Here is a 52988-nt window from a genome sequence, read left to right on the forward strand (position 1 = left end):
GTCGCCTTGAAGACTGCGCCATGCGCGCACCTCTTTCCATCATCGAACAACGCCAAGCGATTGATCTGGCTACATCATTCGTGGGGAAACCTCAGGATCAGAGCCGTCCTACCTATAAGCCCTGCGATAACTACAATCCGACGAAGAATTTGGGGTGCCCTTGCGACAAGGCGGGAAATTCACCCGACGTCGGCAACCCCATCAATATCGCCACGGGAAGCAAATACCAGGAAGAGCAGGATTTTTCGCAGGATGGCCTTTCGCTGCTGCGCTACTACAACAGTGCGGGTGAGGTACGTGCGTCGCACAACGGATTGCAATGGCTCAATAACTATGACCGGACGATAAGCTTTTCATCCAGTTCGTCGTCAAATAGCACTAACAATCCATCTCCGCCCACTCAGGTGACCGTGCGGCGTCCCGATGGGCGCGAACTCGTGTTAAAAAAGGTCAGCGGAACCTGGCACGGTGATGCCGATGTCGACGACCAATTGACTGAAATAGATGACGGTAAAGGTTATGTAGGCGCGTGGACGCTGTTGGTTGCAGACACGGGTTATACCGAAAATTACTCGGCTAATGGCATCCTTCTTTCGATGGTGGATCACGGTCGGCCTCTGGTTACCTTGAGCTATACCGATGGCACTCAAATGTCTCCCAGCAGTGGCATAGCCCTTGCTGCTGGCCTGCTTTGGAAGGTCACGGATGCTCGCGGCCGCAGCCTTGGCTTCGACTACGACAGCATGCAGAACCTCGTCGCGGTGACCCTTCCCGACGGAGGAGTGATCGGATATGGGTATAACCCGGCGGGCTATCTCACCAGCGTGTCCTATCCAGGCGGGAAAACGCGCCAGTATCTATATGACGAGGCGTCCTATAGTGCAGCGGGATCCAATCAAGGCAAGCTAACCGGCATCGTCGACGAAAACGGTGCGCGTTACGCCACCTTTAACTATCAGGCGGATGGTCGCGCCATTTCCACACAACACGGTAATGGTGCTGACTTGAACTCGGTAAGTTATGCGAGCAGTGGCACGGCTGCTACGGTGACGTATCCGCTCGGCCAGCAAGCCACCGCCACCTTTGTTGCCCCGCAGGGTACTGCTGTCATCAGCAATATGAGTGGTAACTGTGGCACAGCCTGTGGCCAGCAGTACCAGTCGCAAACCCTCGATGCAAACGGTTATCCGGCGGCGGCTACCGACTTCAATGGTAACGTCACGAAGACCGCCTACGATGTCAATGGTTTGCTAGGCCAGCAAATCGAAGCATCGGGTACGACCAGTCAGCGCACCACCAACACCACCTGGAACACCACCTTGCGTGTGCCGCTCACGCGCACGGTCCTGGATGCCAATGGCAACACGGTGAGCAACAGCCAGTGGGTCTACAACAGCAGTGGTCAAACACTGGCCCGATGCGAGATCGATCCCACCAACAGCGCCGCTTCCGGTTATACCTGCAGTAACACCGGCACCGTCCCCGCCGGCGTGCGCCGCTGGACTTATACCTACTGCACCGCGGTCGATACGACGCAATGCCCGATCGTGGGCTTGATGCTCACCGCCACCGGTCCGCGCACCGACACGACCCAGACCACCACCTACAGCTATTACCTGACCAGCAGCGCGACCAGTTGCGGCACCCCCGGTGCCGCCTGCTACCAGGCCGGCGACCTGCACACCATCACCGACCCCGCTGGCCACGTCACCACCATTGCCTCCTACGACGCCGATGGCCGCGTCACCCGGCTGACCGATGCCAACGGCCTCAACACGGATACGACCTACACCCCGCGCGGTTGGGTTGCCTCGCGCAACGTCGGCGGTGCCACCAGCAAGTTCACCTACACACCGTATGGCGCGGTGCAAACCGTCACCGACCCGGATAGCGTCACCACCACCTACGGCTACGACGCCGCGCACCGCCTGGTGAAGATCACCGATGCCCAAGGCAATTACCTCCAGTACACCCTGGACGCCGCCAGCAATAAAACCGCCGAGCAGGTCTATGACTCGACGGGTACGTTGCACAAGAGCCTGAGCCGGACCTTCAACCCCCTGGGTCAGCTCACCAAGGTCATGGACGGTCTCAGCCACACCGTGTTCGACGCCAGCGCCAGCAACAGCTACGACTCGAACGGAAACCTGGTGCAAAGCGCCGATGGCCTGGGCATCCAGCGCCAGCAGGGCTATGACGCCTTGAATCGCCTAGTGCAGACCCTCGACAACTACAACGGCGCGAACTGACAGGGAGCCAGCCATGAAGCAAGGACAAGCAGTGAAAGGCTCAGCCGTTGTGAATGCAACCTCGACCAAGGCAACAGGGCACCGAATGGACATAGGGGCGCGCACGATGATGGTTAGGAAACCGCTGGCCGGCCTTACGCTTGGTATGGCGATGGCCATCGTTGCGGTACCGGTGGCCGCACAGACCGCCAACACCAAGACCACCTACACCTACGACGCCCTGGATCGCCTGACCCAGGTCACCGATCCCAGCGGCCTCAATACCACGTATCAGTACGATGGCCTGTCGGATGGGACCAAGCTCACGAGCCCCGATACCGGCGTCACCGCCAAGACCTATGACGTCGCCGGCAACGTATTGACCGCCCTCGACGCCAACGGCAACACCGTCACTTACACCTACGACGCCCAGGATCGTCGCCTGAGCGCCAGCTATGCCGACACCACCCAGAACATCACCTACACCTACGACGAACCCAGCACTGTCACCGGCTGCACCACTTCGTACTCCATCGGCCATCTGACTCGCGTCGTTGAAAACGCCGTTACCACGGTGTACTGCTACAACGCCCAGGGCTATGTGATCCAGAAGAGCCAGACGGTCAGCGGCCACACGGATGTGACGAGTTACTCTCGCAGCCAGGGCGGCAAGATCCTCGGCATCACGCATCCCAGCGGCAACCAAGTGGCCTACAGTTACGATGCGGACGGCCACATCAGCGGCGTCACCGCCACCACCTCGAGTGGCACCACTACTCTGGTTAGCAACGCGACCTATCTGCCGTTCGGGCCGGTGAGCGGCTACACGCTGGGGAATGGACAGGTGGTGGCTCGTACCTACGATGCCAATTACCGGCTGACCGATCTCACCAGCCCGGCGTTCACCTTGCACTTGGCGCGCGATGCAATGGGAGACATCACCGCCATCGGCAATAGTCCCGGGGCAAATCCAGCAACCGAGACGTACAGCTATGACCCGCTGTATCGCCTCACGGCTATCACGGAAGCCAACGGCACAACGTTGGAAAGCGTGACGTATAACCAAGCAGGCGATCGTCTCAGCAAGACGGGCATTGGCCTGGCCACGGGCGCTTACGGCTATAACCCCAGCTCGCATCAATTAGTTGCGACGGGCAACGCGGCGCGAAGCGTGGATGCCAATGGTAATACGACCGCGATCAGTCAGGCGGGCAGCACATACGGGTTTGGCTACAACGCGCGTAACCGAATGGTGCTCGCGCAGCTGAATCAGAGCACGGTTGCTGCGTATACTTATAACGCTGTTGGGCAGCGTGTCGCTAAAACCGCAAATAGCTCTGCGGAGCGTTACAACTACGGCGCGGACAGTCGACTGCTGAGTGAATACGGTGCAACCAATCGTGAATACGTCTATCTCGACGACATTCCGGTAGCCAATCTCGATGCACAGGGAACTGCCACGTCAGTTGCCTATGTGACGGGAGATGAGTTGGGTACACCGCGAGCCATCGCCGATGGTAGTGGCAATACCGTGTGGTCTTGGGTGTACCAGGGCGGCGCGTGGGGTGAGCAGTTGCCGATAAGTAACGGCTATACCTACAATTTACGGTTTCCCGGTCAGTATTTCGACGTAGAAACAGGCTCCAGCTATAACCTCAATCGCGACTACGATCCGAACTCGGGTCGGTATATTGAAAGTGACCCAATCGGGCTAAAAGGCGGAATTACTACCTATGCTTATGTAGGCAGCAATTCCTTGGAATTCATTGATCCCTTTGGCCTGTCTGGCCTTCTTGTGATTCACTCAAATGGGTTACATGACGGGTCCAGCGGCAGTGGTGGAACTTCTGGTCATAGTTGGATTACCTATACGCCTGACAATGGGAACGAAATGATTTCATATGGCACTTGGGGGAATAATCCAGATGGTCAGGGTAATGGTATTCATGAGGATATCGAGATCGATAGGGGTCTAGGTGATGGAGATGCATCAAGAAGCGCTCATTTGGATGATGACCAAGAGTCTGACTTAATGGATTTGATAAATGCATATAAGAAAAAAGGTAAAAAAGGCTGGCGTTATCTTTCACCTTGCTCGTCTTTTGCAGCCAAGGCATGGAAAGCCGCGACCGGCGAGTCTTTGAATCCTTTTGGTCCATATAGCAATCCGTCGACGCTCGAGAGGTCTATAATTGCAGCAAATGGTGGGCAAATGCATGGATCTTTAGGGCAATTGTGATGCTTGACAATGGGTTTAAGCGAAAAGGGTTGCTTGGTCATGATTAAGAAGGCTCTCGTTGCAACGGCGTCAGTATTGTTTGCTCTTGCTGCATGCGCTGGCATTGGCAAGAGAGTTTTAGAACGAAATGCCGTTCTTGGATTCAAAGTCCAGGAAGATCGCTCAGCAAATGTCGATACACTAAAGTTGTCGGGCTTATCAGCTCATAGTTCACTTGTCGTGAGTGGCTACAAAACTATCCGGGAGGGGGACACGCTTGCCGTTATAGTGCAGCTTGAGCTGACGCATGACGATTTGTCAGGTAACTTTGATTACAATATTGTGATCCCCAGTGGCGTAAACGTTGTAACCTTTGGGAATGACCGAACGGTCATTTGGCACCGCCATTAGAAGGTATGGCGTCATTCTGGGTGATAGGAAAATTCAGCGCGCCCAGTGGCGCCGAAGCGTATCTCCGGCGAAGCCAGTGCGGCGATCTCCGCGTTCCTCGGCGAGTCACTAGTCATTTGGGCTAGACGAAAGCGACTGGGACGTCGATGGGCGGTCGGCACGCAGCTCCTTACGACTTCCGGCACACCCGTTTCCACGGGCACGCATGCTAGCTTGCGTTTAAGCCACCGGCACGACGCGTGTCCGTCGCCATGCGAGGGGATCCAAGAACTTTGTTGGCCACACCCGATGGCTCGGTTCTCACCTACAAAGAGTGCCCAAACTATGAAACGTCTCGCCGTCGCCGGACTGCTCGCCCTTGCTCTAACTCAAGTTTCCTATGCCAAGTCGCCGCAGGAATCCAATCCTGCCCACGCATGTAGTCGTTCCTTGCTGAATATCGATGGCAATCGGATCTGGGCCGATGAAGAGGGAGCCGGAAAACTAACCGTCGTGTTTGAGTCGGGATTCGGAAACGACTCCAGCGTGTGGTCGGCCATCGCACCGAAAATTCGGGCTGCAGGCGTGAAGACCTTGGTCTATGACCGTGCTGGGCTAGGCCAAAGCAGCATCAATACGGATGTGCCCTACAGTCTCGACAACGACGTCCACATCATGAAAGCCATGGTGGCCGCCTGTGGCGTCGATGGTCCCGTCGTGATGGTTGCGCACTCCTACGGGGGAGCCATCAGCCTGGTGGCGGCGTCTCAGGACGAGCGCATCAAGGGACTGGTTCTGCTCGACGCCGTTGTCCCCAATGTCTGGCCAAAAAGCGAGGTAGACAAAAACCAGACTGCGATGCGAGCCCAATACGATGAGATTCGGGAAAAGGCACCCGCGCTGGCCAAGGTAGCTATTCCTTTTGCTGAAGCCATGCCGGCGACTGCCAAGGAAATCAACGCCATTCGCGTTCCGGCTACGCTTCCCATCATCGATATCGTGGCGGAAAAAGGGCAAAAGGACCCTGCCAGCGCCCGCATATGGCAGGACGCGCACAAACAGTTCACCGGCGACAATCCGCACCGCGAACACGTCCTTGCCATGGGCAGCTCACACAAGGTGATGCTCGACCAGCCTGATCTGGTCGTGAAGGCGATACTGAGCATGCTTCAGAAGACGAAGGCGTTGTAACGTCACGTTCTGACGGTAGCGTCGTTGCATCGCCAAGCTGGTACTGCAACGACGTTTATCAATCCGGCGTAGGCACGAATTCCACTTGCTTCGCATCAAACAGCGTGGCGATCAGGGTTCGGCCGTCCGGCAGAAAACTCAGCTCGCGAGGAAAGCCGTCAGCGGGGATGGACATCCGTTTCAGTTGGGCGCTGTTTTCCAGATCGCTCAAGCCGACCAGTTGCCCCTTTGCATCCTTGGCAAAGCGGTTCGACAAGGCTGTCCAAACCTGCTTTCCGTCTGGGCGTACTGCAACGCCTACCGGACTTGGACCGATGGACAAACTCGTCACGCCGGCCTGTCCGGCTCCGTCCGGCCAACTGGCAACCTGGAATCTCAGCAAGGCGTTATCGCCTCGCGCCGTCACCCACAGTTCCTTGCCATCGGGCGCAACGGCGACCCGCACTGGATTGCATCCTGCCGGTAGACCAGCCACAAGTGCGTGCCTCGGGTCCGCTGCTGCCTTGGCTGTGTCAATCTTGAACAGAAGGCCCGGCGGGTGCATTTGGCCATTCGGTAATTCCGGCTTGCAGGTGGACTGCATGCTTGCGGGCCCTCTTTGGCTGGTTGCGTATAGCCAACGGCCATCCGGTGAGAAAGCCAATCCCACCGGAAAGCCGGAAGTGGGAATGTGGTCGATCAATACGCTGCCGTCGTTTTGCAGCTTGGAGAGGTCGAATACGCTGATGCGCGCCGAATCCTCGTCGGAGACGAAGGCCAGCTTGCCGTCGTGGCTGATCGCGGCATAGACGGCTCCGGCGCCGGAGCCGCTGTGCAACATCCCAAGGAGGGGGCTGCCGTCGTCATGCTCCAGCCGCTGCACGTCCAGCACGGACGTGTCATTGCCTCCGGCGACGGCCAGCAAGTGTCCATCATGGGACAACGCTTCGCCATAGGCTTCGCTCTTCAAGGGGGCCACATGGTCCAGCTCGAACTTCCCGCTGTTGTTGCGCAATACGGCGACGGCTCCTCCTCCCTTGCCGACGTTTATGGAAACGAACAGCCAGCAATTGTCAGGGGACGCCACGGCGGCAAACGGATGTCCGGGTACCGAGACGGCGCTTATTTGGGTGGGGGATGGACAGAGCGACGCATTGGCTCTTGCGCTAATGAGCAGGACAAAAAGGCCTACGGTAAAGCACAGGGTTCTCATCGTTTCTCGCCCTTCCTTGCGGAAAGTTTGCACGTTTACAGGAAAGGGTATCCATGGCGCAATGCTCATGCGAACGTGCCATGAAATTTGGGCCGGAATTCAATCTTATCGCGAGGGGCTCTGCTCGCTGTCTCCCGATAGTCATTGAAGATTACAATTTCTGAAATAAACAAGGCAGCACTTTACGAGTGCAGTGTTTGGCCTTAGGTTGGAGTGCAAACCCTGATATATCTCCACGTTTTCCGGCCACATTCCCGCAAAAATCGGGCTTACGCCCATGCTGTTCCAGAGCGTGCCGTCATTCCGGCGAAGGCCGGAATCCAGTCCAAATTCGCGTCCGAAGGACACATTACGTTCTCTATGTTGAGTGCTTCGCACGGCGTATTTGAACTGGATTCCGGCCTTCGCCGGAATGACGAGCAAAGACGCTGCACGGCATCGTTCGATGCGGGTATCACTGCTTTCGGGCTTCATGGAGCCATACAAGGTATGAAAAAGACTTCAGCGTTCGCTTTTCTGGTTCTCGGCACCGCAACCCTGCTGCATGCCCAAACGGTGCCATTGCCGGCCTACGTGACCAACGCGCTCTCCGACAACACGCGTCCGGCTGCCGAAACGCAGCTCGACAATGACCGCAAGCCGGCGGCGCTGCTCGTATTCGCCGGCATCAAGCCAGGCGACAAGGTCGCCGATGTCATGCCGGGCGAGGGTTATTTCACCCGCATCTTCAGCAAGGTGGTTGGCGCCGAAGGCCATGTGTACGCCGTGGTTCCTGAAAGCTATGCCAGCAAGGCATCGCCGGAGAAGCTCAAATCCATCCGGGCTCTGGTTGCCGACCCTGCTTTCAACGGCAACACCAGTCTCGAAATCCGCCCCTATGATCGGCTTGATGTCGGCGCGCCTCTGGATGCGGTTTGGACATTGCAGAATTATCATGATGTCTACGGCGCAGTCAGCGTTTTCAGCGTCAGCGGAAGCACCGGCCCCGCCCAAGCGGCGGAACTCGACGCTGCCGTGTTCAAGGCGCTAAAGCCGGGTGGCGTCTATGTCGTCGTTGACCATGCCGCCGAGGCGGGTTCAGGCGGGCGTGATGCCAACACATTGCATCGTATCGATCCGGCAACGGTCATTGCCCAAGCGAAGGCGGCGGGCTTCGTGCTGGAGGCGCAGAGCGCATTGTTCAGCAATCCCCAGGATAAGCACGATAAGCCTGTGTTTGCGCCGGATATCAAAGGGCACACGGACAAATTCGTGCTGAAGTTCCGCAAGCCGCTGCGCTGATTCGAGTTGCATCGTGATAGAGCCGGAGGGCGTGCCGCATCGGCTGGATTTGTCATGGGTCCGGATGACGTGGCGCTGCCTGGCGAGCGCCACGAAGTTCATGCGGCGAAAACGGACCGCCTCATGATGTCGGATTGGCGCACCCAACAGCTCAGGACAACGTCAGGATGTTCGAGTCAGCTCTTCCATGGCAGCACGCACGTACCCAAACAGGCTTTCGTTCACGCCGCTGCCGCTGCGAAGATCCGGCTCATTGGCGTAGGCTTCGCGAATCCGGGCGTGCGTGGCCGGATCATTGCCGGCGTAGGCGGTGAACAGCTTCAGCCACTTCCTTGCGAGCTCTAGCACGTGTGGATCATCCGATGGCGTGCCGGCGTCCCTGGCCTTGATGAGTGCGGCAATCAACGGCGGCCACTCGTACATGTCGCGGCCGTAGTTCTCACGCATATGCGCCATCTCATCTGGAAGGAGGTAACGATCAAAAATCGCCAGGCGTGCCGCGAGGGTGGCCTGTTCCACGAAATGTCCAAGCTCTTTGGTGATGCCGCTGAGCTGGCGGGCTTGCGGGACATCCTGTTGCATGGTGTGCAGGCGCATCAGGAAATCCGGGTTGCCGCCGGTGTCACGGTCGAGCATCTGCATCCATCGAAAGGCGAGCAGGTCCACGTCCGCGTCGCCGGGTTTGGCACCCCGGTCGATGGCGGTCTGGACGGCGCCCACCAGGGCGCTCCATTCGGATTGCGCATCGGCATCGTGGTAAAGCGGCAGCCGTTTCAATTCCTCGGCCGAAAAGTGGTGCTCGTACATGGTCATCAGTTCCATGGCGTCTATCCATTGGGATGGATCAAGGGGCTGTCCAGCCGCCAGCGTTTCGCGCGCAGCGCATAGCTGGCGGTGCAGGCGGCGGTCGCGAGCCATGGTCAGTTCAAGCATGCGGATCTGCTTGTTGATCAGGGTCTGCAGCGACGCCTCAGCGGTGGACAGGGCGGTGCCGATATCGGCCAGGGACAGGCCCAGCCGGCGAAGCGTGATGATGCGATAGAGCCGCTCCACGTCCTCGTCGGTGTACAGCCGATAACCGGCATCCGAGCGGGCGGAAGGACGCAGCAGGCCGATTTGGTGGTAGTGGTGCAGCGAGCGCACCGTCAGCCCGGTACGGCGTGCCAGATCACCTACTTTCCATCTCATTGGTACTTCATCCCCAGGCTTCGCTCGGATAGCGCCATGCTGCGGCCTGACGTTGCGTCAGGGTCAAGGATCACGAAGGATAAGCTCTATAGCTTGAGATGCAGAAACTGGTTGAAGTCGCTCTTTTGATAGTCCGAGAAGGCTTCGCCGTTGGCGAAGCCCCGTCGCCGATAAAGCACAAGCGCAGGCTCGAAGGCGGGGCCGCTGCCGGTTTCCAGGCTCAAGAGGCGCAGGCCACGCGCTCGCGCCTCTTCGATGATGCGATCCAGCAAGGCTGTCGCCACTGCGCGCCGAAGATAAGCCGGATGGGTGCGCATGGATTTTATTTCGCCCGAGTTTGCGTCCAGCTGTCTGAGTGCTCCGATGCCGCAGATGTCGTCGCCGTGCCAGGCGCTCCACACCGTTACGTCAGCTCGAGCCAGGCCGGAAAGATCAAGTGCGAAGACCTGCCCCGGTGGTGAATTCGAATGCATGTCAGCCAGGTGCAAGCGCAACAGGGATTGCGTTGCGGTGCTGGAAAGATCATCGACGCGAATATCCATGCAGTTCCCTGATGGCTGTCGTCACGCCGACTTGCCAAACCATGCGTGATCGCGCGCCAGCGCCGCCACCTCGCCAATGATCAGCAGTGCCTGCGGATGAATGGCATGCTCTTTTGCCAGTGCAGGCAATTCGTGCAGCGCACCGTGCAGTACCCGTTGCTGCGGCAGTGTTCCATTCTCGATGATGGCAAAAGGCGTATCCGGCCGCCGGCCGTGTTGCAGCAGGCGCTGCGTGAATTCCTCCACCCTTGCCACACCCATGTAGATGGCCAAGGTCTGGTGATCCTGGGCCAGCGCGGGCCAGTCCATCGCCTGCAGCGATTCCTTGTCGTGCCCGGTCAGCAGTTGCACCGAGCGCGCGTGTTCGCGATGCGTAAGCGGAATGCCGGCGTAGGCGGCGCAGGCCACGGCAGCGGTGACGCCGGGAACGATTTCGCAAGGAATGCCGCGCTGGCGCAGGAACTCCATCTCCTCGCCGCCACGCTCGAACACAAACGGGTCACCGCCTTTTAGCCGCACCACGCAGCGCCCGGCTTGGGCATGGTCGAGCAGCAGCTGATGGATCCGTTCCTGCTGCGTATGCTGCCCGCCGCAGCATTTGCCGACGTCAATGCGTTCGGCATCGCGGCGGGCCAATGCAAGCACGCCTGCGCTGATCAGCGAATCGTGTACGATCACGTCGGCCTGATTGAGCGCACGCAGTGCGCGCAGCGTCAGCAGCCCAGGATCGCCGGGGCCGGCGCCGACCAGCAGCACCGAACCTTTTGGCGAAGCAGGTGCAGGCGCGCTCAACGCCTCCAGCAGCACCTGTTCGGCTTCGTCGGAGCGGGCGTTGCGCAGCAATGCCAACACCGGTCCGTCGTGCAACCAATCGTAGAACCCGCGACGCAGCGCCAAGTCCGGCCATCGTCGCGCGATGCGTGCCCGGTGCTTTTGCGCAAGTGTGGTAAGTGGACCCAACGCGTGATCGAGCTGCGTTTCCAACGTTTCGCGTACACGGCGGGCGATGACGGGGGCTGCGCCGCCAGTGGAAACAGCCAGCATCAGTGGCGCGCGGTCCACTACCGCCGGCACCTGGAAGCGCGACAGGGCCGGATCATCCACCACATTCGCAAAGATGCGCCGCTCGCTTGCGCATGCTGCAACCTGGGCGTTGAGTTCGCGATCGTCGGTGGCAGCGATGACCAGCCAGGCGCCATCCAGCCATGCCGGCCGGAAAGTGCCGGCAAGGAATTCGACTTCGCCCTGTTCAACCTGTTGCACCAGGGCGGGCGTGAGCGCAGGCGCGCCGACGCGCACTCTCGCGCCGGCTGCAAGCAACGCAGCAATCTTGCGCTCCGCGACGTGGCCGCCGCCAACCACCAGTACGGGTAGGCCACTCAGATCGGCAAACAGTGGATAGAGCCCCATGATGCTTTCCGTCACGCAAACTTAGGTGGCTAGATTAATGCGAAAGCCTGCGTGTGCTTGCGACGATAAGGAATAAAGCGGGCGTAGGCGGGGATGGCAATCCCGGCACCGGGATGCTGCCTGGAAGCTGGGATTGTCATCCCAGCCTACGCGTTCTCCAGGGGCAGCGGGCGAGAAGGAAACTCAGGGTCGCACCGCGATCACCTCGATCTCCACCCGAAACCCCGGATTCGCCAGCCCCGCTACTTGAAAGGCCGAACGCACCGGCAGCTTGGGCTGCTCCTTGGTGCCGAAGAACTGGGTGTAGCCGGCCATGAAGCCGGCAAAATCCATGCGCCCGCCGTGTGCCTCGTCGCCCACCAGGAACACCTGCATCTTCACGACATCGCCCAGTCCCAAGTGCATGCCCTGCAATTGTTTCTGGATGGCGGTGAGCGCGCCGATGGTCTGGGTCTTGGTATCGCCGTAGGCCGCTACGGAATCCTTCGACGCCTTGGGATCCACTACCGGCGGCACCGTGCCGCTGAGGAAGACGATCGACTTGCCGGCGGGTATTTCCACTGCTGCGGAGATGGGGAAATTGCTGTTCGGCAGTTTGTAGCGGGTCACGTCCTGCGCGTGGGCGAAGGCGGGTGCCGCGAGCAGCAATGCAATCAGGGCCATCTTCTGCATGGTGATTCCTCCGGTGGGTGAGTGCATGAACGTATCCCATCTTCCCTCCGCGGAGAACGTCCACTTTTTCCCGAAAAGCAACGAGGACAGGTCCACCGCGCTATGCGCGATCCGCCAGTTGCCCCAGTCGACGCAACGCGCGATCAAGCGCTACGCTCCAGGGCAGGCCGCAGCTTAAGCGCAAGCAGTCGGCATACTCGCCACGGCTGGAAAACAGCATGCCTGGCGAAGTGCCGATGCCTTCGCGTAATGCCTCATCGAACAGCGTCTTTGCATTCATTCCGGGCAATTGCAGCCACAACGACAACCCGCCCTGCGGCGTGCATGCACGCGTGGATGAAGGCCAGTGCCGCGCAATCGCCTCGTGCATGCGTTGCGCATTGTCGGCCAAGGCCCGGCACAGCTGGCGCAGATGGCGTTGCAGATCGTGGCGCTCGAGGTAGTCGGCCAGGGCCAATTGCGGCAGGCTGGCGCTGCCGACAGTGGAGAAGTATTTGGTGCGCAACAGCGCATCGGTCCAGTCGCCGCCGACCAGCCAGCCAACCCGCAACCCGGCGGCCAGGATCTTGGAATAGGAGCCGCAGGTGATTACGCCGCCGTGCCGATCCCAGCGCCGCAGCGGTGCTGGGCGTTGCCCGGACCAGGCCAGTTCGCCGTAGATGTCGTCTTCGATGACGATCGTCTTGTGGCGCGCGCAACTCTTCAGCAGCGCTTGCTTGGCTTCGTCATCGGTGACGCTGCCGAGCGGGTTGTTGAAGTTGGGTACCAGCACGGCTGCGCGCACCTGGTGCTGCCGCAGCAGCAGTTCCAACCGTTCCACATCGATGCCGCGATCGGGCAGGTTCGGCACTTCCAGTACCTTCAGCTTCAAGGCGGCAACGGCTTGCAGAATGCCGTGATAAGTCGGCGATTCCACCAGCACTACGTCGCCCGGCTGGGTGAGGGTGCGCAACGACAGGCTGATCGCTTCCATCGCGCCGGCGGTGATGATGATTTCATCGGCTGAAACCGTGACCCCCACTTGGGCATAGCGTTGCGCGATCAGCCTGCGTAAGGAGAGATGGCCTTGCGGCGGCGCGTAATCCAGCGCGGCGCTAGGCATGCGGCGCAGGCAGCGGGACAGCGAAGCGGTCAGGGCCGATTGCGGAAGCAGGGTGAGCGATGGCGTGGCGCTGTGCAGTGGCAACAGATCGCTACGCGCGAGCATGTCCAGTACATCCTGCAGCATTGGGTTGCTGACCGTGCCCGGTGTGCGCCTGCGTGATGGTAGTGTTGCCGGCAAGGGTGGGCTGGCTGCTCGTACGAAATAGCCCGAACGTGGCCGTGCCTGGGCCAGGCCTTCGCGTTCCAGTTGCAGGCAGGCTTGCACGGCGGTGGCGATGCTCACGCCGTGGCTGTGCGCCAGTTGCCGGATGGAGGGCAGGCGCTCGCCGGCACGCAGGCTGCCTTGGGCGATCTGGGCACGCAGTTGGCTGGCGAGGTGCTGGTAAAGCAGCATGGCTATGCTCAAACTGTACTGGTCAAAATGGATCTTATCTGAGTCTGTGCTGGCCGAGCAGCTTAGTCTACGTTAGCGGCGCACGTTAGGGTGCAAACCCGAATGGCGCCTACTCAACGTACATCTCGATGCTAGCCATGACACGCCCCCTCCCCTACTACACGTAGGGGAGGGGGCAGATCACGGCGGCTTCGAGCCAACCTATACGGCACAGACCCATGCTCGAACAAAACCATCGCTCGGCACTGAGCCAACTCTTCCTTGCCGAAATCCTGATCGGTTCGGTCGGCGTCTTCGTCCATGAAAGCGGCCAGGACGCAGTCACCGCGGTGTTCTATCGTTGCCTGTTCGGCGGACTATTTTTGCTTGCCTGGGGGCTAGTGCGCGGCCACTTGCGCGGCTTGCTGCAGGATCGGGTGCTGATCCGCGGCGCCATCCTTAGCGGCATTTTGCTGGTGCTGAACTGGGTATGCCTGTTTGCCGGCATGGCGCGCTCGTCGATCGGCGTGGCGACGATGGTGTATCACTTCTTTCCGTTCGTGATGCTGATCCTCGCGGCGCTGGTGCAAGGGGAGCGCACCCGGCCGGTGGATCTGATGTGGACTTTGCTTGGCTTTGCCGGCGTGGCCTGTTCGGCTGATCCGGCGAGAATGTGGCACAGCGCCGACTCCTCCTATCTGATCGGCATCGGCCTTACCTTCCTGGCGGCGTTGTTGTGCGGGGCATCGCTGCTGATGTCGCGCAAAGTCGGCAAGCAGCGGCCGTTTGCGCTGGTAATGATCCAGTGCTGGGTAGGTGTCCTGATGCTGGGATGGTTTTCCAGCGCGGCCGCACTGCATGGAGGGACGCATTGGCTGTGGCTGCTGGGATTGGGCGTGATTCACAGCGGTATCGTGTACGTGCTGTTCTACTCGTCGTATCCGCGTCTGCCGGTGGTGACGATCGCGGTGATGGCGTTCGTGTATCCGCTGGTGACGCTGCTGCTCGATTACCTGCTGTACGGCCATCGATTGGTCCCGGTGCAGATGATCGGCTTGGGTCTGATCGTACTCGGCACGCTGGGCGTCAATTTGAAATGGACGCCCGGGTTTTCGCGGGAAAGCAGGGCCAGCGCGTAGGCTGGGATGCTAATCCCAGCTTCCAGGTTGACTGAAGATGCTGGGATTGCCATCCCAGCCTACGTCCCGTGGTACGCGCGACGAACGAACAGACGTCCGGATGGCTATTGCGCCTGTTGCTCGATCTGCTTTTCCTGCTCGGCGGCATGCTTGTCGACCAGCTTCTGCACGTCCTTGGCGCGCTGTTCGTCCTGCTTCATTCCATCCCAGGGGGCGCTGGCCTGGGTGGCGGCGGACTGGGGTTCGGCTCGGGGAGTCGGCGGTTTGTTGCTGCAGGCCCCAAGGGCCAGCAGGCAGAGCAGGGCGGTAGCGATTCTCATGACACGACCTCGATGGGCATGCGTCAAGTGTCCCGCCGGCCGGCGCTTCGGACAAGCCATGACGTTAAGGTAAGCTGCGCCCCATGAACAGCCGTATCGACGCCTGGCAGCTACAAGATCACACCGCACTCATCACCGGCGCCAGCAAGGGCATTGGCTACGCGGCTGCGCGCGAGCTGGCGGGGCTGGGGGCCGACCTTTTGCTGGTGGCGCGCGATGACGATTACCTGGAACAGGTGCGCGTAGAGCTAAGCGACGATTACCCCGGCATTGAGGTGCTGGCGTTCGCCGCCGATGTGAGCGTGGCGGAAGATCGCTTGGCCGTGTTCGACTGGGTGGCAGACCTGGAGTCGCCTGTGTCACTGCTGGTCAACAACGCTGGCGGCAATAGCCCAGGGGCTACGCTGGATTACGCAGAAGCCGAATATCGCGCGATTTTCGAGCAGAACCTGTTTTCCGCGTATGAGATGTGCCGGCTGGCCCATCCGCATCTCATCCAGCACGCGCATGCGGCGATCGTGAACGTGGGCTCGGTCTCCGGCATTACGCATGTGCGTACCGGTTCACCTTACGGCATGAGCAAGGCGGCCTTGCACCAGCTCACACGCAATCTCGCGGCCGAGTGGGCCATCGATGGCATTCGCGTCAACGCGGTGGCGCCCTGGTACATCCGCACCCAGCGCTCCGAGCCGGCGCTGGCCGATGCTGATTACCTCGATGAGGTGCTGGACCGTACACCGCTCAGGCGCATCGGCGAGCCGGAGGAAGTGGCCGCGGCCATCGCCTTCCTGTGCTTGCCGGCGGCCAGCTATATCACCGGCCAGGTGCTGGCGGTGGATGGCGGCTTTCTCAATTACGGCTACTGAACGTCAGTTTTCCGTGCAGCACGTAGGCTGGGTTGCAGAACCCAGCATGGCCATGCATGCAGCCCGAGCGATGCCGGGATTGCCATCCCAGCCCATGCACTTTATCCACACTGACTGGGGAAAGCCTGGTAGTAAGCCTGTGGACAAGTCTTCACAAAGCTTTCACGCCAACCCTTTGCATGACATTGCGCAAAATTTGCTCAGCAGTGGCTGAGTTCGGCGAGCAGTGCCTGTTCGCGCTGGAGCAGGGGCGGCTGGTCGCTCTTGAAGGCGCGTGAGAGCTTGCGTTCGTTCTCGTCGTATTGGTCACGCAGCGTCGAGCAGGTGTCTTGCGGCGTCATCGGCGCGCATTGGTCCTGCACCAGCACGTACTGGCTGGAGACCATGGCGGCGTTGGGCTTTACGCCGGGTGTAATGTGCCCAAGCGGGGTTGGCAGCATGCCGGTCATCGCCAGCGGCGCGTAATAGGGCTGCGGATCGCCGTTGCTACTCAGATAGGTGGTCTGGTCTGTCGCGCGCGCGCAGCGGTACATCGCCGATGGCGGCGTGCGCGGCACCGGCGCAGGCAAAGGTGCGGCAGGTGTGCTTGCCGCAGGAGGCGGGGACTTGGCTGGTTCCGGCAACGGTGCGGAGCGGGGGCTGCTATCGTCCAGCTGCAGGGTCTGTTGTTGTTGACCGCGCAGACAAGGGGTTCCCTGATAGACCAGTTCCCCTTGCGGCGTACGGCACTTGTACACGGTGACACTATCCGCACGCACTTGCGCGAACGGCTGAAGCGCGATCGACAGCGCGGTGGCTAAGATCACAAGGGCGCCTACGCGATTCATGCCCTCGATTCTACGCCCGCACCGTTGCCAAGCCGCGCCGGATCAGAATTCGACGTGATGTTCTTCCGCGGCGAAACCAATGGTCACCGCGCCTTCGCCCACATTGACCATGCCGGTGATGCTCATCGGCGCCTGCATCAGGGTGACGCCGCAGTCCTCGCAGGCCTGGGCCAGCTTGTCGTAGCCAGGCAGCTTCGGCAGCTCGCTCAGGTCGCCGCCGTAGGCCGTGCACATCACGGGTACCAGCAGGCCAGCCCGCACGCGCTCGGCGGCGTAATGGAGCAGAGTCTCGCAACCATGCTCCCAGCCGCGCACTTTGCCGACCGGCGTGGTATCGCCACGGTAGCCACGCAGCAGTGGTTTGATATCCAGGGTGGAGCCCAGCACCGCGCTCAGCAGGCCCACGCTACGATCGCCCTTTTTCTTGGCGCGGGCGCGCAGGTAGTACAGGTCGCGCGGCAGCATGTAGCCGTAGGAGTTCTCGGCAATATAGGCCAGCCGCTCGCGGATCGCGGCGGGCGATTCATTGGCCTGTATCAGTCTGACGGCCTCAACGATGCATGGGGCGGAGCCTACGAACAGGCTGCGTGTATCCAGTACGCGCATCAGGAATGGGCCGGTAATACCGGCCGGTTCGCGCATCTTGCGGTAGTTTTTCAGCACCGCGAAACTGGCCTTGACCACATTGTCGTAGATCGGGCTGCGCGTGGCGGTGACGGTGAGGCAGAACACGCAGTCCTTCTCCAGCACCAGCTTGTCCAGAAACAGCTTCTGCACGTCTTCCACCGAGCATGGCTCGGTTTCGGCCGAATGGCTGCGGCTGCCCAGCTTGAGTTTGAGGAAGCGCTCGATTTCAGCGGGATCTCGATCGTCCTTGAAGCTGGATTCGTCGACCCGTACCGCGATAGGCATGACGGCGATGTCGTGTTGCTGCAAAAACTCCCGCGGTAGATCGCAGGACGCATCGATGGCCAAACCCATGCGCATGTACCAAACCCCTGTCTTCAACGTGCGGCATGACCATAACATGACGGCGGCAAGCGGCCTTGCCGCGGTGCGCCAAGCACGCTGCCCGCAGGCATTGACGATGGTGTGCGATGCATAGCTGCCGTGGGCTGCAGACGGCGAACCTCAGCTGCGATCACCACGTTCGAACGCCATGCGGCGAGGAAGTTGATCGAATGTTGTTTCGGCAAGAAATAGCGCTGGCAGTGCGGCGTTTTCGCGGCCACTGTCAGTTTGTATCGGCAAGGGCTTTGATTTGCTTTCGAAAGGGTGCGTTTACCTTCGACGGCTCAACACGGGCAATCTCGGCATTGCTAAAAATAAAGTTATAAATCAAATATTTATGTGATTTTCAGGCAACTCGTTCTTGCACAGATCCGACGCAAGAAACTGTGTTGGATTGCTAAGATTTTGTTGACACCCGCCACGAGGGTGCCGTAAGTTCCTGCTATCGAGGCGGCTTGAGGCGGATCGCAAATAGCGCGAATCACGCCCAAAACCGGGGGAGTTTGCCAGGCGGAACCCAGCGGGTTTCCCGGCAAAAAACGGTGGTTTTGCCTCGTAAGTTCGGGGTTGCATGAGCAGTTCATGCAGTCGTTATTTTGGCCCAATGGGCTCTTCGGGGAGATTTTGCATAATGGTGAAGCACGATTTGATCGGCGCGGGCAATTACCGTCGCCACGCTCTTGCTGCGGCTCTGGCCATAAGTTTCGGTTTCGCCGGCGTGGCGATGGCGCAGTCCACCACCGGTTCGTTCGTCGGCCAGGCGCCGGCCGGCGACTCGGTAACAGTGACCAGCGAGACCGGCCTGACCCGCGACGTGCCGGTGGATAGCACCGGTCACTACCACATCAACAACATGCCGGTTGGCACCTATACGGTGCAGCTGAAGAAAGACGGTTCCGTCGTGGATACCCGCAACGGCGTGTCGCTGAACGTGGGCGTCTCCACCGACGTGTCCTTCGTACCGAAGACGCTGAACACCGTGACGGTCAACGCCAATTCGATTCCGCAAATCGACGTGGCCTCCGTGGATTCGCGCTCGGTGATCACTTCCAAGGACCTGGCGCGCCTGCCGCTCGGCCGCACCGCGGAAGCCATCGCGCTGCTCGCCCCGGGCGTGAACCAGGGCAGCGGCTTCTTCAACAATGCGCTCTCCTTCGGTGGCGGTAGCGCCAGCGAGAACGCGTATTACATCAACGGTTTCAGCAGCTCCAATCCGTTGTCCAACCTGGGCGGCGTGGGCCTGCCCTATGGCGCGATCGACCAGCAGGAAACTTACACCGGTGGCTACGCAGCGAAGTACGGCCGCTCCGATGGCGGCGTGATCAACCAGATCGGCAAGCGCGGCACCAATGAATGGCATTTCGGCGGCCAGGTGATCTGGGAACCGCGTTTCGCCGAATCTGATCCGGTGAATCGCAATTACGCGAACATGACGCTGCCTGCCGGTTACAGTTATGCCCAGCCGGGCTTGGCCGGCACGCTCTATCAATACCGCAGGAACGACAAGCAATGGCGCACGGTGTACGACGCCTACATCGGCGGCCCGCTGATCAAGGACAAGCTGTTCTTCTTCCTGGCGGCGGAATCGGAGAAAGTGGAAGGCCGCAGCACCAATAACGTGGATGCTGCGCAGGCTGCCTACCTCAAGTACACCAATAAGCTGCAGAAGTTCTACGGCAAGGTCGACTGGAACATCACCGACAACCACTTGCTGGAACTGTCGCACATCGTGAACAAGGAGCCGGGCGATGCCGGCAACCCCGACCCGGCCAACAACAGCCCGGCGGAAGCGAGTTCGGCCCAGTATTACGCCTTCAACTACAACACCTTGAAAGCCGGCGGTCCGCTCAACGTGTATCCGACGTGGTCGAAGGACACCACCACGCTCGACATCATCAAGTACACCGGCTACATCACCCAGGATCTGACGGTCAGCGCGACCTACGGTCGTAACAAGACCACGAACTTCACCCAGTATCCGGGGCTGAATTCGGTCGATGCGTTCCTCATCAATAACGGACAGCAAAACCCGGCTTACAACGGTGGCACCCCGATCACCAACAACAACGCCACTCGCTTGATCAGCTCGCCGGATGCCATGACGCGCACGCATGGCTTGCGATTGGACGTCGATTACCACCTGGGCAGCCACGACCTGTCCGTGGGTATCGACAACATGTATTACCACGCGGCGAACCAGGGCCAGCTCACCAGCGGTCCGGGCTACACCTGGGCGTACTTCATCACCAAGACGCCGCTCAGCCCGATCAACAGCTTCTCGGCTGCGCCGGGTACCCCGTACTACGTTCGCCAACGCATCTTCCACGATGCCACCAGCATGTCGGTGACGCAGAAGGCGTACTACCTGGAAGACAAGTGGCAGGTGAACGATCGTTGGTTGGTGGACATTGGCCTGCGCAACGACAAGTTCGACAACTACAACAACTCCGAGCAGGCCTACGTGCGCGAAGGCAACCAGTGGGCACCGCGCCTGGGCGCGAGCTGGGACGTGTTCGGCGATTCCAGCCTGAAGGTGTACGCCAACCTCGGCCGCTACTACCTCGCGCTGCCGAGCAGCGTGGCGATTCGTGGTGCTTCGGCATCCACGTATACCAACCAGTACTTCACCTACACCGGCATCGCAGCGAACGGTACCCCGACCGGTCTGACCGCTCTGGGCCCGGCCCGCTCTTCGGATAACGAGTACGGCGTTACGCCCGACCCGAAGACCTTCACTGCCACCAACCTGCGCGCGGAATACCAGGACGAGCTGATCCTGGGCTTCGACAAGACCCTGGGCTCGAGCTGGACCACCGGCGCCAAGTTCACCCTGCGCCGCCTGGAAAGCGCGATCGACGACGTCTGCGACATGAGCAAGCTGCAGGCCAAGATGCAGTCGATCGGCCTGGATCCGACGCTGTACAACACCACGCAGCCGGGTTGCCGCCTGATCAATCCGGGTCAGAGCAACGACTTCCTGGTGTCGCGCCTGGATGGCAGCGGCTATTCCAAGGTGACGATGACCAAGAGCGATTGGGGCTTCGCCGATGGTGCCAAGCGCAAGTACTACGCTCTGAACGCGTACTTGGAGCACCCGTTCGACGGCAAGTGGCAGGCGCGCCTGGACTACACCTTCTCGCGCAGCTACGGCAACACCGAAGGCCAGGTGCTTTCGAACATTGGCCAGACCGACGTCAGCAAGACGCAGGACTGGGATGCTGCCGCGATCATGGCGAACAGCAACGGCATCCTGTTCAACGATCGTACGCACCAGATCAAGGCCTACGGCGCTTACGCGATCACCAACGAGTGGATGGTCTCCGGCCGCGTGCTGCTGACCTCGGGCGCGCCCAAGAGCTGCATGGGTTACTTCCCGCCGCCGAATCAGGATCCGATCAACTATGGTTCCGCGTACCACTACTGCTTCGGCCAGCCCTCCGCTCCGGGTGCGGCCGGCCGCATGCCCTGGAACCAGCGCGTGGATTTGGGTGTGATGTATCGCCCGATGTTCGCGCAGCAGAAGCTGGCCTTCGGTCTGGACGTGTTCAACGTGCTGAATCGCCAGGTGCCGACCCAGTGGTCCGCGACCAGCGAGTCCAGCTCGCCGGGCACGGTGCTCAACACCTTCGGCAACGGCATGTTCTACACCCAGCCTCGTTACGTGCGTCTGTCGGTGTCTTACGACTACTAAGCGGAACGGGCGCCTCATTCCTTCGAGGCGCCCAGTTAGGTTTGCTTTTGAACGCCCCGGTCATGCCGGGGCGTTTTTTTTGGCGGGTGCGAAATGCGTCCGTCGACGAAAGGGCTCGTTCAAGCTCTAAGATGAAGGGCGTGAGACTCGGCACTGCGCCGACGTGGCGTTGCCGGTAACGCACGGCGAAGATTCGTCGTGCCCGACCACGAGATTCGAATGAAAACCAAACAAGAAATCGTGAGCAATTGGCTGCCGCGTTACACGGGCGTACCGCTGGACCAATTCGGCAGCCATATCCTGCTTACCAATTTCGGCCATTACGTTGACCTGTTCGCGCAATGGCACGATGTGCCAGTGCAAGGCCGCGATCGCCCGATGCCCAGCGCCACCGCCGACGACATCACGCTGATCAACTTCGGCATGGGCAGCCCCAATGCCGCCACCGTGATGGACCTGCTGGGGGCTATCAAGCCCAGCGCGGTGCTGTTCCTGGGCAAATGCGGCGGCGTGAAAAAGAAGAATCAGCTTGGCGACCTGATTCTGCCGATCGCGGCGATTCGCGGCGAAGGCACCAGCAACGACTATCTGCCGCCGGAGGTGCCGGCATTGCCGGCGTTCCAGCTGCAACGCGGCGTCTCGACCATGATTCGTGACCTCGGCCACGACTACTGGACCGGCACCGTCTACACGACCAACCGTCGCGTGTGGGAGCACGACGAAACCTTCAAGGAGTACTTGCGGCGCACACGCTGCATGGCGGTGGATATGGAAACCGCCACCATCTTCGCCGCCGGCTTCGCCAACCACATCCCTTGTGGCGCGCTATTGCTGGTTTCCGATCAGCCGATGATTCCGGAAGGCGTGAAGACCGAATCGAGCGACCGTGGCGTCACCGCGCAGTATGTAGAAGCGCATATCCGGATCGGCATCGAGGCCTTGAAGCTGGTGCGCCGGAACGGCCGCAGTGTCAAGCACCTGCGCTTCGAGGATGAGCCGGGGGAGTGAGCGCTTCGGTTATTTCCTGCGTACCGCAGCGCTTATCCAGTCATCCGGCTTGCGCAATAAATTACGTATCGCAAGTTATTGCTTTCATCCGTAATTATTTATCGTTGACTTCCGGGGATTCCAACCCTTAAGTTGCAGGATAACAAATGCTAAAGGGCCGTTAAGCAACTTTACGGCTTGGGCAATTTGTCGGGGATGGGGGAGAAAAACCGTCCGTTCGTGATCTGGCCGGGGTGGGACCCGCGCCGGGCAGGGGCGTGCGCTGGCGGTTTTGGGGCCTCTTTGACTACTAGCTGCTGGGGAGCATTGAATGAGTATCCATAGGAAGCTTAAGTCGGTATCGAACAGGATGCCGGTGCGTCACACTGCGTTGGCTGTTGCAGTGGCGATGGGTTTTGGGTTTTCGGGACAGGTACTGGCGCAGGCCACCACCGGTTCCGTATTCGGTACCGCGCCGGTGGCGGCTGGTGAGACGGTCCGCATCGTCAACACCCAGACTGGCCTGACCCGCGAAGTACAGGTCGGCAGCGATGGCCGCTACGGCGCCAACCAGTTGCCGACGGGCGACTACACCGTGTCGCTGATGCAGGGCGGCAACGTGGTGTCTACACGCGAGCATGTGCAGGTAACCGTGTCTGGCGGTACGCCGGTGCCGTTTGCCGCGCCCGAGAACGCGAAGAACCTCGCGACCGTCACGGTTACGGCCAACGCGCTACCTGCGATCGACGTGTCCTCCACCCGCCAGACCCAGGTGATGACCGCGCAGCAATTGAAGACTCTGCCAGTGGCTCACAGCGCTGAAGCCATCGCGCTGCTGGCCCCCGGGGTGAACGCGGGTGGCTCCAGCCTGGGCACGGGTCCGGGCGGTGCGCCGCTGGTTTCCATGGGCGGCAACAGCGTTGTGGAAAACGCTTATTACCTCAACGGTTTCAATACCACCGATCCGGTCGGTGGCGCGGGCGGCATTACGCTGCCGTACTTCGCCATTGCCGAGCAGCAGACCATCACCTCTGGCTATGGTCCCGAATACGGTCGTTCGACCGGCGGCGTGATCAGCCAGATTGGCCAGCGCGGTAGCAACCAGTGGCATGCCGGCGTGTACGTGGGTTTCCGTCCGTCCTGGGCCCAAGGCAACTTCGACAACGTGCACTACAACAATCCGCTGACGCCAGTGGGTGCGTTGACGGCGGTGTCTCCGACCAACCCTGTTGCCACTCCTTATCTGGCCGCCAGCCAAGGCACGACGGCCTATGCTCCCGGCTACGGCCGGATCCAAACGGGCAAAAAGCAGAACAGCGACTGGTCGAACGTGTATGACGCCTACCTCAGTGGCCCGCTGATCAAGGACAAACTGTTCTTCTTCCTGACTGCCGAATGGGAGCACGACAGCCAGGACTTCGGCGTGCAGAATTTTGGTGTAACGACGCCCCAGGGTTTCTACCATACGACGGCTACCAGCAGTCCCAAGCTGTATGGCAAGTTGGACTGGAACATCAACGACAGCAACGTGCTGGAGTTGACGGGCGTCAGAAGCCAGATCAACGAGAGCAGCAGCAACTACTACAACTACAACTACACGGACCAGAAAGTCGCCGGCTATTACGGTCCGGGCGTATTGTCCAAAGACACCTACAATATCGGCATCCTGAAGTACACCTCGTACATCACCGACGACCTCACGCTCGAAATGCAGTACGGCTTGATGAAGGGCGAGTACTTCCGCAGCCTGGGTGGCGGCAATGAATCGCCAGTGACCTTCGGTTCAGGGGTTGTCATACCGCCGGGTGTTTCTGCCCCGAACCTGCCCGAGCAGACCTTTACCAATCCGGGCCACAAAACCAAGACGCAGAACCTGCGCATCGACCTTGATTACAAGCTCACGGCTACGCACGACCTCAAGTTCGGTATCGACAACATCCAGTACCGGGACGATAACGACGGCTCCGACATCGTCAACGGCTATTCCTGGAACTACGTAGTAGGCTTGCCGTCCACTTTCTCGAATGCGCCCTTTGTCGGTAACCCTGGTTACGGCAATTACGTTCAGCAAAACTTTGTGCACCAGAACGTCAGGATTGCGGTTCGCCAGAAGGCGCAGTATGTGGAAGACAAATGGCAGGTCACGCCCAGCCTGTTGCTTGACCTTGGCCTGCGCAACGACCAGTTCGAAAACACCGGCCCCGGCGGCCAACCCTACGTCAAGGAAAACAGTCCGCAATGGGCTCCGCGCCTGGGCTTCAGCTGGGACGTGTTTGGCGACAGCACGTTGAAGGTCTTCGGTAACGCAGGTCGTTACTACCTGGCGTTGCCGGCGGGTCTGGCCGCACGTAACACTGCGTTCAGCTCCATCAACGGCACCATCACCTATACCTACACCGGCATCAATCCGAATGGTTCTCCGACCGGGTTGACCGTGGTTCCCACCGTATTGGCTCCGGGTGTGACGACGCCAGGCTTCTTCTCGTCGGATGGCGAGAATGGCGTCCCCGGCAACATCAAGGACTACGCCTCGACCAACCTCAAGCCGCAGTATCAGGACGAATACGTGCTGGGCTTCCAGAAGATGCTCGGCGATACCGGCCTGGTGATCGGCTCGCAGGCGACCTGGGAGAAGGCAGGCAACCTCGTCGATGACACCGATCTTGCGGACCCTTATGGTTGCGCTGCGGGCCTAGTCAACCCTGGCAAGACCAACTACATCCCGTGTGATGGGTCGCCCACCGGCCAGGTGATCTGGAACCCGAACACCGGGCAAGGCGTTTTGACGGCGGGCCAGCCTTTCATCGGGTTCCCGAAGCCGTCGCGTAAGTACTACGCTCTGGATACCTATCTGGAACACACTTGGGATGGCAAGTGGTACGGCAAGATCGACTACCTGTACTCCAGGTCGTACGGTACCACCGAAGGTCCGACCGACACCGCTATCGGGCAGATCACGAACTCGAGGAATGGCGGCTTTTCCGGTTCGACCACGGCGCAGTGGGACTTCCCCGACATCATGGCCTACTCCAATGGTGATCAGGCCAATGACCATCGCCACACCCTCAAGGCGTTCGGCTCGTATGCCATTACGCCGGAATGGATGGTCAGCGGTACCTTTATCATGCAGTCGGGTGCGCCGAACATCTGCCTGAGCGGTTTCGGCTCCACCATTTTTGCTGATGCGTATAACGGTCCCTACCAGCACTTCTGCGGCGGCGTGCCCAGTTCCAATTCGACGACTGGCGTGGGGTATGGCGGCCAACCGTCTCCCGGTGGCAGCAGTGGCCATACGCCGTGGACCCACCAGCTCAACCTGAGCTTGACGTACACGCCGGACTGGGCAAAGAAGAAGCTCACCTTGCAGTGGGAAATTCACAACCTGGCCAACGAGCAGAAGCCGACGCTTTACTACACCCAATACGCTATTGGTAACGGCGGCACTGCTTCGGGTGCCAACACGGGTACGTACCAGTACAACCCGGTCTACCACACCGCGCAGTCGGTGGAACAGCCGCGCTACATGGAATTCTTCGTGAAGTACGACTGGTAATTCCCGTCGCGGATTCACCGACGCCAAGGAAGGTGTCGGTTATGGGAAAAAGTAAGAAGGCCGCCGGGCAATCGGCGGCCTTCTTCGTTTCAGCGTTCGAGATGCTGGATCAGCGGCGCCAGAAAGTCTCGATAGTGCGGACTGCGTGCGGTATCAGCGCGCATGGGCTGGCGTACTTGCGCTGCGCTCGCCGTGCTGTGTACGTCGCGTTGAGTCTGGTGCGGCGAGAGGCACGCGGCATCGAAGGGTACTTGGCAGAACGAAAGCAGTTGCCTGATCTGAGCCTCTGGGTCGCGTACCAGCGTCTCGTAGGAAAGGTCGAAGACGTGGCCCGGATAGCGTTGCTGCCAGTAATCGGTGAGGCGCTGGAAGTCGTTATAACAACTGGCCAGGTCGCCCAGGTCGTAGCTGAAGTGGATGCCTTCGCTGAACAACTGTCGGTAGCAGGCAAAACAGGTTTCGACCGGGTCGCGATGGCAGTTGATGATCCTAGCGCCTGGCAGCATAGCGCGGATGGCGCCGATCCATTGCCAAGTCTGCAGCCCCTTGTCGGTGAAATAAGGACGCTTGGTGCGCCAGCGTGCAGTGCGGGCCAGATAGCTCTTACCCAAGCGCGCCCAATCTTCCGCCGTGGTGTCAGCCACCCAATGCGGAAAGTCCTTGCCGCGCCGTTTAGATTCTTCGTCGAGGACCTGTGACAGGTCCGGGATCTCATTGGCGCCTTCCACCAGCGGGTGCGAGGCGAGGATGTGTTCAACCAGGGTTGATCCGGAGCGGGGCAGGCTGGCGATCAGGATCACTTCGTGCCCGAGAGTTGGATCGAGCGGTGCCGGCAACGGTTGGCGGAATGCTTCCATTACGGCATCAATGTGCGCGCGCTCCGCCGCGGCATCCCACTGGACCAGCTGGCGTTTGAGTGCATTGGCCTCGCGCAAGGCCTGAAATGCTTCGCTGTATTGGTGCTGGTCTTCCAGGGCTTTGTACAGGCTGAAGCCGAGCGATACGCGCACGTCGGGCGCTAGCTGCCGGTTTTGCAGCGCACGCTGGATCTGCCTGGCGTCCTCCTGGGTCAGCGACTCGGTTTTCAGATTGGCCAGGCATTGCCAGGCATGCGCCTGATCGGGCTGGAGGCCCAACACTCGGCGGTATTCGGCGACCGCCTCGGCGATGTTGCCGCGTATCGTGAAGATATCGGCCAGCGTGTTGCGCGCAGAGATGTGACGTACGTCCAGCTTGAGGGCGCGTCGCAAAGCATCCGCGGCCTCGTCCAGTTGCCACGTAAGTTTCAGCGCCTTACCGAGGTTGAACCAGTGGGATGCTTGCAAGGGGGCCAGTTCCGTGGCGCGACGCAGGCAGACAAATGCTTCTGCAGTGGCGCCGGAATCGTAAAGGGCGCCTCCCAGATTCGTAAGGATGTTCGGGTCATCAGGGCGTTGCCGCGCGGCTTTGCGCATGTAATCGGCGGCAGTGTGGCTGTCGCCACGCATCTGACAGGCTATGCCATACAGGAACTGTGCGTTGGCAAAGCCAGGCGCCTCGGCCAGCACGCGTTTCAAGGGTTGCTCGGCCAGATCCGGGCGCCCCTGGGACAGCGCCTTGCCGGCTTCGCTCAGCCACTGGCTGGCTGCGGGAGAGAGGGAGGGAGGCGACATGGGCTACCTGATGCGGAGGGTTTTGAGAACCGATGCCTAGTCTTGCATGTTCTTCACGCTAAAGAACGGCCGTACGGCGGCGGTTGTTCCGCTCCATGGAGCGTACGATTACCATGGACTGCGCCATCCAACCTCATGAAGGGTTACTGCCTTGATTCACTGTGTCCCCGCCGTACTTGGTCCGGATGAGCTGGCAACCATCCAGTCCAAGCTGCAGAGTGCTCCTTTTGTGGATGGGGCCGGCACGGCCGGCTGGTCCGCACGTGAGGTTAAGCGGAATCTGCAGGTGACGCCGGGTGCGCCCGAATATGAGCAGATTGCACGCGTTGTGCGTGAAGCCTTCATGCGCAGCGGCGAATTGCAGACGGCGTTGCTGCCGGCGATGGCAACCTCGGTATTGTTCAACCGCTATGGGCAAGGCATGGAATACGGCCCCCACGTGGATACGCCGGTGATGGGCAGCATGAGCAATGCGGTACGTAGCGATATCGCCATCACTATCTTTCTCTCCGACCCGCGAAGCTACGATGGCGGCGAACTGACCGTATTCATGAATGGCATCGCCAGCCAGTTCAAGCTTGAGGCCGGTGCCGCGATTGCCTATCCCGCCAACACCTTGCACCACGTAACACCGGTTACCCGCGGCGTGCGTGATGCGGCGATCATCTGGGTGCAAAGCCAGATACGCGATCCGGCGAAACGGGAAGTCTTGTGGGATCTGGAAAACGCCAAGCATTTGACCTTCAAGCGTGAAGGCAAGAGCCCGGCCTTCGACCTGATCAGCAAGTCCCGCGCGAACCTGATCCGCATGTGGGCGGAAACTTGAGCGGCGCCCCATGTAGGCTGGGATGACAATCCCAGCATCGCGCGGGTTACCTGCATGGCAATGCCGGGTTTTGCAACATCCATTATGGCTTCCCGCCATGGTCTTCCCAGCCGCCACCCAGCGCCTGGTAAAGCGCCACTGTATCGACGTAGCGGGCAGTGACGGCCTGGAGCCGCGCGATCCTGGCCTGCTGGTAGGTCTGTTCCGCGCCGAGCAGTGCCAGCGCGTTGACGGCGCCGGCTTCCAATTGCTGCTGCGTTAGATCACGCGTCTTTCGTGTGGCTGCCTCTGCCTGCGTGGCTGCGGCAAGCGCCTTGCTGTCTTCATCCAGCGCGTACAGCGTATCGGCAATGTTCTGGAAGGCGGTGAGCACGACGTTGCGATACTGCGCCTTGGCCTGGTCCAGGGCCGCTTCGGCGGCGCGTTGATGGTGCTTCAAGGCGCCAAAGTCGAACAGGGTTTGCGATACCGTACCGGTAAGGCTCCAGAACAAGTTGTTGTCGGAGAACATGCGGCCGAATTGAGTCGAGCTGCCGCCGTACTGCGCCGAAATGGAGAGCTGCGGCAAGCGGTTGGCGACTGCGATACCGACTTGCGCGCTGGCGGCATGCACCTGAGCTTCGGCTGCCAGCGCATCCGGGCGTTGACGGATGATCTGCGCCGGCAGGCTCAGCGGCAGCGTCGGCGGCAAATGCAGCGTTTCCAGTTCGAGATCGGCGTGCTCGGACTGTGACGGTGGTTCACCGGTCAGCACTGCAAGCAAGTCACGCGTCTGTTCGAGCTGTTTCTGTAGTGCGGGTAGATTCTGCTGGACTTGTGCGAGTGCCGCGGCTTGAGCCGCGACATCCAGAGCCGTGGCGCCACCTATGGCCGCTTGTTGTTGCAGGATGGATAGCGCGCGTGTATCGGCATCGATCGTCGCCCGAGTTGCCGCGATCTGCGCGCGCAGGCCGGCTTCCTGCACGGCCGCGTTCACCACATTGGTGGCCAGGGTGAGATAGGTGGCATCCAGCTGGTAGCGCTGCATATCGGCCTGCGCGCTAAGCGATTCGACGGTGCGGCGGTTGAGGCCGAACACGTCGGGCACATAACCCACGGTCAGCTGAGCCGTGTGCAAGGTGTAGTAGGTTGCTCCAGAGCTAAGTGTCGGCGAAATCGTGCCGACGGCATTGCGATTACGCGAAGGCGAATAGCTGGCCTGCAGAGTGGGGAAAAAGCTGGCGCGCTGCGCGGCAACGTCTTCTTTCGCCTGGCGCAGCGCAGCCTGAGCCGCGTCGGCGGTGGGGTTGTGTGCCAGTGCGCGCTGGACGAGGTCGTTCAAGACCGGTGACTCGAACGCCTGCCACCAGTCACGCGGCACCGAGCCGTCCTGAGTGAATCGTTGCGCATCATGCGTCGTGGCAGCGCCGATAGCCGCCGGCATGGGGGCGCGGGTTAAGCCATCTGCCGATGGCACGCTTGGGCGATGGTAATCCGGACCGACAGCACAGCCGGCACACAGGGCGACCAGCGCGAATAGGCCCGAACCACGCAGGCGAACCAGCACGCTACGGTTCATGCCTTGCCTCCTTCCTCATCGGCGAGCCGCCGCCTCGCGCGACGCGCTTGCGACCATTCCACCACCAATACCTGCAACGCTGGTGCCACGATCAGCAGCATGATCGGTCCCAGCAGCATGCCGCCAACCACCACGGTAGCGAGCGGACGCTGCACCTGACTGCCGATACCATGCGAAATGGCGGCGGGAAATAGCCCGATGCACGCGGAAAGCGCCGTCATCAGCATCGGGCGCATGCGTTGTTCCGCGGCCAGGTACATCGCCTCCACCGGCGGCCTGCCTTCAAACAGCAAGTGGTTGAAATAGGTGATGACCAGAATGCCGTTCATCACCGATACCCCGAACAGCGACACGAAACCGATGGCCGCCGAGACGCTGAGATTCAAGCCGGACAAAGCCAGGGCGATGATGCCGCCAGCGATCGAAAACGGAATCGCTGCCAGTGTCAGCAGGCTGTCGCGCAGCGAATTGAACAGCGTAAAGAGCAAGGCTAGGATCAAGCCGATGGCAATCGGCAGCACCACGGCCAGCCGCTGCTTCGCCGCTTGCATATCGGAGAACTCGCCCGCCCAGGCCAGGTGATAGCCGCTGGGCAGCTTGACGTTTTCGGCAATGCGCTGCTGCGCCTCTTCCACGGTGCTGCCCAGGTCGCGGCCGCGCACGCTGAACTTGACCGGGATATAGCGCTCGTTGCGCTCGTGATAGATGTAGGAGGCGCCGGTATCCAGCGAAATATTCGCCAGCTCGCGCAGTGGCACGTAAGCCGTATTGCCGGCGGAATTGGTGTAGCCCACCATGACGTTGCCGATGGCGTCGATATTGGAGCGGTATGGCGCGGACAGGCGCACCACCAGCGCGAATTGCTTTTCGCCTTCCTGTACGGTGGTGGCCTGCGTGCCGGCCAGTGCGGCCTGGATCACCGTGTTTACGTCACCGGTGTTGAGGCCGTAACGCGCGGCTTTTGCACGGTCGACGGTGATGTTGAGGTTGGGCTGGCCCAGCACATGGAAGACACCCAGGTCCTGCACGCCGCGTACTTGCTGCATCTGATGCATCACTTCGTCGGCCAGCTGCTCCAATTTCCCCAGATCGGGGCCAAGAATCTTTACCGCATTGGCTCCTTTTACGCCGGATAGCGCTTCTTCGACGTTGTCCTGGATGTACTGCGAGAAATTGAAACTCACGCCCGGAAATTCAGCGTTGAATTCCTGCTGCAAGCAGGCGACCAGTTTGGCCTTGCTGTCGCCGCTGGGCCAGTCGCTTTCCGGCTTCAACGGCACGAACAGTTCCACGTTGTAGAAGCCTGCCGCGTCACTGCCGTCATCGGGGCGGCCGTGCTGCGATACCACCGTGATCACTTCCGGATGGGACTCGATGATGTGCCGCATGCGATCGACCTTCTGCATGCCGGCCTCCAGCGAAATGGTCGGCGGCATGCTGGCGCGAATCCACAGGTTGCCTTCCTCCAGTGCGGGCAGGAATTCGGTACCGATGCGTGGCAGCAGCAGCCCCGCCAGCAACAGGAAGCACAGGCCCAGCGCCACGGTGAGCTTGCGCCGGCGCAAGGCCCAGCGCAGCACCGGTGAATACAGATGGCGAATCGCGCGCACGAAGATCGTTTCGACTTCCTTGACGTGCTTGGGCAGCATTAGCGAGGCAAGCACGGGCGTGATCGTGAAGGTGGCGATCAGCGCACCCGACAAGGCATAGGCATAGGTGCGTGCCATCGGATTGAAGATCTGCCCCTCCACGCCCTGCATGGTGAACAGCGGAATGAAAGCGGCCACCGTGATGACCGAGGAGAACAGCACTGCACGATCCACCTGCATGGCGCTCACATAGAGCATGCGGATGCGATCGGTCCAGCCATGGCTGCCTGGACCGGTGGGGCCGGCGCCGCCTTGGCTTTCGGCGTAGTAGTGCAGCAGTTCCTTGCGCTCTTGCTCGCCTTTTTGCAGGTTGCGGAAGATGTTTTCGATCATGATCACCGCCGAGTCGACGATGATGCCGAAATCCACTGCGCCCACCGAGAGCAGGTTGGCCGAATCCCCGCATAGAACCAGGATGATGATGCTGAAGAACAGCGCCACCGGAATGTTCGCGCTCACGATCAGGGCGCTGCGCAAATCACCCAGAAAAATCCACTGGATCAGGAACACCAGCAGACAGCCGAAGACCAGGTTGTGCAGCACCGTGTGCGTGGTTACAGCTACCAGGGTAGAGCGGTCGTAGAACGGCACCACCTTCACGCCCGGTGGCAGCGTGCCATCGAGATTGAGCCGCTCCACTTCGGCTTGTACGCGCGTGATCACTTCGTTGGTGCGCTCGGTGGGGTTCATCACCACGATGCCGGTCACTACGTCGCTCTGGTTGTCGCGGCCGCCCTGGCCCAGGCGCGGGGCCGTGCCGACGGAGACGCTGGCCACGTTTTGCACCAGGACAGGGGTGCCATTGCTCTCAGACAACACCACGTGCTTGATGTCGTCGGTATCGGAGATCAGGCCGACGCCGCGCACGTTGACTGATTGCTGGCCAAGGTTGATCGTGCGTCCGCCGACATTCTGGTTGGCGTTGCCGAGCGCGGCAGTGAGCTGCGGCAGGGTGAGCTTGTAACCTTGCAGCTTCGGCATGTCCACGTCGACGTGGTATTCCTTGGTGGTGCCGCCCCAGGTCACCACCTGGCCCACGCCCGGTACCGACAGCAGGCGATGCGACACCACCCAGTCCTGCAGAGTGCGCAGGTTGGTCAGGCCGTAGTGCGGCGGCCCAACCAGTTGGTAGCGGAAGATCTCGCCCACCAGGCTGGATGCCTGGATCTGCGGCTGCACGCTGTTGGGCAGGCTGACATTCTGCTGCAGATTGATCGCGGTACGCGTATAGGCGAAGTTGTAGTCCACGCCATACTTGAAGGTCACTCGCACGAACGCCAGGCCGTAGAACGAGGTGGAACGGATGTTGTCCACCCCAGGCGTGGTGGCGACACCCAGTTCCATTGGCCGGGTGTAAAGCCGCTCCATTTCCTCGGCGGACAAGCCCGGCGCCTGCGCCGTGATTTCCAGCACCACCGGCGCCGGATTGGGATAAGCCTCGATGTTGAGTCTGCTGTACGCCATCAGGCCCGCGGCGAAGAACGCCAGCAGAGCCATGATCACGACGGAGCGTCGGGACAGGGCAAACGCGATGATGCCTCGTAACACGGGTGGCGCCTTTATCCGAAAGTGAGAGCGGTGCGTGCGTGGCGGCGACTCAGTCGCTGTCCGGCTGTTGCGCCAGCATGTTGTCGAGGAACAAGGCGCCTTCGCCGGCAACGCGCTCACCCGCCTTCAGGCCGGAGAGAATCTGATCCATGCCCTGCTGGCGCTTGCCGATTTTCACGCTGCGTTGCTCGAAACGGCGGCCATCCGGCGTGACATACACCATGGTGCTGCCGTCACCTTCGCGTACGACTCCATCTTCGGGCACGGCAGGCGAATGTTCCGCCGCCGCTGTCTGCACGGCGGCATTGACCAGCATCTGCGGACGCAATACGCGATCCGCATTGGGAAGGTCGGCTCGCACGATGACCGTGTGCGTGTTCGGATCGACGGCACTGGCCAGGTAGCTCACTTCGCCGTGCAGCGTACGGCCGGCCAAGGCCGGCACCGTAATGGCGAGCGGCTGATGCAGCTTCAACGCGGCAGCATCGTCCTCGGGCATATTCGCCACCATCCACACGCTGGAAAGATCAGCCACCGTGAACGGTGTGGGTGAACTGCCGGGTTGCACCAGATTGCCCACCGCCAGCGAACGATTGGCGACAATGCCGTCGAATGGGCTAAGAATGCGCAAGTCGCCCTCCAGCTTGCGCGTGGCAAGCAAACGGTCGATGTCCGCCTCGCTCTTGCCGAACAGCAGCAGGCTTTTGCGTGCCGCGCGATAGCTGGCTTCAGCGCTCTGTTCGTCGGAGGTGGCCTGCTCCACATCCTTTTGGGCGCTGGCCTGGATGGTCAGCATCTTTTGCGCCCGGGCGAGCGTCTTGCGGTTCAGGGTGAGCACGCCGTCGGCAGCGAGCAGGGCGGATTCGGCTTGCAGCAGATCGGGGCTGTCGATGGTGAACAGCAGTTGCCCCTTGTGCACGGTGTCGCCCTCTTCCGCGGCAACGCTGGCCACGCGTCCTGCGTAGGGGCTGGAGACCTGGGCAATGCGGCCCTGGTCATAGTCGATGTAGCCGACCGCCTGGCGCCAGGTATCGAACGTGCGCGTACCTACCTCGATGACCGATACCTGTTTGGCTTGTGCTTCGGTGAGGGTGACGCTGTGCGTGTCCGCGCCGGCATTGGCTGCTGGTGCCGGCGATTCGCGATGAGCGAGCCAGATGTAGCCGATACCGGCGAAAACGACTGCAGCAATGGCGAGGGCCAGCACGGGCGCGCGCTTGGTGACCATGTAACGATCTCAATGAGATTCCCCAACTCGGGACCATAGCGGCAGGGCTGGGCATGGAATAGTTACGATTTGGAAAGGTTGGGCATCGCTGCGCACTCACGCTTTCGGCAAAAGTATGCTCACCTTCAAACCAGGCCGCGCATCCTCCAGCTTGAGGCTTCCTCGGTGCAGCGACACCACCGCCGCCACGATGGAAAGCCCCAGCCCATTGCCGAGCTGGCTGCGGCTGTCGTCCACCCGGAAGAATCGTTCGGTGGCGCGTGCCATGGCCTCGGCCGGAATACCGGGCCCGTTGTCCTGCACCACAATATGGGCGTCATGCTCGTCTTGCCAGGTGGAGAGGCGGATGTGCGCAGCATCGCCGGCGTACTTGAGTGCATTGTCCAGCAGATTGGCCAGCACGTTGGCCATCAGGCCCCGATCGGCGAGCACGGCGGGAGCGCCATCGATCTCCACGCTCAGCCGCATGCCCCGCGCTTCGGCAGCGGGCTGGTAAAGCTCGACCAGGTCGTCGAGCAAGGCGGGCAGCAGCAATCGTTCGAAGCGCTGTCGCCTTACGCCGGATTCGGCTTCGGCGATTTGCAGCAGTTTTTCAAAGACGCCGATCAGCGTATCGATTTCATCGATGACGTAGTGCGCGGCGCGCTGCCACCGCTGCGACTCGGGTGGAGGTTGCAGCGTTTCTTCCAGCGCGCCTCGAATCCGCCCCAGCGGCGTGCGCAAGTCGTGCGCAATGGTGTTGGAAACATTGCGCGCAATGTCCATCAGGCGTTCGATCTCGTCGAGCATGCGGTTGACGTCACGTGCGATATGGGCGAGTTCATCCTTGGCCCGGCCCGTTACGACGATGCGCCGGCTCAGGTTGCCGGCCGATACATCCTGCGTAGTTTGTTGAATAGCCGCCAGCCGCGCCTGCAGCTGGGTCCGGAACAATGCGGCGCCCAGCATGGCCAGCAGGAGGCCGAGCAGTCCGCCGATCGCCAGGGCGCTGAGGATCGTCTGTTCGAGCTGATGCTGCTCCTGCAGATCACGGCCGACCACCAGCAGGCTGCCGTCACTAAAACGATGGAACAGCAAGCGGCTGGTCGAATGGCGTTCGAGGCGCTGGACTTCCATCTTGACCAGCGTGTCGTCCGCGCCGGGCCGCATTGGCCAAGCGGTAAGGTTGCCGATCAGTTTGCGTCCGTGCGAATCGAGCAGGAGGTAGACCTCCGTTTCCACGTCCTTGTCGTCGGTCAGCAATGTATGGATGGCCTGTAGCAGCGCCGTGGTTCCGCTGAGGTCATGCACTTGTTCCAGTTGGTGGGCGATCGCGACGATCTGCCGGTCGCTGTTGCGTGCCAGCGAGCCGGCGGTGCCGACATAGAACACAGCGGAGATGATGCCGATCGAAAGCAGCAGCAACAGGCCATAACCCAGTGCGAGGCGGAATACGATCGAATGGCGCAGCTCAGTCATGCGCGGTTTCGTCGCTGGCCGGCTGGATGGTGTAGCCCACGCCGCGCACGGTATGGATCAGCGCGCATGGAAAATCGCGATCCACCTTGTTGCGCAGGCGGCTCATCTGCACGTCGATGACATTGGTTTCGGGATCGAAATGGTAGCCCCACACCGCAGCCAGCAACATCTTGCGTGTGATCACCTCGCCCTGATGGCGCACCAGGTATTCCAGGAGCTGGTATTCGCGTGGCTGCAACGCAATCGGCCTGCCTGCGCGAAAGGCGCGGCGTGTGCGTGTATCCACGGATAGGTCGGCCACGTTCAACACGCTCGGATTCCCAGCCAGGAAAGCACGCCGGCCGAGCGCTTCGACGCGCGCCAGCAGTTCCTCGAAGGCGAAGGGCTTGGTGAGGTAATCGTCGCAGCCTTCGCGCAGGCCGCGCACGCGTTCGTCGAGGCCGGCCAGCGCACTGAGCACGAGCACCGGCGTGTGGTCGTTCTGAGAGCGCAGCGAGGCGAGTACCGCAAGGCCATCGGTGCCGCCGGGCAGCATGCGATCAAGCACGATCACATCCCAGGCATGGGTGCCGGCCTGAAGCAGGCCGCTAGGACCGTCCCCACACACGGTCACGTCGTGACCCGCACGGCGTAGGCCGTCCTGGATGAAGCGAGCAGTGTGGGTGTCGTCCTCGATCAACAGGCAACGCATGCGGGCTGAGTTGGGTCCGGTAGATCCCCATAGCCTATCGCAGGCAAAAAAACGGGGCCGAAGCCCCGTATCAACCGGGTGGGCCGGGATGGCCATCCCGGCCTATGGATCAATAGCGCGGCACGCTAGAATCGATCTCAGCCGCCCAGGCATCGATGCCGCCATCCACGCTATACACCTGCGTAAAGCCGTGCGCGACGAAACGCTCCGCCACACCGCGGCTAGAAACGCCGTGGTGGCACATGAAGGCCAATGGCGTGTCCTTGGGCAGGTTGGCGAGAGCCGTGTAGCCTTCCTGTTCCAGGATGCGCGCCTGCGGTAGCGGCGCGGCGATGGCGCGGCCCTGGGCCGGGCGCGTGTCGATTAGGGTGACATTGCCGGCGGCGAGGCGGTTTTTGAGTTCCTGCACGCTCATCGACTGGATGCCAGTGCCGGCGCCGGGAAACTTCAGGCTGAGGCCTTCACCCTGCATGGTCGAGACCCAGTCGATCACGATGCCCTTGGCGCGCTGGGCGCTGGCCGGATCGAAATGCACTTCGATGCCGTTGGCAGTGACCACGATGTCGTGTTCGCTGGCGGGTGCGAGCTGGAAGCCGGCACTGTGGTCCGGGCCGATTTCCAGGTGCAGCGCCATGCCCTGTGCATTGGCCGTACCGGCGCGAATGGCCTCGGCGGCCTTGTCGGTGATGGTGATTTCCGGCGGCGTGCGATCCGGTGTCGCCGCGCCGAACAGCTGGTGCAGTTCACCGCTGCCGTACATTTGGCGGATGATGTCGGCGCCACCGACCAGTTCGCCGTCCACGTAGAGCTGCGGAATGGTTGGCCAGTTGCCGAATGCCTTGATGCCTTCACGGATCTCGGAATCTTCCAACACGTTGACCGTGTGGTATTCCGGCAGCAACTCGTTGAGCGTATTGGCGGCGGCGGCGGAAAAGCCGCACATCGGCTGGTAGCGGGTGCCCTTCATGAACAGCACCACGCGGTGGTCTTTCAGCAGGCTTTCGATTCGTTCGCGGGTGGCGGCTTCGAGGGACATGAGGACGGGGCTCCAGCTAAAGAAGGGGCTAATTGTAGTCCCTCCGATATGCTGGCGACGCGCTAGGGATCAAGAGCTATCGAACACGTCGCCGTCATTCCCGCGCAAGCGGGACTCCATCTTTGCTGTCATATCAGAGCAAAATAGGTTCCCGCTTACGCGGGAATGACGCCTTCTAGGCGGCCGGCTGCAGCTCTTCCAGGTCGTGTTTCTTGCGCCGGGCCAGCGGCGCCAGCGCCAGCGCGGCCATGGGCGAGGGCTGGACCTGCTCACGGCTGGCATGCCCCAGCGCGGTCGGCTGTTCGCTCCAGTGGATCAGCTCCATCGCGCCTTGCTCGTCCTCGATCAGCGCCGTGCAGTGCTCCACCCAGTCGCCGTCGTTGAGGTAGACCACGCCGTCGATGGTGCGTACCTGGCCGAAATGGATGTGGCCGCAGATATGGCCGTCAACGTTGTGCTCGCGCGCGCCGGCGGCGACGCGTTCCTCGTAGGCGCGGATATACGCCAAAGCCTTGCCGATGTGCGATTTGACGATGATCGACAGTGGCAGGTACGGCATCGCCATGCGGCGGCGCCAGGCATTGACGCGGCGGTTGCCCCAGCACACGAAGCGGTGCATGGCTTCACCCAGATGCAGCATCCAACTGCGGCCGATCTGCTCGGGGTCGTATTCGTCGCCATGGCTCACGCGATAACGGCGGCCATCGGCGCCGACATGGATGGCATTCAGTTCGATGCGCACACCGCAGATCGACTGGCCTACCAGGCCGCGCAGGGCGCAATCGTGGTTACCGGGAATGTAGGTGACTTCAACGCCGCGACGCGCCATATCAAGCACTTCGGCGATCACGGTGCCGTGGTCAGGATGCCACCAACGGCGGCGGCTCAGGGCTTCCAGGTCGATGATGTCGCCTACCAGATATAGCTGTTCGCACTGCAGGTTACGCAGGAAATCCAGCAGATAGGCCGCCTTGCAGTCTGGGGTGCCCAGATGGACGTCGGAAATGAAGGCGCTGCGGCAGTGAAGGGTGGCCATGGCGTCACTCCCCGGTTGGTTCCCGGGAGCACAGTCTGCCGCCGAAACGTCACCGTGCGATGGCGAAATGGTTGCAAAGAGGTTGCCGCAACTCTTTTTTCCGGGAACGACGGTGTGCGATAACGCGAGCCGGGGAGGGAGGATGGCGATGAACACACCTGCCGAGGCACAACTCGCACAATGGCGCCAGGCCGCGCACGCCTGCCTGGGGCGCGGTGATCTGCAGCAGGCGGGGCAGCTGTTTCAGCGTGTGCTGGAGGGAGCCCCCGACGACCTGGAAGCCTTGCAGGTGCTGGGCGCCGCGCGCCTGCTGGCGGGAGACTATTCCGCCGCTGCCCAGATGCTGCGCCAGGCCCTCATTCAGGCACCGGATCTGTTCGTGGAGCGGTTGCGGCTGGGGCTGGCGCTGGAGCAGCTCAGCCGGCCGCACGATGCCTTGGCCGCCTATTTCGGCGCCTTGCGCACGGCCCAGCAACAGGGGCGCTGGCTCAGCGATGAAACCACGGCGCCCGGTCTGCGCGAGGCGGTGAAACATGCCATGCGCTACGTCGATGCGGGGCGGCTTGCCTGGTTCCGTCGCACGCTGGAGCCCTTGCAGCAGCGCTATGGCGTAGCCGAGATGCGGCGGGTGGAGCACTGCCTGGAAGTCTACCTGGGCGAGCGCTCCGAACCGATTCCCGATCCGCGCCAGCGGCCCAAGTTCCTTTATTTTCCCGGCATCCCCAGCCAGCCCTACTATCCACGCGAACGCTTTGCCTGGCTCGACTCATTGGAAGCCGCCACGGACTGGATGCGCGGGGAACTGCAAAGCGTGCTCGCGCAGGAGCAGGGCCTGGAAGCCTTTCTCGGCCCGCCGCCGCCCGGACAGTCGGAACAGGCGATGCTGAGCTCGTCAGGGCCGCGGCCGGCTGCCTGGGATGCGTATTTCTTCTACCGGCATGGCGAACGCTACGACGCGAACGCTGCAGCTTGCCCGCGCACGTCAGCGTTGTTGGACAGCCTGCCGCTGACGCGTATCCGCGGCCATGCACCGGAAACGCTGTTCTCCGTGCTGAGCCCGGGCACGCATATTCTGCCGCATACGGGCGTTACCAACGTGCGCCTGGTGACCCATCTGCCGCTGATCGTCCCGCCTGACTGTGCCTTGCGCGTGGGGCGCGAAACGCATATTTGGCAGGAAGGTCGCTGCGTGACTTTCGACGATACGTTCGAGCACGAGGCCTGGAACCGCAGCGAACAGACGCGCGCGGTGCTGATTCTCGACAGCTGGAATCCGGATCTCAGCGAGGCCGAATGTGCGGCGGTGACCGAATTGATCGGGGCAATTGGCGATTTCAACGCGGCGAGTGCGTAGGCTGGGATGGCAATCCCAGCTTACGAATAGCCTAGCCGCTCCATCACCGGCTGCAAGATCGGCAACACCGGTTCGAACTGTTCGCGATAAGCGTGCCAACGGTGCACCGCACGTGCGTGAATCCCTTGCGTCACTTGAGCATAGCTGGGCGTACTGATGTAAGCCTTGTTGCGCGCATGTTCGGCGAAGCGCGCCAGCGGGGCGGGATCGTCAAGCTGCAGAAAATGTCCCAGCCGCAGCACCTGCTGGTCGAAACGATTCACCACCGATTCGTAACGCCACTCCAGCACGCGCGGCGCAAAAACTTCGACCTGGCTGGACCAGTGCTCGAACGCTCGCACATAACTGCGCGCCAACCGCTGCAGCGAACTGCACAACACCATGAAGGCAGGGGAGCGGAATGACTGCATGTAGCAACTCATCAGCACGTCACAGGGATGGCGCAGGCAAAGAATGATGCGAGCTTCCGGAAACAGCCGCATGATCATCGGCAGGCACAGCATGTTGAGCGGATTCTTGTCCACCAGACGACGCGTGCCCAACTCAGGCACGACCTTGCGTACCAGCCCTGCATAAACGGCCCGCAGCTGGTCGGCTTCCGGCTCGGTGAGATCGGCCAGAGCCGACGGATAGGCCTGGCCGGCCAGGCTCATGCGCTCGATCAGCTCATGGACGAAGGCGCGTTCGTCCATTGCGCAGAAATCCGGATGGGCATCCAGCATCTGTTCCAGCAGCGTGGTGCCCGAGCGTGGAAAGCCGACCACGAAGAGCGGGCTCTGTTCGCTGTGCGGTGATTTCAGCGGTGTCCAGCGCTCACGCTCGATTCGGCTCACGCAAAGATCAGCCATCTGCAACGGCTGGCTGTCCTCGGCCATCAGCTCAGGCACGATGGCGCGGGCAACGCTCAGCTGCGCTTCATGTGCGCGCCGCAAGGCTTGCCACGCATCCTGGTGACGCGCTTGCTTGTCACGGGCGGCGGCAAGGCCGAAGGCGGCCTGGGCAAATACTTCGGCATCCTCGCTTGCTGCCAGGGCGCGCTGGTAGAGTTCTGCCGCGCGTTGGCTGTCACCATGCCGCACAGCGACGGCGGCATGCGCCAGCCATGCGGCACAGGAAAGTTGGGCTTGCTCTGCGGGCAAGTCGCCTGGCGGCAATTGCGTAAGCTCGGCTTCCGCCAGGTCGAGCCGGTTTGCACGTTCATACAGCGCAGCACGCAGCGCCGTCATGCGTTGACGCATCACATAAGCCGTATCGTCCTTCGGCAACTGGGCCTGATCCAGTGCGCGTAACGCCAGATCCTGCTGGCCCAACGGGGACAGCATGCTCGCCAGGACCAATGCCTGCTCGGCCGGCTGCGGCGGCCAGTCCCCGGCATTTTCCAGCATCGCTTCCTCGCCGCTATTGTCGCCGCAGACGTGGCAGGCATGCGCGGCCTGCAAGCGCGCTTCGATGAAGTCGGGGGCGATCCGCACGGCCTCCAGTAGGGCTTCGCGGGCGGCTAGCCAGTTCTTTTGCTGCAGGTGGAGCAGGCCGAGGTTGTAATGCACGTCGGCGTGTTGCGGAGCTAGCGCGAGTGCACGCTGCAAGGCCTGCGCGGCGGTTTGCGCATCGCCCGCTTCGCGCGCGGCCAGGCCCAGATTGTTCCAGTATTCAAAAGTACGGGGTTTCAGCTGCGTTAGCCGGGTGAACAGCGGCAACGCTTCATGCAAGCGCCCGGTGGAATGAAGTGCCAGGGCGCGCAGCAGCAAGGGGGTTTCGTCATCCGGCAGTGCTTCGCCCATGGCCAGCACGCGAGCCATGTCGCCCTCGTTGAAGGCGGCAAGCATGTCGGCTTCGGTGGATTTCGAAGAATGCACGCTGCGTTGCTCCGTGCGTTACCCCCTCCCCTGGGTGGCAGGGGAGGGCAGGAGTGGGGTGGCACGAGCTTGCCACGAAGCTTGGATTCAGCGCGAGGTTGAGGGCTTCACCCGACCCCAACCCTCCCCTACTGCACGTAGGGGAGGGAGTAAATCGCGGGACGAAGTGAAACTCGTGCAAGTGCTGGTGTTAGAACTTCACCGTGGCCCGTGCCCAGTAATAGCGGCCCAGCACGTCATAGGTCGCAGTATCGACGTTGTAGTTCGGGCCATTTTGGTAGATCAGCGGCGGCGCCTTGTCGGTGATGTTGTCGACGCCGAATTCGAAGCGAGTCTTGATGGCCGGCACGTTATAGGCGATCTCCGCCGAGTGATACAGGATCGAGGCCAACGGGGCGCTCGCGCCGGTATTGATGTCGGCGTTGATGTCGGTCATGTGGTGGATATAGCGCGTCTGCCATTGCGCGCTCCAGTTGCCCAGCGACCAGTTGAGCGTCAGCGTGCCGCGCCAGCGGGCGATACTGCCGAACTGTTGTGTGTACGTACCTGCATAGTCATGCGTCTTCGCGCCCGGCTGGCCCGGCGTGGCGTCGTTGTAGAACGAGTTGGTATAGGTGGTGTTGAGGCCCACCTTGAAGTTGCCGGGGTTGAAGCTGCCCAGGTCGAAATGCGGAATGGCATAGCTGGTGCTGAAGTCAATGCCGCTGGTGCTCAGGTTGCCCAGATTAACGACTGGAGTGCTCAGGTAATAGATCGCGCCGGCCAGTGCGTTGCTGTTGGGATAGCGGTGGATGAAGTTGCAGTACGGGCTGCTGTTGTTGTTGAAGCAGGCATTGAGTACGGTCTGCGCAGCCAGCGGAGTCAGCAGGTCGTGCAGGTTGATGCGCCATAAGTCCACGGTAGAGGAGAAACCCTCCAGCCAGCTGGGTGAATACACCAGGCCCAGGTCTAGCGAGTTGCCGTGCTCGGGTTTCAGATTGACGCCCGCCGGCTTGCCGCCCGAAGTGTAGGAGGTGACCTGCGGGATCGGGTTGCCCGCCCATTGCGGCGGCACGAATTGGCAGGCCGCAGGGTGCGCGGCCAAGGTCGCCGCACTGAGGCCAATGCAGGGATCGTTGATGGTGGGCCCGCCAATGGTGAGGCCATCGTCCAGCTCGTTGAGATTGGGCGCGCGGAACACTTGCGTGGCTGTGGCACGGATCAACAGATCGGCGATCGGTCGATATTCCAGCGCGATCTTCTTGTTGGTGGTGGTGCCAGAGGTGCTGTAGTCCGAAGAGCGAATGCCCAGGTCCAGGTTCAAGGCATAAGCGCCGGGCTTCTCCGACAGCAGCGGAATCAGCGTTTCGGCGTACAGCTCCTTCACATTGATGCTGCCGCGGCCGGGCGAGCCGCAGGCTTCGGACAGCACTGCGCAGGTGGTGGTGCCCGGAATGAGAATGACGTCCGGCGTCACCGCGTAGTTCATGGAGTTCCAGCGGTACAGCGCACCCGCCGATAGCTGCATGGCGCCAGCGGGAAGATCCCACAGTTCGCCGGATGCGTTGAATTGCACCTGCTTCATCGTGTTGGTAAGCACGTAGATTGGCGTGTCGACGCCCTTTCTCAGTTGCGCCGTCACCGCAGGGTCGGCCTGGTTGAAGATGTTGCCGCCGCCGTTGATCACCGCCTGCAGATCGGCGATGTTCACTTCGTTGTAGTCGGACTGCTTGCGGTTGGCGTAGCCGTAGTTGAGGCTGGCATCCCACAGCCAGCTGCTCTGGCCGAAATGGCCACGCAGGCCGGCGTTGACTTGCACGTTGTCGGTGTCGAAGGTGTGCAGACGCGTGCCGAGGCCAGTGAGTCGCTCGCTGATGACGTAGCTCTTGCCGTTAAAGCCCGGGGGCGCGCCGAAGGTGACACCGAACGGGTTGATCGGATTGTTGGCCGCCACGTACCAACCGTCGTTGGTGCTGGTAGGCGCAGGCGCATCCTGGCCGGACGAGTTGGTGCGGTTGTAGAACACATTGATGAACGCGGTGAGGTTCGGCGTGATGTTGTAGTTGCCGAGCACGAAGAAGTTCGCGCGTTTCTGTGCGGTCTGGATGTAGTTGTAGGCGTTGTAGTTGAAAGTGTCGTTGGGGCCGCCATAGCAGCGGTAATTGCTGAGACTGCTGCCGTTGCCGTTGGCCAGGGTCACATAGGCGTTGCCTTGTGCGTTCACGTGGCAGCCACCTGGCGTGAGTGCGGCCGGGACCAGGATACGTCCGGTTGGTATCGTGCCGGAGCCTTGCGGCACGACGGCGCCGCTGGACAGATACAGCGCTCGCGCCGAAAAGCCGCGCCTTCCGGCCAGGGTCGGGCTGTACTTGTTCCAGTCGATGCCCGCCACGATGTTGCCTTGCTCGCCACTGGCTCCGGTGGTGAAGTTGAAGCCGCGTCGCTGACTATCGCCATGGCTGGAAATGCCGTCGTTGATGCTGAACTCCGCGCCTTTGAAGTCTTTGCGCAGATGCAGGTTCACCACGCCGCCGACCGCATCCGAACCGTAGGCGGTGGAGGCGCCTTCCGCCAGCACGTCCACGCTCTGGATCATGTTCTGCGGAACCATGTTGAGATCCGCATTGGCCAAGCGTTGGCCATCTACTAGCACCAGCGTGCGATTGGAGCCCAGTCCGCGCAGCGATACACGCGACGCGCCGTCGCCGCCTTCCAGCGTGGGGCTGGCACCGCCGCCACCATTGCTGTTGTTGGCCGGGTTGGTGGCATAGCCGGAAACGCTGGGCAGCTGCTGCAGCACGTTGCCAAGTACCGGATTGCCGTTGGCCGTGAGTGCGGTGCGGTCCAGCGTGACCACGGGGCTGGCGGTTTCGGTGTCGACGCGGCGAATCAGCGAGCCGGTGACTGTCACGGCAGCCAGTGTCTTGGTCTTTGCCTTCTGCGATTGATCGCCGGCGTTCGGTTGGGATGAGTTGCCTTGCTGCGAGCCGGCATCCTGCGCATGGGCGAGGACGGCTGCCGATGCGATGCCGACCGATAGGGCAAGGCGGACCGCGATGGACAAGCGATTGTAGTGAGCTTGCATGATGACTCCCCGAATAGATGACCGTTCAGGAGCGTTGGTGCAATAACTCTATTTCTGTCGGTTCCACCCAGCACGGCGACACATCATCGCCTGGACATCCCTCGTGCCCATTATTGCCCAGCGTCCCCTGACGCAACTGTTTCAGGAATTTGACGGCGAGTAAAGCTGGTTGGCGTTCATTCGGGGCGATTTATGCATTTAGTCATGCCCCGCAGGCCGCAGGCGGGTTCGGCCATCGATCAGCGGGCGATGATGGGCCGCACCCTGATGCTGGCTTGACGTCTCAGTCACCTTGCAACGCGTTGGTGGCCACTGCTTCGATGGCATCCGTCCACAGCGCATACTGCGCGCCAGAGGGATGCAGGCCATCGGCGGCTACCAGTCCCGCATGCTCGCGCGAGATGCCGGTGATATTCACGAAATGTGCACCGGCATGGTCGGCTTCATCGCGTGCCAACGCGTTGAAGCAGTCCAGTTCGTTGGCGATTTGTCGTAGGTCACGTCCGCTGGCGTAGCCGAACGGCGTCACGCCCCAATCGGGAATGGAAACCACCACCACTCGCCCGGGGCGATGGCCGGACAGGGCCATTGCGCGCAACAGCAGGGCACGGAACTGCTCGCGATATTCCTCCGACGGGCGTCCACGATACTGATTGTTCACGCCGATCAGCAGCGTGACGAGATCATACGAAGGTGCGAGCACAGCCTGGTCCATGCCTGCGGAGAGCTCATCGGTGGTCCATCCAGTCACCGCGATGATCTGCGGGTCATCGATGGCAATGTCCTGCTTGCGCAGTTTTTCCACCAGCTGCGCCGGCCAGCGCGCCTGCGTAGGCACGTCTTCGCCAATGGTGTACGAGTCGCCCAGGGCGAGGTAGCGCAATCTCATGATCAACGGACTGCGACCGCGGCACGCGGCGACGCTTCGTCGGCCATGCGCTCCAGTACGCGCTCCATGCGCACGAATACCTCGCGCAATTGCGCCGGCTGCGGCAGCAGGGTCAGGCGCATATGCCGGCTGTTCGGCACGTTGAAGCTGGTGCCGGGTACGATCAGCACGGATTCCTCCTCCAGCAGGCGCAATGCGAAGTCATTGTCGTCGAAGTCAGCGATGCGGTCGCTGCGCACGCGCGGAAAGGCATAAAGCGCGCCGCCTGGCGTCACCAGATCCAGATAACGGCTGGCCGCTACGCCATCGAGAATGGCCTGGCGCGCGGCATGAAGGCGCCCGCCCGAAGCGGTGAGGGTGTTGATGGTCGGGGCATCCTGCAGCGCCGGGATCACCGCCCACTGTGCGGTGACGTTTGCGCACAGGCGCAAAGCGGACAGCAGTTGCAGCGCATCGCGATAGTCGTGCGTGCGCGCCGGATCGCCGGAAAGGCTCAGCCAGCCGACGCGGTAGCCGCAGGCGCGATGCACCTTGCTCAAACCGCCGAAGCTGAGGCAGGGTGTGCTGCCGGCTAATTCGGCCAGCGGCTGGAACGGGGTGCCGTCGTACAGGATTTCGTCGTAGATCTCATCACACAGCAGCAACAGCCGGTGCCGCGCGGCGATTTCCACGATCTGTTCCAGCAAGGCGCGTGGATACACCGCGCCGGTCGGATTGTTCGGGTTGACCAGCACCAGTGCGCGCGTGCGCGGCGTGATCAGCGCCTCCATTTCCTCCGGATCGGGCATGTGCCGGTTCTCGGCAAGGCAGCGGTAATAGCGCGGCACGCCGCCGTTGAGGATGGTGGCTGCACTCCACAGCGGATAGTCCGGGCTCGGCAGCAGGACTTCGTCGCCCGGTTGCAACAGGGCGCGCAGGCTCAGGTCGATCAGTTCGCTAACGCCGTTGCCGATGAAGATGCGTTCCATCTGGACGTGCTGCGCACCGCGTGCGCGCTGCTGTGCGGCGATGGCTTCGCGCGCTTCTTCCAGGCCCTGTTCGTGGCCATAGGCTTCGCTTTCATGCAGATGCGTGGCGATCGCTTCGCGCAGGTGGGCGGGTACCGTAAAGCCATAGCGGGCCGGATTGCCGATGTTGAGCTTGATGATCGGCGCGCCTGCCGCTTCCAGTTCACGTGCGCGACGGGTCAGTGCACCGCGGATCTCATAGCGCACTTCGGCCAGGTGCGCGCTGGGCTTGATCGGGGACAACGGTGTTAAGTCCTTTGACGAAAGGGGAAAGCCGACTTGCCGTCGGCTTCACGATGCTAACAGCGGGATGGGGCGGCGTGGGGTCAAATTGAGGCAGGGAAAGGGGAATAGAGAGCAGGGAACCTCTGGCGTGCGTAATCCGGCGACCTTGCGTTCTTATGGATATTGGGACAAAGCCCGACGAAAGAGAGCGAGGCGGCAGCCCCGTTCCCGTTCCCCCGTTCCCCCCTCATAATCCCCCCCTATGACCGAAGCGCAGACCATCGAACGGCTCCGCCACGTCGGCTGGCGAGGCCACGACCTGCCGGGCGACGGGCGGCGACTGGCCCGTGTGGTGGCGCAGCACCGTGCCGGCTATGAGCTGCACGATGGCGAGCAGGTCTTCAGCGCCCAGCCGGACGGGCATTTCCTGAAGCGCGGGCTGGACCCGGCCGAGCGTCCGGCGGTGGGCGATTTCGTGGAAATCGTACCGGGCAAGCCGCCGCACATCCTGAGCGTGCAGCCGCGGCGCACCGTACTGTCGCGTGCCGCAGCGGGGGAACGTTACGAACGGCAGGTGATCGCCACCAACATCGACTATGTGCTGGTGCTGACCGGCCTGGACGGGGATTTCAATCCCGCGCGCATCGAGCGCTACCTGTCGCTGGTGGAGGGTTCGGGCGCGCAGCCGGTGGTGGTGCTGAGCAAGCCGGATCTGGGCGAGGATGTGCAAAGCCGGATCGCCGAGTTGCAGGCCCGCCTGCCGGCGGGGACCCCGATCCACACCGTCAACGGCAAGGACCCGGCCAGCGCGGCCGTGCTGGCCAGTTACTTCAAGCCGGGTGACAGCGCTGTGCTGGTGGGCTCGTCCGGCGCCGGCAAATCCACCCTCACCAACACCTTGCTGGGCAGCGAGCAGATGGCCACCGGCGCCGTGCGCAGTCACGACAGCCGGGGCCGCCACACCACTACTTATAGAGCCCTGCTGCAACTTCCCAGCGGCGGTTGCCTGATCGATACGCCCGGCATGCGCGAGCTCAAGCTCACCGGCGAGGAAAACCTGGATCTGTTCGCGGATATCGAAACGCTGGCCGAGAACTGCCGCTTCGCCGATTGCGGCCACGGCAGCGAACCCGGCTGTGCCGTCCAGACGGCCCTGCACGACGGCGAGCTGACGCCGGAGCGCTGGCGTAATTACCTGAAATTGCGCGACGAGCGCGAGGAACAGGCCACCCTGCTCGAATCACGCCTGCGCCGCCAGCGCGGCGGGCGGCCGGCAGCCAAGCCACATGGTCCGCGTGGCTCGCGCGAGAGAGAGGGGTGGTGAGCGCATCGGCCGAAAAAACCGTTCCGCCCGGGCTGGAGGCGTACGCCGAGCTCGACAAACGCCTGCTGGCTGCGGTGAAGGGCATCAACATCCTTTCAACCGTGAGTTGGCCGGCCTCGCTGGAAGACCGCATGATCGAGTCCTACGGCAAGGGGCAGTACGCCTTGCCGGAAGTGAGCTACCGCAAGCCGGATCATTCCGAGGTGCGTAAGGAACTGGCCGCGATCGAAAAGGATGCCGGCGATGGCGATCCGATCCGTGAGTACCTGCGCCGCACCGCCGAATCCTGGCGCATCGCCGCCGAAATGCTTGAGTCGGTAGGCACGGATGGCGTTACCGCGCCATCCATCCAGCTGTATGGACGCCCTGGCGATGCGATTCCAGGCAGCCACTACAGCAATCTCGATGCTGCGCGCTATTTCGTGGAGCTGTCCGACGAACTGGGCGCCGACATGGCCGACGACGATATCGTCACCAATATCTCGTCCGAGCTGTTGCGCAAGGACCTGTCCAAGGTGCTGGACGATTTCTTCGGCCAGGGCGTGATTGCGGTCGAGGTGGACAACGATCTCACCGCCAAGGCGGCAGCCGGCGCTACGCGTATCCGCCTGCGCGGAGGTACGCGCTTCAGCCAATACGACCGCCATCAGCTGCTCAATCACGAAGCCTTCGTGCATTCGCTGACCGCCTTGAATGGCCGCGAGCAGCCCGTGTTGGCCTCGCTTGCGCGCACTTCACCCCGCGTCACCGCCACGCAGGAAGGGCTTGCCGTGTTTGCCGAGCTGATGTCCGGCGCGATCGACATCGCGCGGCTCAAGCGCATCAGCCTGCGCATCCTTGCGCTCGACATGGCGCTGAACGGCGCGGACTTCGTCGAGGTGTACCGCTTCTTCAACCGCTGCGGACAAAGCGTGGCGGACAGTTTTCATTCCGCCCAGCGCGTATTCCGGGGTGTGCCGTTGACGGGCGGCTCTGCGTTTGCCAAGGACAACGTGTACCTGAGCGGTTTGCTGGACGTGCATACGTTCTTCCGTTGGGCGCTGAAGGAGCGCCGCCTGGACCTGCTGCGCTATCTGTTCGCGGGCAAGCTGACCCTGGGCGACGTGATGAGCCTAGAAGCGTATTTCCAGTCCGGTGCGATCACCGCCCCACGCTGGTTGCCGCCATGGATGCAGCACGTGCATGGCCTGGCCGGGAAGCTCGCGTTTTCGCTTTTCATCAACCGCATCCGGATGTCGAAGGTGGAAGCCGGCGCGCTATCGGCTGGATTGTGAGACGGATCGGGTCAGATCGGCATCGGGCTGGTTGACGAAGATCAGTACGCCAAGGATGGCCATGTAGAACCTGAAGGCGCCCTCCTGCCCGTTCCAGGTCTTCGATTGCCACATGGCGAACCATTCCCCGCCGACCACCATGAAGCCGAAGAACCACGTCAGGAAGCCCAGCACACATCCGGCCGTGACCAAGCTTTTCGCTTGGTCAAAGTTTGTTCCACTTAGGTGACGAGCCCGCCACAGCGCGACGGTTCCGCCGAGCAGCAGCAGGCAGGTGGCGCCTTCGGCGGCGATGATCAGCCAGTAGCCTGCCTGCCATGCCAGGGGGCTGGTGATGGCACGGCCCAACAGCGCGTTGCCTGGAAAGGTCGTGTCCATCGACAGCACGTGCCGCACGAACAGGAAGTTGGAGCCGTAGTCGACGACGTTGTCGAACGTCACGATGAAGGCGAACGCGGCCAGCACTAGCGGCAACAGCATCTTGGCGAGGCGGAGGGTCACGGGCTTCGTCCAAGTATGGGGGGCGGCAGCGAGTATCCGCGGTTTTGTGCCGCGCTGCATCAAGCATCTGCGGACATAACGCGTGCGTAAATTGCGGCTGGTTCCTGTCTTTTGGTTGTTCCCGATGTCCGTTGCTGTCTGCTGGCGGGTGCTACCATCTGCGGCATGCCGCTGCGCGGCCTCATTCCCCTTTCCTTTCCGTTGCAACCATCCGATGGCCCATTCCGACGATTTTCGCCAAGCCGCCCTCGAGTATCACCAACTGCCGCGTCCCGGCAAGATCAAGGTCACACCGACCACACCGCTGGTAACGCAGCGCGATCTGTCGCTGGCCTATTCACCAGGCGTGGCCTACGCCTGCGAGGCGATCGTCGAGGATGCGCGCAATGCCAGCCTGTACACGGCTCGTGCCAACCTGGTGGCGGTGATCACCAACGGCACGGCTGTGCTGGGCCTGGGCGACATCGGCCCGCTGGCCGGCAAGCCGGTGATGGAAGGTAAGGGCGTGCTGTTCCAGAAGTTCGCCGGCATCGACGTGTTCGACATCGAACTGAACGAGCGCGACCCGGACAAGCTGGTGGACATCATCGCGGCGATGGAGCCCACCTTCGGCGGCATCAACCTGGAAGACATCAAGGCGCCGGAGTGCTTCATCGTCGAGCGTAAGCTGCGCGAACGGATGAAGATCCCGGTATTCCACGACGACCAGCACGGCACCGCCATCATCGTTGGCGCGGCGGTGATCAATGCGTTGAAGATCGTCGGCAAGCGCATCGAGGACGTGAAAGTCGCCACCACCGGCGTCGGCGCCGCAGGCATCGCCTGCCTGGACATGCTGGTCGCGCTGGGCGTAAAGCCCGAGCACATCCTGGCATTCGACCGCGAAGGCGTGCTCTACACCGGGCGCGACCACATGGATCCGGACAAGCAACGTTATGCGCGCGACACCAAGGCGCGCTCGCTGGCCCAGATCGTGGAAGGTGCGGACATCTTTCTGGGCCTTTCGGCCGGTGGCATCCTGAAGTCGGAAATGGTTGCGAGCATGGCCAAGCAGCCGATCATCCTGGCGTTGGCGAATCCGAACCCGGAAATCCTGCCGGAAGATGCCAAACGCGTCCGTCCGGATTGCATCATCGCCACCGGCCGTTCGGACTACCCGAACCAGGTCAATAATGCGGTGTGTTTCCCGTATATCTTCCGCGGCGCGTTGGATGTGGGCGCCACCGGGATCAACGAAGCCATGAAGCTCGCATGCGTGCAAGCCATCGCTGCGCTGGCGCAGATGGAAGCCGGCGACCTGGCCGGCGCCTACGGCGGCGACGCGCCCACTTTCGGTGCCGAATACCTGATCCCGCGTCCGTTCGACCCGCGCCTGGTGGTGATGCTGGCGCCCGCCGTGGCGCAAGCGGCGATGGATTCGGGCGTGGCCACGCGGCCGATCGAGGACATGGAAGCCTATATCGAAAAGCTCAGCCAGTTCATCTACCGCACCGGCCTGATCATGAAGCCGGTGTATGACCGCGCACGGGCCGATCGCAAGCGCGTCGTGTATGCGGAGGGCGAGGAAGAAACCGTGCTGCGCTCGGTGCAGACGGTAATCGACGAGAAGCTGGCGCATCCGATCCTGATCGGTCGTCCGGACGTGATCGAGACGCGCATCGAGCGTCTTGGCCTGCGCATGCGCGCCGGCGTGGACTTCGAACTCACCAATATCAACGACGATCGGCGCTTCAACGATTACTGGCAGCAGTACCACGCGCTCACCGAGCGCCGTGGCGTCACGCCCGCCGCCGCGAAAAACCTGATGCGCTCACGTCCCACGCTGATCGCTTCGATGATGGTGAAGCGTGGCGAAGCCGATGCGCTGATCTGCGGCCTGGTCGGGCGCTACCACAAGAAGCTCGGTTACATCCGCAGCGTGTTCGGGCTCGATCCTGGCGTACAGTGCACTTCGGCGATGACCGGAGTGATCAACGACAAGGGCACCTGGTTCTTCCTCGATACCCACGTGCAGTGCGATCCTTCGGCAGAGCAGATCGCCGAGGCCACGCTGCAGGCCAGCCATCGTCTCAAGCTGTTTGGCGTGGAACCCAAGGTGGCGCTGCTGTCGCACTCCAACTACGGCAGCCACGAGAACGCCAGCTCGGCAAAGATGCGCGAGGTTTGGAAGATCCTGCGCACTCGTGCACCGCATCTGGAAATGGACGGCGAAATGCAGGGCGATACCGCGTGGGACGAGGAAATCCGCCGCCGCATCTTCCCCAACACCACGCTGAGCGGGCGCGCCAACCTGTTCGTGATGCCCAATCTCGATGCCGCCAACATCGCCTACAACATGGTGCGCGTGATGACCGATGGTGTCGCGATCGGCCCGATCCTGATGGGAGTGGACAAGCCCGCGCACATTCTCACCCCTTCTTCCACGGTACGCCGCGTGGTGAACATGACGGCGATTGCCGTGGTGGATGCGCAGATCCGCGCCGCACAGGGCGAGCGGAGCTAAGGTTTCAGGCATGCTGCACCCTCTCTCCTTGGCTTGATTAGCGTCGAGTCTCAGTAGGTGAGCAGAGGTAGGGCGAGCATGGCGGCATCCCTCAAGCGGAGGTGCCGCCATGCCGATGAACCGCGT

General features: G+C 61.7%; 37 protein-coding genes. 15 read left to right on the top strand and 22 right to left on the bottom strand.

Going from position 1 to position 52988, the window contains the following annotated elements; all coding sequences use genetic code 11:
• The 4 genes from EKH80_RS20840 to EKH80_RS20855 form a co-directional block, all read left to right on the top strand.
• Window positions 1-2249 (top strand): DUF6531 domain-containing protein (locus tag EKH80_RS20840; RefSeq protein ID WP_230473861.1); only part of this gene is annotated, 2249 nt, incomplete at its 5' end.
• Between the two features lie 13 nt (window positions 2250-2262).
• Window positions 2263-4467, top strand: a complete 2205-nt coding sequence (locus EKH80_RS20845) for an RHS repeat-associated core domain-containing protein (RefSeq protein ID WP_126686730.1) — start codon at window positions 2263-2265, stop codon at window positions 4465-4467.
• Between the two features lie 39 nt (window positions 4468-4506).
• Window positions 4507-4857 carry a hypothetical protein gene (locus tag EKH80_RS20850; RefSeq protein ID WP_126686731.1) on the top strand — a complete coding sequence of 117 codons (351 nt, stop codon included), beginning with the start codon at window positions 4507-4509 and terminating at the stop codon, window positions 4855-4857.
• A 324-nt stretch (window positions 4858-5181) separates the two neighbouring features.
• Complete coding sequence (locus tag EKH80_RS20855) at window positions 5182-6027, top strand: alpha/beta fold hydrolase (RefSeq protein WP_158628913.1); 846 nt, start codon at window positions 5182-5184, stop codon at window positions 6025-6027.
• 58 nt (window positions 6028-6085) lie between these two features.
• Here the strand turns inward: EKH80_RS20855 and EKH80_RS20860 are convergent, their stop codons facing one another.
• Window positions 6086-7093 (bottom strand): YncE family protein, encoded by a 1008-nt coding sequence (locus EKH80_RS20860; protein ID WP_158628914.1) that lies wholly within the window; start codon window positions 7091-7093, stop codon window positions 6086-6088.
• A gap of 339 nt (window positions 7094-7432) precedes the next feature.
• On the opposite strand from EKH80_RS20860, the gene EKH80_RS20865 reads away from it, so the two are divergent.
• Window positions 7433-8500, top strand: a complete 1068-nt coding sequence (locus tag EKH80_RS20865; RefSeq protein WP_230473862.1) for a class I SAM-dependent methyltransferase — start codon at window positions 7433-7435, stop codon at window positions 8498-8500.
• 162 nt (window positions 8501-8662) lie between these two features.
• On the opposite strand, the gene EKH80_RS20870 is transcribed toward EKH80_RS20865, so the two are convergent.
• The 5 genes from EKH80_RS20870 to EKH80_RS20885 all read right to left on the bottom strand — a co-directional run bounded on the left by EKH80_RS20870 (window position 8663) and on the right by EKH80_RS20885 (window position 13810).
• Window positions 8663-9688, bottom strand: a complete 1026-nt coding sequence (locus EKH80_RS20870; RefSeq protein ID WP_126686734.1) for a MerR family transcriptional regulator — start codon at window positions 9686-9688, stop codon at window positions 8663-8665.
• 86 nt (window positions 9689-9774) lie between these two features.
• A complete protein-coding gene (locus EKH80_RS24000; RefSeq protein ID WP_196240416.1) occupies window positions 9775-10230 on the bottom strand; it encodes a GNAT family N-acetyltransferase in 456 nt (151 codons plus the stop codon).
• Window positions 10231-10251: 21 nt separating this feature from the next.
• The gene (cysG, locus tag EKH80_RS20875) at window positions 10252-11640 is read right to left on the bottom strand and encodes a siroheme synthase CysG (protein WP_196240417.1); all 1389 of its coding nucleotides are present in this window, start codon (window positions 11638-11640) and stop codon (window positions 10252-10254) included.
• A 183-nt stretch (window positions 11641-11823) separates the two neighbouring features.
• Window positions 11824-12312 carry a RidA family protein gene (locus tag EKH80_RS20880; RefSeq protein ID WP_126686735.1) on the bottom strand — a complete coding sequence of 163 codons (489 nt, stop codon included), beginning with the start codon at window positions 12310-12312 and terminating at the stop codon, window positions 11824-11826.
• A 100-nt stretch (window positions 12313-12412) separates the two neighbouring features.
• On the bottom strand, window positions 12413-13810 hold the full coding sequence (locus tag EKH80_RS20885; RefSeq protein ID WP_126686736.1) for an aminotransferase-like domain-containing protein: 1398 nt from the start codon (window positions 13808-13810) through the stop codon (window positions 12413-12415).
• 218 nt (window positions 13811-14028) lie between these two features.
• Between EKH80_RS20885 and EKH80_RS20890 the strand changes: the two genes are divergently transcribed.
• Entirely contained in the window at window positions 14029-14928 is a 900-nt protein-coding gene (locus EKH80_RS20890) for a DMT family transporter (protein ID WP_126686737.1), read from the top strand.
• Between the two features lie 104 nt (window positions 14929-15032).
• Here the strand turns inward: EKH80_RS20890 and EKH80_RS20895 are convergent, their stop codons facing one another.
• On the bottom strand, window positions 15033-15248 hold the full coding sequence (locus EKH80_RS20895; protein ID WP_126686738.1) for a hypothetical protein: 216 nt from the start codon (window positions 15246-15248) through the stop codon (window positions 15033-15035).
• A gap of 83 nt (window positions 15249-15331) precedes the next feature.
• Between EKH80_RS20895 and EKH80_RS20900 the strand changes: the two genes are divergently transcribed.
• Window positions 15332-16114, top strand: a complete 783-nt coding sequence (locus tag EKH80_RS20900; RefSeq protein ID WP_126686739.1) for an SDR family oxidoreductase — start codon at window positions 15332-15334, stop codon at window positions 16112-16114.
• 200 nt (window positions 16115-16314) lie between these two features.
• Here the strand turns inward: EKH80_RS20900 and EKH80_RS20905 are convergent, their stop codons facing one another.
• Both EKH80_RS20905 and EKH80_RS20910 read right to left on the bottom strand, forming a co-directional pair.
• Window positions 16315-16920, bottom strand: coding sequence for a DUF4124 domain-containing protein (locus EKH80_RS20905; RefSeq protein ID WP_126686740.1), 606 nt, complete (start codon window positions 16918-16920; stop codon window positions 16315-16317).
• Between the two features lie 63 nt (window positions 16921-16983).
• A complete protein-coding gene (locus EKH80_RS20910) occupies window positions 16984-17928 on the bottom strand; it encodes a DegV family protein (RefSeq protein ID WP_196240418.1) in 945 nt (314 codons plus the stop codon).
• 655 nt (window positions 17929-18583) lie between these two features.
• On the opposite strand from EKH80_RS20910, the gene EKH80_RS20915 reads away from it, so the two are divergent.
• The 3 genes from EKH80_RS20915 to EKH80_RS20925 all read left to right on the top strand — a co-directional run bounded on the left by EKH80_RS20915 (window position 18584) and on the right by EKH80_RS20925 (window position 26183).
• Window positions 18584-21643, top strand: coding sequence for a TonB-dependent receptor (locus EKH80_RS20915; RefSeq protein WP_126686741.1), 3060 nt, complete (start codon window positions 18584-18586; stop codon window positions 21641-21643).
• A gap of 219 nt (window positions 21644-21862) precedes the next feature.
• Entirely contained in the window at window positions 21863-22651 is a 789-nt protein-coding gene (locus EKH80_RS20920; protein ID WP_126686742.1) for an AMP nucleosidase, read from the top strand.
• A 310-nt stretch (window positions 22652-22961) separates the two neighbouring features.
• Window positions 22962-26183, top strand: coding sequence for a TonB-dependent receptor (locus EKH80_RS20925; protein ID WP_126686743.1), 3222 nt, complete (start codon window positions 22962-22964; stop codon window positions 26181-26183).
• A gap of 89 nt (window positions 26184-26272) precedes the next feature.
• Here the strand turns inward: EKH80_RS20925 and EKH80_RS20930 are convergent, their stop codons facing one another.
• Complete coding sequence (locus tag EKH80_RS20930) at window positions 26273-27835, bottom strand: tetratricopeptide repeat-containing sulfotransferase family protein (protein WP_126686744.1); 1563 nt, start codon at window positions 27833-27835, stop codon at window positions 26273-26275.
• 151 nt (window positions 27836-27986) lie between these two features.
• Here EKH80_RS20930 and EKH80_RS20935 point away from each other — a divergent pair, with 151 nt between their 5' ends.
• Entirely contained in the window at window positions 27987-28661 is a 675-nt protein-coding gene (locus tag EKH80_RS20935; RefSeq protein ID WP_126686745.1) for a Fe2+-dependent dioxygenase, read from the top strand.
• 82 nt (window positions 28662-28743) lie between these two features.
• On the opposite strand, the gene EKH80_RS20940 is transcribed toward EKH80_RS20935, so the two are convergent.
• From EKH80_RS20940 to EKH80_RS20970, 7 genes are all read right to left on the bottom strand, one after another.
• Window positions 28744-30219, bottom strand: a complete 1476-nt coding sequence (locus EKH80_RS20940) for an efflux transporter outer membrane subunit (RefSeq protein WP_126686746.1) — start codon at window positions 30217-30219, stop codon at window positions 28744-28746.
• Window positions 30216-33416 carry an efflux RND transporter permease subunit gene (locus EKH80_RS20945; protein WP_126686747.1) on the bottom strand — a complete coding sequence of 1067 codons (3201 nt, stop codon included), beginning with the start codon at window positions 33414-33416 and terminating at the stop codon, window positions 30216-30218. Before EKH80_RS20945 ends, EKH80_RS20940 begins: the two co-directional genes overlap by 4 nt.
• Window positions 33417-33465: 49 nt before the next feature.
• Complete coding sequence (locus EKH80_RS20950) at window positions 33466-34644, bottom strand: efflux RND transporter periplasmic adaptor subunit (protein WP_126686748.1); 1179 nt, start codon at window positions 34642-34644, stop codon at window positions 33466-33468.
• 96 nt (window positions 34645-34740) lie between these two features.
• Complete coding sequence (locus EKH80_RS20955; RefSeq protein WP_126686749.1) at window positions 34741-36102, bottom strand: HAMP domain-containing sensor histidine kinase; 1362 nt, start codon at window positions 36100-36102, stop codon at window positions 34741-34743.
• A complete protein-coding gene (locus EKH80_RS20960) occupies window positions 36095-36793 on the bottom strand; it encodes a response regulator transcription factor (protein ID WP_126686750.1) in 699 nt (232 codons plus the stop codon). Before EKH80_RS20960 ends, EKH80_RS20955 begins: the two co-directional genes overlap by 8 nt.
• 109 nt (window positions 36794-36902) lie before the next feature.
• Window positions 36903-37829, bottom strand: coding sequence for a Grx4 family monothiol glutaredoxin (gene grxD, locus EKH80_RS20965; protein ID WP_126686751.1), 927 nt, complete (start codon window positions 37827-37829; stop codon window positions 36903-36905).
• 175 nt (window positions 37830-38004) lie between these two features.
• The gene (locus tag EKH80_RS20970) at window positions 38005-38865 is read right to left on the bottom strand and encodes a UDP-2,3-diacylglucosamine diphosphatase (protein ID WP_126686752.1); all 861 of its coding nucleotides are present in this window, start codon (window positions 38863-38865) and stop codon (window positions 38005-38007) included.
• Window positions 38866-39013: 148 nt separating this feature from the next.
• Here EKH80_RS20970 and EKH80_RS20975 point away from each other — a divergent pair, with 148 nt between their 5' ends.
• Complete coding sequence (locus EKH80_RS20975; protein ID WP_126686753.1) at window positions 39014-40219, top strand: aspartyl/asparaginyl beta-hydroxylase domain-containing protein; 1206 nt, start codon at window positions 39014-39016, stop codon at window positions 40217-40219.
• A 20-nt stretch (window positions 40220-40239) separates the two neighbouring features.
• Here EKH80_RS20975 and EKH80_RS20980 read toward each other — a convergent pair whose 3' ends face one another.
• From EKH80_RS20980 to EKH80_RS20995, 4 genes are all read right to left on the bottom strand, one after another.
• Entirely contained in the window at window positions 40240-42075 is a 1836-nt protein-coding gene (locus EKH80_RS20980) for a tetratricopeptide repeat-containing sulfotransferase family protein (RefSeq protein ID WP_230473863.1), read from the bottom strand.
• 190 nt (window positions 42076-42265) lie between these two features.
• Entirely contained in the window at window positions 42266-45139 is a 2874-nt protein-coding gene (locus EKH80_RS20985; protein ID WP_126686754.1) for a TonB-dependent receptor domain-containing protein, read from the bottom strand.
• Between the two features lie 283 nt (window positions 45140-45422).
• Window positions 45423-46028, bottom strand: coding sequence for an SGNH/GDSL hydrolase family protein (locus tag EKH80_RS20990; protein WP_126686755.1), 606 nt, complete (start codon window positions 46026-46028; stop codon window positions 45423-45425).
• 2 nt (window positions 46029-46030) lie between these two features.
• Window positions 46031-47278, bottom strand: a complete 1248-nt coding sequence (locus tag EKH80_RS20995; protein ID WP_126686756.1) for an aminotransferase class I/II-fold pyridoxal phosphate-dependent enzyme — start codon at window positions 47276-47278, stop codon at window positions 46031-46033.
• 244 nt (window positions 47279-47522) lie between these two features.
• Between EKH80_RS20995 and rsgA the strand changes: the two genes are divergently transcribed.
• Window positions 47523-48584 carry a ribosome small subunit-dependent GTPase A gene (gene rsgA, locus EKH80_RS21000; RefSeq protein WP_126686757.1) on the top strand — a complete coding sequence of 354 codons (1062 nt, stop codon included), beginning with the start codon at window positions 47523-47525 and terminating at the stop codon, window positions 48582-48584.
• A complete protein-coding gene (locus EKH80_RS21005) occupies window positions 48581-49858 on the top strand; it encodes a peptidase MATCAP family protein (protein WP_126686758.1) in 1278 nt (425 codons plus the stop codon). The genes rsgA and EKH80_RS21005 overlap by 4 nt, the downstream gene beginning before the upstream one ends.
• Here EKH80_RS21005 and EKH80_RS21010 read toward each other — a convergent pair.
• The gene (locus tag EKH80_RS21010) at window positions 49841-50419 is read right to left on the bottom strand and encodes a DUF2165 family protein (RefSeq protein WP_230473864.1); all 579 of its coding nucleotides are present in this window, start codon (window positions 50417-50419) and stop codon (window positions 49841-49843) included. The two genes, EKH80_RS21005 and EKH80_RS21010, sit on opposite strands and share 18 nt — an antisense overlap.
• 154 nt (window positions 50420-50573) lie before the next feature.
• Here EKH80_RS21010 and EKH80_RS21015 point away from each other — a divergent pair, with 154 nt between their 5' ends.
• On the top strand, window positions 50574-52862 hold the full coding sequence (locus EKH80_RS21015; protein WP_126686760.1) for an NADP-dependent malic enzyme: 2289 nt from the start codon (window positions 50574-50576) through the stop codon (window positions 52860-52862).
• Window positions 52863-52988: the final 126 nt, after the last annotated feature.

Origin of the sequence: Dyella choica (genome assembly GCF_003977665.1) — a bacterium.
Taxonomy (GTDB): Bacteria; Pseudomonadota; Gammaproteobacteria; order Xanthomonadales; family Rhodanobacteraceae; genus Dyella_B; species Dyella_B choica.

Excerpts from the sequence above, each read along its gene's own strand:
- EKH80_RS20845 (WP_126686730.1), top strand. The coding sequence starts at position 2,263 with ATGAAGCAAGGACAAGCAGTGAAAGGCTCAGCCGTTGTGAATGCAACC.
- EKH80_RS20850 (WP_126686731.1), top strand. The coding sequence starts at position 4,507 with ATGATTAAGAAGGCTCTCGTTGCAACGGCGTCAGTATTGTTTGCTCTT.
- EKH80_RS20855 (WP_158628913.1), top strand. The coding sequence starts at position 5,182 with ATGAAACGTCTCGCCGTCGCCGGACTGCTCGCCCTTGCTCTAACTCAA.
- EKH80_RS20870 (WP_126686734.1), bottom strand. The coding sequence starts at position 9,688 with ATGAGATGGAAAGTAGGTGATCTGGCACGCCGTACCGGGCTGACGGTG.
- EKH80_RS24000 (WP_196240416.1), bottom strand. The coding sequence starts at position 10,230 with ATGGATATTCGCGTCGATGATCTTTCCAGCACCGCAACGCAATCCCTG.
- cysG (WP_196240417.1), bottom strand. The coding sequence starts at position 11,640 with ATGGGGCTCTATCCACTGTTTGCCGATCTGAGTGGCCTACCCGTACTG.
- EKH80_RS20880 (WP_126686735.1), bottom strand. The coding sequence starts at position 12,312 with ATGCAGAAGATGGCCCTGATTGCATTGCTGCTCGCGGCACCCGCCTTC.
- EKH80_RS20885 (WP_126686736.1), bottom strand. The coding sequence starts at position 13,810 with ATGCTGCTTTACCAGCACCTCGCCAGCCAACTGCGTGCCCAGATCGCC.
- EKH80_RS20890 (WP_126686737.1), top strand. The coding sequence starts at position 14,029 with ATGCTCGAACAAAACCATCGCTCGGCACTGAGCCAACTCTTCCTTGCC.
- EKH80_RS20895 (WP_126686738.1), bottom strand. The coding sequence starts at position 15,248 with ATGAGAATCGCTACCGCCCTGCTCTGCCTGCTGGCCCTTGGGGCCTGC.
- EKH80_RS20900 (WP_126686739.1), top strand. The coding sequence starts at position 15,332 with ATGAACAGCCGTATCGACGCCTGGCAGCTACAAGATCACACCGCACTC.
- EKH80_RS20910 (WP_196240418.1), bottom strand. The coding sequence starts at position 17,928 with ATGCGCATGGGTTTGGCCATCGATGCGTCCTGCGATCTACCGCGGGAG.
- EKH80_RS20915 (WP_126686741.1), top strand. The coding sequence starts at position 18,584 with ATGGTGAAGCACGATTTGATCGGCGCGGGCAATTACCGTCGCCACGCT.
- EKH80_RS20920 (WP_126686742.1), top strand. The coding sequence starts at position 21,863 with ATGAAAACCAAACAAGAAATCGTGAGCAATTGGCTGCCGCGTTACACG.
- EKH80_RS20925 (WP_126686743.1), top strand. The coding sequence starts at position 22,962 with ATGAGTATCCATAGGAAGCTTAAGTCGGTATCGAACAGGATGCCGGTG.
- EKH80_RS20930 (WP_126686744.1), bottom strand. The coding sequence starts at position 27,835 with ATGTCGCCTCCCTCCCTCTCTCCCGCAGCCAGCCAGTGGCTGAGCGAA.
- EKH80_RS20940 (WP_126686746.1), bottom strand. The coding sequence starts at position 30,219 with ATGAACCGTAGCGTGCTGGTTCGCCTGCGTGGTTCGGGCCTATTCGCG.
- EKH80_RS20950 (WP_126686748.1), bottom strand. The coding sequence starts at position 34,644 with ATGGTCACCAAGCGCGCGCCCGTGCTGGCCCTCGCCATTGCTGCAGTC.
- EKH80_RS20955 (WP_126686749.1), bottom strand. The coding sequence starts at position 36,102 with ATGACTGAGCTGCGCCATTCGATCGTATTCCGCCTCGCACTGGGTTAT.
- EKH80_RS20960 (WP_126686750.1), bottom strand. The coding sequence starts at position 36,793 with ATGCGTTGCCTGTTGATCGAGGACGACACCCACACTGCTCGCTTCATC.
- grxD (WP_126686751.1), bottom strand. The coding sequence starts at position 37,829 with ATGTCCCTCGAAGCCGCCACCCGCGAACGAATCGAAAGCCTGCTGAAA.
- EKH80_RS20970 (WP_126686752.1), bottom strand. The coding sequence starts at position 38,865 with ATGGCCACCCTTCACTGCCGCAGCGCCTTCATTTCCGACGTCCATCTG.
- EKH80_RS20975 (WP_126686753.1), top strand. The coding sequence starts at position 39,014 with ATGAACACACCTGCCGAGGCACAACTCGCACAATGGCGCCAGGCCGCG.
- EKH80_RS20985 (WP_126686754.1), bottom strand. The coding sequence starts at position 45,139 with ATGCAAGCTCACTACAATCGCTTGTCCATCGCGGTCCGCCTTGCCCTA.
- EKH80_RS20990 (WP_126686755.1), bottom strand. The coding sequence starts at position 46,028 with ATGAGATTGCGCTACCTCGCCCTGGGCGACTCGTACACCATTGGCGAA.
- rsgA (WP_126686757.1), top strand. The coding sequence starts at position 47,523 with ATGACCGAAGCGCAGACCATCGAACGGCTCCGCCACGTCGGCTGGCGA.
- EKH80_RS21010 (WP_230473864.1), bottom strand. The coding sequence starts at position 50,419 with ATGCAGCGCGGCACAAAACCGCGGATACTCGCTGCCGCCCCCCATACT.
- EKH80_RS21015 (WP_126686760.1), top strand. The coding sequence starts at position 50,574 with ATGGCCCATTCCGACGATTTTCGCCAAGCCGCCCTCGAGTATCACCAA.